Source organism: Pacificibacter marinus, from assembly GCF_018860505.1.
Lineage (GTDB): Bacteria > Pseudomonadota > Alphaproteobacteria > Rhodobacterales > Rhodobacteraceae > Celeribacter > Celeribacter marinus_B.
Window position 1 is genome coordinate 430,685 of record NZ_JAHKPU010000019.1, and the last position, 57,671, is coordinate 488,355.

Consider the following 57,671-nt stretch of genomic DNA (forward strand, 5'->3'; position numbering starts at 1 on the left):
GCAAATACTCAAGGTGCTCAGACATAAAAATACCCCGCCAGATCACTGTACGGGGTATTTTTACGTGCTCACGTATCATCACCCTATCTGGCGCAAATCTTTGGGGAGGAACTTAGATTTGCGCCAGTTAGGGCAATCGCAAAGACCCAATTAAACGGGCGGTTTACCACGCACTGCACGGGCAATCATCGCGACCACAAACAGGACAACGAATACAAAGAACAAGAACTGCGCAATCCCTGCAGAGGCACTGGCAATCCCGCCAAAGCCGAACACGCCGGCGATGAGTGCAACGATTAGAAAAGTAATGGCCCAACCTAACATAGCTATACTCCTATATGTATTTTACGCGCCGAATTGGCGCCTTCTGAGATACCAACGCAACGCGTCACGAATTGGTTCCAGCTTTTTATAATTCATTTTTTTGGGAACATTACTGGCCCACTCTGCGTTGAGTTTGCGAAACCAGATACAAAGGAGAGCCATCATGGCCCGCACTCAAACAGCTACCCCAGTTGAAAAAACAACCGCCGATTTGGAAAAACAAATAGCAACACTCAAAGCTGATGTCGCATCACTGACATCTACTTTGTCAGACTACGGACAGGCACAGACACACCAATTGAGTGAAGCCGCGTCAGAGACAATGGATGTCGCTCGTCAAAAAGGGATTGAGGCCGCAGAGCACGCGCGTCAACAAACCCGTGATGCGATCGCAACGGCAGAAAAAACCGTTCGCTCGAACCCCAGTGCCTCTGTAGGTGTCGCGGCAGCCGTAGGTTTTGTTGCGGGTATTTTGGCCACGCGTCGCTGAGGTGTAAAATGATAAACACCTTGCAAGAAAAAGCAGCCCAAGGCGCAAAACGCGCGGCTTGGGCGACGATGGGAACGGTATTGCTCTGTGTGGGGATTGCGTTTTTAACCACCGCCGCGTGGATGGTTCTAAGCACCCTGCAAGATACGTTATTTGCGGCATTGGTCATCGGCTTTGTCTACACAGGCCTCGGTGGCATTGCGGTCGCTCTAGGCGCCTCATCAAACCGCCCCCCCAAAAAAAGTGCCACTCCGCTTGCGCCCCCTGCTCGCAAGGACGACACATTTGAGCGGATGGCAGCTGCATTTTTAACAGGGTTTCAATCTGCGAAAGACTATCGTCGTTAAGCCTAACTTTGAATAGACATAGCAAACACAAAACGCCGAAGACGGAGTATTCCGACTTCGGCGTTTTGTCGTCTTTAGCCCACGTCATCAATCTTGCGATTATTCAGAAGCGACCTTTGCAATCTCATTCAGCAGCATGTCATAGGCGGATTTCCCGCCTACACCAGCCGCAGTGGTGGTCATAAGGCTCTTCGCGCCTATAGGGAGGGGCAAGAATCTGCTGCAAATTGACTGTTTATTCGGCTGTCGCGGTTTTAAAGTTCACGTTGCATCCACTATGGTCAAACCAGCAACGTCAACCGCATTCCACAAGTTACAGGTCGTTGGCTTCACGATAAGTAAAGCTCCATTGTCGGCACTCTGAGCCCTTTTGAAATGAGCTAACACTTCCGAAGGCCATCACAAAGGGGACATAAAAAGGTTCGGCACGCCAGCGTATGAGGGCGTGCCGAAAGCCAAATTACGTTTGCAAGTACACCATGTGGGTCTGTGTAAATTCTAATAGACCGTGCTTGCCATCAGCCCCACCGATGCCCGATTTGCGCACGCCTGCGTGGTAACCTTGCATCGCTTCAAAGTTGTTGCGATTGATGTAGGTCTCGCCAAATTTCAATTCATTCGCAGCCCGCATCGCGTTGCCGATATCATTCGTATAAATCGATGACGTCAAACCGTATTCACTGTCATTTGCGCGCGCAATTGCCTCATCCATACCACTGACGACATTGACAGGCAGCACTGGACCAAAGACCTCTTTTTGCATAATTTCAGCATCTTGCGCCACCCCAGTGATCACCGTTGGCTGATAATAGTTGCCGACAGGTGTATCGGCCACCGCGCCACCCGTGGTGACGGTGCCCCCCGCGGCAATGGCGCGTTCGACCATACCTGCCACTTTATCTAAGCCCTCTTTGTTGATCATTGGGCCGTAATCGACGGTACGATCTTTCATCGGGTCGCCAAATTTGGCGGCCGCCATGGCTTTGGTCAGCTTGGCCACAAATTCATCTTCGGCAGCGGCTTCGACATAGACGCGTTCGGCACAGTTACACACCTGGCCAGAATTGATCACGCGCGATGCGACAATGGCTGCGACCGCTTTGTCCATGTCAGCATCGGCCATCACAATCGCTGGCGCTTTGCCGCCCAATTCCAAATTGACCTTGGTGATATTATTCGCCGCAGCATGCATGATACGTGACCCTGTGCTAACAGAGCCTGTGAAGGTCAAAAGCCCAACATCAGGGTTGTCGCACAGTGCTGCCCCCGTCGAGCCCCCTGCCCCGTAGACAAAGTTCGCGACACCTTTGGGCAAATCGGTCTCGTCCATCAGTTTGGCGAACAAGGCCGCGTTGTTTGGGGTTTCTTCCGAGGGTTTGATGACGATGGTGTTGCCCGTCAACAGCGCTGGCGCCAATTTGCGCGCGATCAAGAAGAACGGGAAATTCCAAGGCAAAATACCGCCGACAACCCCAATCGCCTGACGGAACATAAAGATGTTTTCGCCTCGGTTGTCAGATGGCAGAATTTCGCCCTCCAAACGCCGCGCCCATTCAGCGGTGTAATCCATATAATCGGCGGTAAAATTGACCTCGACTTCGGCCAAGCCCATGGTTTTACCTTGCTCTTTCACAATCGTCTCGGCAAGCAGTGGCACGTTTTCACGCAGCTTTTGCGCGATGGCCCGCAAATGGCCAGCACGTTCAACCGCTGGCGTTGCTTCCCACGCGCGCTGTGCTGCTTTCGCAGAATCCACAGCATCGCCGACGATGCCGCCCTGCGTGTCTGGAATTTCAGACAGAGTTTCCCCCGTCGCAGGGTTTAGAACGGGGATCCATCCGCCGTCATTTGAATCAATAAAAGTGCCGTTGATGTAATTTTGATGACGCAGAGTCATAGCTATCTCTCCTTGTTATTCAATTTTCACTTCGAATACTGTTCGTTTTATTGCGCAACCCCAGTGGTATCCCTTGGGCCATGCTTCACGCGGCCTGAATGGCTTGACCGTTTGGTGCAAAAAAGAGGCATTTATTGGGGTTGATATTTAAGGTTGCAGTGGCGCCTTTGGCCAGTGGCAGGCGTTCGACAACCGACACGTTGACGATATTATCGCCAACACGCACCTCCAAAATCGTCCGCTCCCCCGTACATTCCATCGCCTCGACATCCCCTTCAGCGTTGGCAGTCTGAGCACCTTCGGCGATTGAGATATCTTCAGGGCGAATACCCATCGTCACCGGACCTGCTGCCCAAGTGTTCGGCTGCAAAGGCACCCGAATGCCATCAGCGACAAATGCGCTTTGCGAACCCGACTTGATTTCGCCTTTGATCAAATTGATCGGCGGCGACCCCACGAAGGCCGCAACAAATGTACTGCTTGGGTGATCATACAGCTCAAGCGGCGGGCCAAATTGTTCGATTTTGCCAGCGTTCATCAACATGATCCGATCCGCCATTGTCATAGCCTCGATCTGATCGTGGGTCACATAGATCGCGGTAGTGCCAAGTTCTTGCTGCAACGTGCGAATGTCAGAGCGCATTTGCACCCGTAATTTGGCGTCAAGATTGGACAGGGGTTCGTCAAACAAGAACACCTTGGGATCGCGCACAATCGCCCGCCCCATCGCAACACGCTGGCGTTGCCCGCCTGACAAGTCCTTTGGCTTGCGTTGCAGATAATCGCCCAAGTTGAGCATATCGGCTGCACGGCTCAGATGTTTCTTTTGCTCCGCGTCAGACATGCCCGCCAGTTCAAGCGGGAAACAGATGTTTTTTTCGACAGTCATATGCGGGTAGAGCGCATAGCTTTGAAACACCATGGCGATATCGCGATCCCGTGGCGAAAGATCGTTGACCACCTTGCCGCCAATTTCCACTTCGCCGGATGTGATATCTTCTAACCCTGCGATCATGCGCAGTAAGGTCGATTTCCCACAACCGCTTTCGCCCAAAATCGCCACGAACTCGCCCTCGTGGATCGAGGCATTTAAGCCATGCAGAACTGGAAACTCTCCGTAAGACTTTCGAACGTTCCTTAAAGTGACAAACGACATGTTTTCTCCTTGCAGTGTCTTTTGGATGTTTTAACGAGGGCGACCTCAGTTAAAATCCAAGTCTGGTGTACGCCTCTTGGGGCGCCGCATTCTTTTGCATTTGGTCTTTGATCTGGGCCGCAAGGCGCGCTTCTAAATCGGCATCTTGCAGAGGCGACAACTGGGCTGCATCTGTATCCAAATCAAACAGCACGCTGTTGCAATCTGCCATGCCACCCGGCCCGTGCGAATTGAACCAATGAGAGTTTTCATGCACAGGCACCCGCAACACAGGGAAACCATTGGCATAATTTAGATTCTCGCAAAACGTCGCTTGCTGCAACTCTTCTTTAGAAAAGGGCGCAAGCATATGCGCAGGCATCAACGTATATTCATTCAAATTCGTCGCCGACATATTTTCGGGATAGCGCATATAAGTGTAACGCCCATCCGTGACGTTCACAGCACCGCCGAAATAGCCGTAGATAATGACATCGCGCAGCTTTTCCTCAGGATTTTCCAATGTCGGCAATATCGACCGCGCGGTTGATCCGATGTCGCAAGGTTGCTCAAAGCAATCAAGCAAAGTCGGCATGATATCGATGGTCTGTGTCAGGGTTGCGCGGCGGGTGCCGGCCTGATCTGCATGATCGGGATGATGGACAAACAGCGGAATATGCGCGACTTCGTTGTAGCACGGCATCCGGTTTTTCGCCCACCATTCATGTTCGCCCAGCAAGAACCCGTGGTCAGTGGTCGCGATCAAAATCGTATCGTCCCACATGTTCAAGGCGTCCATCTTGTCCAATAGGCGTCCAAGCTGGGCATCGCAATGGGCGATCAAGGCTTTATAATTGTTCCGCAACAGCTCGTTTTCAGGCAAGCCATCAATGTAGCGATCATAATGCGGCCAATCGAAAATCGGTTCCTTATCGGTTTGAAATTCCGCGCGATATCCGGGAGGGGCCATGAAAGGTTCATGCGGATCAAAAGTTTCGATCTGCAACACCCAGTTGTCGGCTTTCGACTGGTCATCAAGAAATCGCTCAGCGTCGTCAAAACACTGGGTCGATGAAAAATCTTCTTCGCCTTCAATACGCTCGCGATTGGCCATGTTTTGCATTTGCAAAGACCCTGTCGTGAAGTTGTGCTGCTTTTCGTGGTACTGGCGTTTCCATTTCTCAATCGGCGGATCAAGCGTTGGCACCCATTTGTCGCCTTCTTGACCGCGCAAGAAATCATAGGAATCATAGCGTGTGTGATAGTTCCCCGCACCATCTTCAAAGTAATGATAATGGTCGGTGATCAGATGCGAATAGACGCCCTTATCACGCAGGGTTTCAAACACGGATGTGTCAAACGGCTCAAGCGGCCCCCAACTGCGATGCAGAAAACTGAGACGTCCTGTGTGAATGTCACGACGCGCAGGCATGCACGGCAGGCTGCCGACATAGTGATTGTCATAGGTCACGGTTTTTTGCGCCAAACGATCAAAGTTCGGCGTGGCAATTTCTGTGCCGCCATAACATTGCAAGGCATGGCGATTGAGGGAATCAAAGATGAGTAAAATGGCACGCATAAAGGTATTCCCCTAAGTGGTCTGCGGTTTGGTGAGGCTTATCGAAAGGTCGTAGTCTCGCTTTTGCGTCGGCTGCAAGATGATCATGTCGCCAGCCGCGCGCGCGTCTTGCCGCGTCCGACCGCCTGCGGTGCAAGGCTCGATCCCGATGCCGTAAATGCCGGGGCTTTGCATACGCAACAACTGGCAATAGGGCAGCTGATCAGATGGGTACTCGAAAAGAACGCCATGATTGGTTTGCCTGTTATCGACACGCACCTGTGCCGTTGCGGCCTTATGTTTGAAAACCGAAATCACGTTTTGCGCTTGCGGATCGGGGGCAACAAAAGGCGCCAACGCATCATGTGGCGTGGAATGCCAAATGGGGGCACTATCGCTCATCTTCAGTTCCGTACCAGATGCAACCAAAGGAAAGCCGAGGTTGAAATGATACAAAAGCATATGCGTTGCAGCCACTGTACCAATATTGCACACTTCGTCGTGGAGGGTGATGTGACGTGATCCCACGGCAATCTCGATACGTCTGCGCAACCGCAATGTGGTGCCAAAACTGATCGCTTGCACGCATTCGATTTCACAAAACACATACGGCGTCTCGACCTCATCGTTCAGGCCATAACCACGGATCACGCAGGGCTGGAATGCGCCTTTCCCATGCAACGGAAAGCTTTGCCGCGCCAGTTCGGTAGGCGTATCAGAAAGGGCATTGTCCTGATCTGGCTGACGGATATGATCGAACCCGCAGGTGTTCAAGAACCCGCCATAACCACGCAAGAACCCTTGGCCAGCGTCGCCGTCAGCATCCATAAGCCACGGCGATCTCAGCCCCCCTGCCGCATGCCACGATAGCGTTTGCCCGTCACAAGACAGCCGTCCGATGTCGCCACAGCGATCCACGATCACATCAAAGTCAAGCCCGCCGCCCGAGCGGATTTCAATCACGCGCATGCCGCGTTCTGCGCCATCTTCCAAGGTTACAAGGCGTGCTCCGGCATAGGTGCTCATCCCTGCGCTGACCTCGTGCAGCGTGCTGGGGGCGCGATCTGAGAGACTAAAGCTCATTTCACCGCCCCTGCGGTCAAGCCACGCACAATGAACCGCTGCCCGAACAACAGCACCAGCAAAGCAGGCAAAGCTGACAGGACCGAGGCCGCCGCCATTTGCGTGTATTTGATCTCTTCCTCTTGTGCGTATTTGGCAATAGCCACAGGCACAGTGCCTGTATCATTGTTGGTCAAAGCCAATGCGACTGGGAACTCGTTCCAACTGAACACGAAAATCAAAATCCCCGTCGCCATCAATCCGGGCATCATCAGCGGTGTCACCACGCGGCGCACAAGCGTCACGAATGATGCCCCATCCACATAGGCGGCATCTTCCAATTCACGTGGAATTTCGCGGAAAAACGACGCCAACAACCACAGCGCCATCGGCAAATGCAGCGTCATATGGGCAAGGATCAAAGCGATATAGTCGTTGTTCAATCCGACCGAGCGCGCCAAATCATACCAAGCACTGGCCAGCGTTACCGATGGGATCAGGTTAAAGGCCATCGACCAGATCAAAAAGATGTTCACAACATAGGTGGGCCACCGCATGCGGAACAAAGAATAGCCCGCGAAGAAGGCGATCACGACCACCAAGGACGTGCTGATCGATGTGACCACGACGCTATTGGTGAAGTTCTGCAAATAGTCAGATGTACGGTCGAACAGCACCTCGTTATAATTCATCAATGTCGGCGTAAAAGTAACATCGCCCATCAGCAGTGAAATCTGCGTCTTAAACGACGACATCGCGATATAGACAAAGGGCGCAAGGGTGGTGAACACAGCCAGCACCAAAAAGCCGATCAGATAATTGGTTGTGCGTTTGTAACGTTTAGAAACAGCTTGGTTCATTGCGACAACCCTTTGCTTTTGTTGGCATTCAAAGCGATCACGATGATGACCGAGACGACAAATATGATCGACACAGACAAGGCCGAGCCATAGCCTGCGTTGTCTTGCAAAAAGTAGCGTTGAAAGATGGTAAAGCTGACCACTTCTGTCGATGTCCCCGGCCCCCCTCCTGTCAGTAAGAACACTTCGTCAAAGATTTTTGAGGCCATGACAGCGCGGAACAAAAAGGTCATGAAAATAGCAGGGTACAACAACGGCAACGTCACTTTACGGAACTCTTGCCATGCGGTTGCACCGTCAATTTTGGCCGCTTCTGAGACATCGCGGGGCAAAGATTCCACAGCCGCCAGCAGTAGCAAAAACGCAAATGGCATCCAGTGCCATACGTCCACAACAATCACCGCCGCCAGCGCGGTGCTTGAGGAGCCGAGCCAATCATGCCCCGACAGGCCAATGGTCTCCAAAACCAAATTGAAAATCCCAAATTCGGAATTGTACATCAGTCGCCAGATCGCGCCGATAACGATACCAGGTATAAGCAGCGGCAGAATAATCAGTGCGCGAAACGGGCGGCTTTTATCCCCGACAGATGAGCAAGCCAGTGCCAAGCCAAGGCCGATAACGACCTGAGCCGTCGTGGCCACCAAAACCACAATGATCGTGTTGAACACACCTGCTTTGAACAGGGGGTCGTCGCCGATGGCCACGTAATTATCAACACCCACCCAGTCCATTTGCTTGGTGCCACCAAGCCATGAAATTTCATGAAAACTGACGATGAAAAGATTGATAACCGGTAGCAAGGCGAGAAACGCAAAGATCAACACCGCAGGGGTCAGGGATAGAACTTTCCCGAGGGAATTATGATGGGCCATGGGGTAACGGCTGCTCCGTGAAAAAGGAATGGGATGATATGATGCAAGGATCCCCCTGCATCATTTGACACACCACTGAATTGGTAAAATTGTATAGACCATCTTGGCCAAAATTATGGGGCGCAGCACTGTGTTCCACGCCCCATAGACAGTGATGAAACGTTACTTGAGATCAGGAAGGCGTCCCGTTTCATACCCTGCATCTGCAAGGATTTTCTCAAGATCGGCTGCCATAGAATTGAGCGCATCCACGACTGAGATTTCACCAGCAACGGCACGGTTCAAACCAAGCTCCATAACGGCGGCCAGTTCGGCACCCTCGGGAATGGTCCACATGCCTTTCGCCAAAGGCGAGGCCACGCGCATCGCTTGCATGTAACGGTTTTCAGGACGCTCAGCGAAATCAGATTCATAAGCTGCCGCAGACACCGGCGCACCACCAAGTTCGGCGTAGTGAACTTGTGTTTCTGGCTGCTGGAACCAATCTAGGAAAGCGAGGGCTGCCTCTTTGTTTGCGTCTGGAATGTTTTTCGGAATGCCACCTAGCCAGTGACCCAGCGCTGGAGTGGATGGATTTCCCGCCTCAGATGGCAATGTCGCATAGCCGATTTTGCCGACGACAGCGGATTTATTTGGATCATCCATTTGCGCCCAAGCCGCAGCCGGAAGAACCGTATGCGCCAGTTTGCCTGTCACCAAAAGCTGGATCAAATCGCCCTGCGTCAAGTTCGCAGAATTTTCAGGGCCCAACTCAGTTGCTAAATCAACATAGGTCTGAAGCGCCTCACGGCCCTCTTCGCTGTTGATGGTCACGAAATAATCGCCGCCATCGGAATCGCGGAAATATGATCCGCCAAACCCTTGGATATAAGGAAAGAAATCCCAAGTGATCGACACAGTCGCCCGACCAGCGCGCTGCGCAATTCCGTACATTTTATCCGTTTTCAAAGCGCGTGCATTTGCGGCAAGCTCTTCAAAACTTGATGGCGCGGACCAGCCATTTTCCTCATACAGATCAGCACGATAGAACAATAGGGTCACGTTCGGGTTCACTGGTACCGTCAACAAATCACCGGTCTGTTTACCGATGGATTTTGTCTCGGCGTTGAACCAAGGCGTGCCGCCGTACTCATAAAGCTGCGCATCAAGATCGAACTCAGGATCGATGTTTTTCAACGGCTCCAAGAAACCACCGTGGTACATTTCTGGATAGAAAATACCGTTGATAATCAACAGATCATATTCGCTTTCACTTGAGCGCACGGCGTTGCGTTGTTTTTCAAGACTGCCCGCATAAGGGTTCACATCAAGAGTGACCTCATTGCCGGTTTCCTCTTTATAAAGATCAGCGACAGCCGCGAACCCTTCAAGCCAAGGCGACTGATTGATCACCACGTTAACGGGCACTTGCGTCTCAGCTGTCAGCGCAGTTGCCCCCAGCAGTGACACCAGCATCGCAGCACCGCCGATTTTTGAAAGAGACCCCAAAGTCCCTTGTTTGAATTGAATCATCACGCGTCCTCCTCCACGGGTAATTTAGCAAAGGTTCACATGTCCCACCCCTCAAGACAATCTTCTTTTCTTTTGACTAATAAAACTTTTGGAAATACCTAAATACAGAACCAAAATGAGGATAAGATGGCAAACCCCCGTCAATACGCACATTTCATTGCCGTCTTAGAGCAAGGCACCCTTTTGGGGGCTGCGCAAATGGTTAATCTTAGCCAGCCTGCGCTGTCGAAAAGCATATTGACGTTAGAGGATGAGTACGGCGTTAAACTGTTTGATCGTCATCCCAGAGGGCTGATGCCCACGGTTTACGGCCAAGCGCTGGAACATCACGCAAGGCGTATTTTGTTCGACATTGAGCAATCCAAACATGACTTAACCGCGCTTGAAGCGGGGTCCAGTGGGCGGGTTCGCATCGGCGTTGGGCAAGCGCTGATCAAGTTTGTTGAGGATGCTTTGGTCGAGTTGGAAACCGATTTTCCCGACGCCAACCATACTGTGATCACCAGCTACGCTGAAGGTTTGCGGCTGGCATTGCAAGAAAATCGCGTCGATGTTGTTTTGGGCATGGTCAATCGCTTGGTCGAGGACGAAGAATTTATCACCACGATTGTCGCGAATGATCACATCGTTGGCCTGTGTCATCAGTCCCATCCGCTTGCGGGTCAAGAGGTGTTACTGGAACAATTGCGCGGGCAAGATTGGGTTATCCCTGAACGTGGCGAAGTTGTACGATCCGCGCTTGAGGCCTTTTACCTGCTCAATCGCGAACCCCTGCCCCGGTTTAAAGTCGTGACCAACATCCCCGACGTAGTGGGGCGGTTTGTACGCGATTTCAATCTGTTAAGCCTCTCGCCATCGGGCAGCTTTTATGAGTACCAAAACTTTGGCGTCGCCTCATTCGAAATCAAGAACTTTCAATTCGAACGTCAAATCGGCCTCGTTCGGCGTGCTGGAGTTGCCATAAACCCGCTGTCGGCAGCTTTTGAAAAACTCCTGCGCAAGACATTGAAAGACGCCTTTGAACATCCGACTGACTAGAGACGCCCCCAGCTATGAATTAGCTGGATTATGTTGCGAATCTCACTCAGGTTCGCCCGGACGCGTGACTTTGTCGCGCCGCAAGGGCTGCAAAATCATCCGATCAATCCACAGCTCGCGTCGGGTGCGAAACAGCTCGATCCCAATCAGCATATCGTCATGCCCCGCTTTGGGTTGCGCGATATATGTCCCCAGCAACCGATCCCACCACGGCACATTAAAGCCGTAGTTGCTGTTGGTCTCGACTGGAATGATCGAATGATGAACGCGGTGCATGTCCGGCGTGACAATGATCAATCGCAGCACAGCGTCGATTTGTTTCGGCAGACGAATATTAGAGTGATTGAACAAAGCGCTGGCATTCAGCACCACTTCGAAAATCAACACAGCGATGGCTGCGGGGCCCAGCACCAAGACCAGCACCAGCTTAAACGCCATCGACAGCACGATTTCGAGCGGATGAAAGCGCAAGCCGGTGGTGACATCAATCTCGATATCAGCGTGATGCATTCGATGTAAACGCCACAGCACCGGCACATGGTGAAACAGCACATGCTGCAAATAAATCGCGAAATCTAACAACACCACAGCGAGCAGCACCTCAAACCAGTTCGGCAGGTCAATCACATTGAGCAACCCCCAGCCTTTGGACTGCATCGTAACCGCAAGCCCTACAGCAGCCAGCGGAAACAGCAATCGCACGGCAATGCTATCGATCACGATCAAGGCCAGATTGTTGGACCAACGCAGCAAACGCGGTACTTCAACCCGCCTGCGCGGAGACCCAACTTCCCAAATTGCCATGACGAGCAACACCGTCAAAAACACAGACATGCGTGTCGCGGGTTCGTGGTTTAGAAAAAACTCTGTCATGGAAAACGCCTCAGCTTGTTTAGGCTTTTAATCTAAGCTCAGATTGCTCTGCATGATAGAGCACAGCGCATTGCCCACGCCTTCGTGAACACAGCAAGCGTCTTACGATATAAAAAATGCCGCGCAACCAAAGCCGCGCGGCGTTAGATTCATATCAAAAGACGCGTCAAATGGATGGGCCTTTATTTCTTTTTCATCGCATCCAACAAGGCAGCCCCAAAGGCCCCTGTGCTGGCCGCTGGCGCGTTTGATTTAGGCTTCGGGCTGGCGGATGTTTTGCCCTGATATCCTCGTGTATTTCCTTTGGCTTGCCCTTTAGAAGGTCCACCACGCCCCTGCGATGCGGGTTTTGCGCCACCGGAATTGCCACCATCCTGCGCGCTTCCACCGTCTTTGCGCATTGTCAACGCGATGCGTTTGCGCGGAGCATCCACTTCGGTCACGCGCACTTTCACCACATCGCCAGCTTTCACAACCTCATGCGGGTCTTTGACAAACCTATCCGCCAACTGACTGATATGGACCAAGCCGTCTTGATGGACCCCCACATCAACAAAAGCGCCGAATGCTGCGACATTTGTCACGGTTCCTTCCAACAGCATGCCGGGTTTCAGGTCTTTAATCTCGTTCACACCATCGGCAAAGGTGGCGGTCACAAAGCTTGGACGTGGGTCACGACCCGGTTTTTCCAGCTCGCCCAAAATATCGCGCACCGTTGGCAGGCCAAATTTATCGTCCACGAAATCTTCGGCGCGCAGGCCTTTGAGCGCCTCTGGCTGGCCCATGATAGCACGAATATCACGACCGCAAGCCGACACGATTTTGCGTGCAACACCATAGGCCTCGGGGTGAACGGATGAAGCATCAAGCGGTTCTGTCCCGCCTGTGACGCGCAAGAACCCCGCGGCTTGCTCAAACGCTTTTGGGCCAAGCCCTGCGACTTTCAACAAGGCTTTACGCGAGGCAAAGGCCCCATTGGTATCGCGGTGGTCGACAATGTTTTGCGCAATCGATGGGCCAAGGCCAGCCACATGGGACAAGAGCGCGCTTGAAGCCATGTTCAAATCAACGCCAACGCCGTTCACCGCATCCTCGACCACGGCTTCCAAAGCCTGCGCGAGTTTGCGTTGATCGACATCATGCTGATACTGCCCAACGCCAATCGCCTCGGGCGAGATTTTCACCAATTCCGCCAATGGGTCTTGTAAACGCCGCGCGATAGACACAGCGCCACGCAAGGACACATCCAAATCAGGGAATTCTTTTGCCGCCAATTCCGAGGCTGAATAAACGGATGCACCAGCCTCAGAGACGATCACCTTGGTCGGCGCTTTCACACCCCGCGGCAGGTTTTTAAGCGTATCCGCCACTAATCGATCCGTTTCGCGACTGCCCGTGCCATTACCGATGGCGATCAAGTCCACATCATGCGCTTGCACCAATCGCAATATCGCGGCCTCAGATCCGTGCAGATCGTTTTTGGGTTGGAATGGATAAATGGTTTCAGTCGCCAAAACCTTGCCTGTGGCATCCACGACGGCAATTTTGCACCCCGTGCGAATGCCCGGATCAAGCCCCAAGGTGGCACGGGGGCCAGCAGGAGCGGCCAAAAGCAAGTCTTTCAAATTGCGGGCAAACACATCGATGGCATCTTGGTGGGCACGGCGCATCAAGTCCCCCAAAAGTTCGGTGTACATGGTCATACCAAGCTTCAAACGCCACGTCCAAGAAGCAACGGTGCGCAGCCAAGCGTCGCCTTTACCGCTGCCGGTGATACCAATTTCCGCCTCGATCATCGCGATGACACGCGGCAGGCCTTCCTCTGCATCTGGTGCGATATCGACGGTCAAAATGTCTTCTTTAGAGGCGCGTAGAATCGCCAAAGCGCGGTGCGAGGCGATCTGGGACCACTTTTCTTTGTGATCAAAATAGTCTGAAAACTTAGCGCCTTTGTCTTGCATTCCATCTTTGACATGCGCAGATATCACCGCCTCGCGGCGCATGAAATCACGCAAGCGTCCGATCAAACCAGCGCGCTCTGACAATTCTTCGGTGCAGATGTCGCGCGCGCCGTTCAGCGCGTCTTTTGTGGTCTCGACGGCCTCAGTCAAATATGCTGCGGCCAAGACCTCTGGATCAGCATTGCGATCCGCCAAAATCGCACGCAGCAAAGGCTCTAACCCGTTTTCACGTGCAATCATCGCTCGGGTGCGGCGTTTGGGTTTGAACGGCAGATAGATGTCCTCAAGCGCCGCTTTGGTGTCGGCATTGGCAATGGATTTGGACAGTTCAGCCGTCAGTTTGCCTTGCTCATCAATCGAGGACACAATAGCACTGCGGCGCTTTTCCAACTCGCGCAGGTATGTCAAACGTTCTGCCAAATTGCGCAATTGCGTGTCGTCCAAGCCGCCGGTGACCTCTTTGCGATAACGGGCGATGAACGGCACCGTCGCACCGCCGTCAAGCAATTCCGTAGCAGAAGCCACCTGTGTGGCGGCGGCCCCGATTTCAGTGGCAATGGTACGGGCGATACGCTGCGCTGTTTGATCCAAACCTAGTCTCCTCATGACGCTGGAGCATTGTGATAGCGGGCTGACACCAGCGGGCCAAGCAGAATTTTCGAGCTATCCACAGGCAAATCTGCGTGGCGGAAATACTGCGCTTGCTGTCAATGCAGATCGTGCCTGCGTATCCCCTTTGCCCTCTACGATAAAGTCTGCCAAACTATGCGCAAACGGCGGCAGATAGATCGCGTCAGCTGACATCAGCGACAAGAGGATACAAGGCAGTGACCGAGATCACGAACAACACAATGATACTTGCAGTGGACCTTGATGGAACAATGCTCAACTCTGATATGCTGCTGGAAACCTTTTGGAATGCGGCATCTAAAGACTGGAGCTCTGCCATCGGTGCGGTTCGATCTTTGAGTAAGGGCAAAGCCGCGCTAAAAGCGGAATTGACGAATGCCAGTGATGTCGACGTGGCCACCCTGCCCTATAATTCGGACGTTTTAGATTATATCGCGTCTTGGAAAGCCGACGGCGGCAAAGTTGCTTTGGTCACAGCCACGAATCAAAGCCTTGCTGATCAGATAGCCAGCCATTTGGGTGTGTTTGATGCGGTGCATGGATCAAGCGATACCAGCAATCTTAAAGGGCCGAGCAAGGCTGCGTTTTTGGTCGAGACCTATGGCGCAGATGGCTTTGCCTATATGGGCGACACGGACGCGGATCTGCCAGTTTGGCAAGCTGCCACCAAGATCGTGACTGTGAATGCCCCCAAAGCCTTGCGCACCAAAGCCGAGGCTTTGGACAAAGATATCACCCATTTGGGCCAAGACGCGCCCGACATCAAACCCTATATCAAAGCCCTACGCCCGCATCAGTGGGTGAAAAATATACTTGTCTTTGTCCCGATTTTTTTGGCGCATCAATTGGATCTAGCCACCCTATTTTTGGGGATCATGGCCTTTATCGCCTTCAGCCTGACGGCCTCTTCCGTTTATGTAATCAATGATTTGCTGGATCTGGCCGCTGATCGCGCACATCCGCGCAAATGCAAACGCCCCTTTGCGGCAGGCACGGTTCCTATCCGCCACGGCACAGGCATGGCCGCGGGATTACTGGCCGCTGGCGCAGTACTGTCGCTGCTGGTCGGGCCTGTGTTTTTGCTGGTTTTGGCGCTCTATTTTGCCGCCACCACAGGGTACTCGTTCTATTTCAAACGCCGCATGGTGATTGATATATGCGTTTTATCAGGCCTTTACACGATGCGTATCATCGCAGGTGGTGTCGCAGCCGGGGTGGTCATTTCAGTTTGGCTGTTGGCATTTTCAGTGTTCTTTTTCTTTGCCTTGGCCGCAATCAAACGCCAAGCAGAACTGGTGGACAACGCGAAAGCTGGCAAACTGGCCCCATCGGGGCGCGGATACCGCGTTGACGATTTGGCCATCGTGTCGCAAATGTCCATCGCCTCTGGCTATGTCTCAGTTATGGTTTTGGCACTCTACATCAATTCGCCATCAGTATCGTTGTTATATGCAAATCCACAGGTCCTTTGGGGCATCTGTTTGGTACTACTGTTCTGGATTTCATGGGTCGCAATGATCACTCATCGTGGCGAAATGCATGACGATCCCATCGTTTATGCCGTCAAAGATCGCATCAGCCGTGTCTGTGGTTTTTTGATCATCGGCTTTGTTACACTCGCGTCTATGGCAGTTTAAATTGGGCAGATTGTACGGGAAGACAAAAATACGATGACACATCTGCAAAAAGGTATGACATCTTGCTTGACGCCCCATCGCCTTTGAAATAATCACACAAAAACAGAGCGGGCGTTGTGTAATGGTAAGACCTCAGCCTTCCAAGCTGATGACACGGGTTCGATTCCCGTCGCCCGCTCCAAGACATTTCCCAAACGACAGTTTTACAACCCACCCAAGGGATCGCCGCGTTTGGCGATGACTTTAGAGGCTAACGCGAGAACTGTTTGCGGGCGATGTCGATCTTGGCCTCCATCATCGACATCTCTTTCATGATCTCGTAGCGCCGCGTCCGGTCGCCTGTCTCGGCCAGCTCACCCCGCATATCCGCCAACTCACGCGCCAAAACCACGAACTCTGGCGCGCCGCCGTGGTCGCGTACCACGCGCGAAAACAAGACATTATCGGGATCATCACAAGGTGCAAGCGGCTTGCCCATGCCCTCAAGATTGTCAAAAGCTCCGTCGGCTTGAGCCGCAGCGATTTTGGCTTCAATCAGGTCTTCGAGGGGGTGTTTCATTGTCTCTGTCCATACAAAAAGCCCCCACAGTGTAGCGGGGGCTTTATTTGGTTTCTAGACGCAAATCAGGTGCGTTTATTTCACAGTGATACGACCATCAGTGTAGGGCGTGAATGGTGCTTTTTCAGCAAGGTATTCGGCCAGAACATCCGCAAGATCAGGTCCGAAATCGTAAGCATTGCTTGCATCTTCAAACATCGCATACCCGTCGCCGCCATTGCGCACATAGTTGTTGGTCACGGCACCGTAGGTTTTTGTCAAATCAATCGGCACACCGCCGACCATAACGTCGGAAATCCGAGCGCCCACTTCTGCGGCGGGATCAACGGTGAATGTCATACCAGCGACCTGTGGGAAACGCCCCGCGCCTTCGTCCATTTTGGACACACCATTTTCAAGTGCTGCAACCATCGCCTCGCCGGACACATGGAATGTAGACAATGTGTTCTGGAACGGAAGAACCGTAAGCACATCCCCCATAGACACATCCCCAGCAGGAATGGACGCACGCAAACCTCCACCATTTTGGATGGCAATTTCAATGCCTTGGCCTTTAACCCGCTCCAGCATGGCATCTGCGACAAGCGAGCCCATCGCACATTCCACAGCACGGCACACATCGCGACTGCCGTCGATGATATCAGTAGAGGATGAAACAATTTTCGCTTTTAGGCCCTCGATCGGTCCAGCAAGCTCAGCCACGCGAGCTTTGATTTCAGCATCTTCTGCGACGGAAGCATCCAAAAGAATTGTATCGCCGGTTGCAGAAATAACCTTGCCAGCGTCATCAAACGTCAAAACGAGGTGACCAACATATTTAGAGAAGGCATAGGCTTGCACCACAGGCACATCGCCGATCATCTCAGGGTATGGATAGGCCGCATTTTCGTCGGTGTTTGAGAACAATGTATGTGAGTGACCACTGACCACAGCATCAAGACCAGTGACCGCAGCTGCGATTTCGAAGTCTTTCTTAGCGCCAACGTGATTCAAAGCGATGATTTTGGTCACGCCAGCTTCGGTCAACGCATCTACATCATGTTGCAGGCTTTCAATCTCGTCAGAGAAAATCACTGCATCAGAGGGGCTAGATGTTTCAGGCGTATCCGACGCAAGGGCAGACACCAAACCGATTTTTTCGCCACCCACCTCAAGAACCAAATGGTTGGACAGTTTTCCAGCCAAAAGGTTAGACGAGGACACATCCAAGTTGCCCGAAATCACTGGGAAGGACACACCCTCGATCAATTTCAACAGACCTGCATCGCCATCATCGAATTCGTGGTTGCCGACCGCCATAGCGTCGAAACCAATTTTGTTCATGAACTCGATTTCAACATCGCCCTTGTATGTGGCGTACATCAACGAGCCTTGGTACTGATCGCCAGAATCGACCACGATAACGTTCTCACCGGCAAGCTGTTCGCGTAGCTCAGCGATTTTCGTTGCCACACGGGCCACACCGCCAAAACACTTGCCTTCGACGTTGTCTTCTTCGCTGCAGGTGTTGTCATATTTGCTGATGGGTTCGATACGGCTGTGCAAATCATTGATATGAATTACATTCAGCGTAAAATCCGCATAAGCGGCACTTGTTGTCAGTGCAATGGTCGCAGATGTTGTGAGGATTTTCTTGAGCATAAAACTGCCCCCCTAGTTGTTTGATTCCTTAACCTGCGGCATCTCTGACCGTTGAGTCAAAGATTCCGTTGCGCAAAGCTGTGCCACAGCCAAGCAACGCCTATATGACAGGCAGGTTTTTATGACTTAACAACGCCATAGGCCAAAGTGCGTGCAAGATCAGAGCCTTTAACATCCAGACGATTGGTCAAAAGGTGATGCCAAGCCGTTGCAATAATTGTGTCCGCAGCCAGTTTACAATCCACTGTATCACGTAATTCTCCGCGCTCCTTAGCGCGCTCGAAAACGGTCATCCAGTCGTTAATGCGCTCAGATCTGTACGCAGCCAATGCCTCAGCCACATCCAAATCGCTTTGTGCCTCGGCGATGATCAATGCAAAAACACGCCCCGCGTCCTTCTGCCAAAATTCGAACACATGCTCAAAAAAGGCAGCGATGTCGGTTTCTATGCATCCCGTGTCTGCGTGGACATGTGCCCCTTTTATGCGGGCATAGACCCCAAGCAAAAGCGCCCCTCGCGTTGGCCACCAGCGATAGATTGTTGCCTTCCCTGCCTTGGCCTCTCTCGCGACAGCATCCATCGATAAGCCTTTGCCCCCTTTGGCCAGCAAAAGCTTAAGGGCTGCATCCAAGATTGCGGCCTCTGTGTTTGGATTCTTGCGCGCACCGATAGAGCGGCGCTGATGTGTTTCACTTTGTCTGTGTTGATCCACTACCCACCTTTAACCTCGCGCTCATTTTTCCTCTTTACCTAACGAGACGAACCGTTCATATACAACGAGACACTTCGTTCCATTAAAGGTTTCTCATGACAACGGCTCCTCGTAAACCCTCCCGCTTTCGTCTCTCTTGCTTTATTTTTGTCTTCGTCTACCCCCTTGTTACACTGGTGCTCTACACCTTAATGACCGTCACCCAAGGCTGGAGCATTTGGCAGCGTAACTTGGTGATGGTTCCCATTATTGTCATCGCAATGGTCTATGGCATCATTCCGTTCATCCAAAGATCCCTCAGCCGCTGGCTCTAATTTTCATTGACGGTCTTGCGATGCGCTGGCATCACGCAGTCATGTTGATTTATAAAATATTCCGCGCCGACGAATGGGCTCTATTGCAAAGCACTGGCGAAACCGCTGGCGCACCGGTGGATTTGGCCGATGGCTTTGTGCATTTCTCAACCGCAGAACAAGCTTTTGAAACCGCAAGAAAATGGTTTGCAGGCGTTGAGGGTCTTGTTGTTTTGGCCTGTGATACTGACGGCATGACAGATGATTTGAAATGGGAGCCCTCACGCGGGGGCGCATTGTTTCCACATTTGTACCGCGCTTTACGCCTTGATGATGTGGTCTGGTCCAAACCTTTACCCGTCAACGGCGACACACATGTCTTTCCAAAGGAAATGCTATGAGCCTTCCAGAACAACTTGGCCTAAAGGTCCTGCGTAAAATCGATCCTGAAAAAGCGCATCACTTTGCGTTGACAGCTTTGCGCGCAGGCTTGGCGCCACTACCGGGCCCTGTGACATCCTCACGTCTTAAAACCAGCTTTGCAGGCATCGAAATGCCCAACCCAATCGGATTGGCCGCAGGTTTTGACAAAAATGCCGAAGCAGTCGCACAACTGTCGCGCTCAGGCTTTGGATTTATCGAGGTGGGGGCCGCAACACCGCGCGCTCAGTCTGGCAACGCAAAACCACGCTTGTTTCGCCTGACTGAAGACCGCGCTGTGATCAATCGCTTTGGGTTCAATAATGAGGGGATGGAGGCCATCGCAAGCCGTCTTGCCCGCTGCCGTCTATCCAACAATCACTCGGATGTCCCCGTTGGTCTAAATCTGGGGGCCAACAAAGACAGCACAGATCGCGCCGACGATTTCGCGCAGGTCTTGGCCCATTGTGGCAATTTCGTTGACTTCGCGACCGTCAATGTTTCGTCCCCCAACACCGAAAAACTACGAGACCTGCAAGGCCCTGAAGCACTGCAAGCGCTGCTCGCTGGCGTTATGGATGCACGCAAGGGTCTTGATCACGAGGTGCCGGTGTTTCTCAAAATCGCACCTGATCTAGATGCGAGCGAAATTGCAGAAATCGCCGAGGTCGCCAAAACATCCGGCATCGATGGCGTGATCGCGACCAACACCACGCTGTCGCGCGAAGGTTTGAAAAGTGCTCATAAAAGCGAGATGGGCGGACTTTCGGGCGCGCCATTGTTTGAAAAGTCCACAAAAGTGTTGGCGCAATTGTCGAATATTTTGCGCGACGATGTGCCTTTGATTGGCGTCGGCGGAGTATCGTCTGCCTTGGATGCCTATACAAAAATTTGTGCAGGCGCGTCCTTGGTCCAGCTTTATTCCGCGATGGTCTATTCAGGGCTGTCGCTCGCGCCCAAAGTTGCCCGTGGCTTGGATGACTTGTTGAAAGCCGATGGGTTTGGAAATGTGTCTGACGCTGTAGGGACAAAACGCGGTGACTGGCTGTAACGTCGTAGTGCTCAAATACCACCTAAAATGCGAAGCGCTTAACGCTCCGCATCCTGTTCCAGCGCAGGGTATTTCCACGCCAAAGTCAGACCACGCGCCAGATAACTGATCAACAGCGCCGCCCAAAGCCCATGCGCACCAAAAAGTGGCGTCAGTGCGTAGACGGCCCCAAGGTAAATGATCAGGCTGAGCGCACTCATGTTGCGCATATCGCGGGTACGGGTCGCACCAATAAAAATGCCATCCAACATCCATGCGCCAATGCCGGCCACTGGCACCGCTATCATCCACGGCAGAAACCTGCGCGCTTCAATTTGCACATCGGGCGCAGTGGTCATTGTATCGATGATCGCGCCCCCGAAGACCGCGAAGACGACAGTGATGACGACAGAAATACCAAGGCCCCACATGGACGATAAAATCGCCCCTTGTCGCAACGCGCTGCGCGATCGTGCCCCTAAGGCTTGGCCGACAATCACCTCAGCGGTAAAAGCAAATCCATCCATTGCGAAGGCCGAGATCGAAATGAACTGCATCAAGATATGGTTGGCAGCCAAGGTCAAATCGCCAAAGCCCGCGCCAAAAAAGGCAAAGCTGACCATGATGGACAACAGCAGGATAGACCTGATCATAATGTCGGTGTTAACGCGCGCCATATTGGTCAAGCGCGCCATATCAAACACTTTGGCCCACGACTTCCAATCGGGATGTTTCAACGCCGAACGACATAGGTATAGACCGAATATAGCCCCCGTGATTTCTGCAATAACGGTGGCGATGGCGACACCTTGCACGCCCCAACCAAGCCCCAAAACAAACCACAAATCCAATACGATATTAAGTCCGTTCATCCACAGTTGCAGCATCAAAACCGAACGGCTGCGCTCTGACGCGATCAGCCAGCCGGTAAAGCCGAAAATCGCAATGGCAAAGGGCGCTGACCAAATACGGATGGCGATGTAGTCACGCGCAAGTGTTTCCACCTCAGCCGATGCGGGTGCCAATCGAAACGCGGCCCATAGGATCGGGATTTGAAAGACGATCAAAATAAGGCCAGCCGAAAAGGCGATCATCAAAACCCGCGATAACAATGCAGAGACTTCGCCCGCATCCCCTGCCCCTCGGGCCTGCGCCACAAGCCCCGTAGTGCCCATACGCAAAAATCCAAACAGCCAAAAGATCGATGACAATATAACAGAGCCAATGGCCACAGCACCAATCGGCGCTGCTTCGCCCAATTGTCCGACGACACCTGTGTCGACAGCGCCAAGGATCGGCACGGTTGCATTGGACAAAACAATCGGAACAGCGATGGCCAAAACACGTTTATGGGTCAACGCCCCGACAGAGGCCACGGACTGGTCAGACATGATCAGGCATCATGAAATGTCCCGTCGCCATCGCGAAAGGACGATCAACGTTGTCTTGCCAAGCATGGACATGCACAGATGAAAACCGACGCCCCGCGCGGGTGATCTTTGCGCGTGCATAGGCGTCACGCGGCAACCCCGAACGCAAATAATCCACGCTGAGATCAATCGTTTTGGGCAAGACAGGCACCGTTTCAACCGCGCCGCCAGCCTCGATCAGAGGCCAAATGACGGACCAACTGAGCACGACCTGTGCTGTTATTTCCAAAAACGCGGCCGTGGCACCACCATGCAAGGCTTGCAACGCAGGATTACCAACAAGGTCGGCGCGATACGGCAATACCGTGGTCAGCTCATCACCATGTCGTTCGAATTCAACCCCAAGATAGGCCGCATAGGGCACACGTGCTTTGAGTGCCTCAAGCGCAGAATTGCGTCGGGTTTTGATGACCTGTACGGGTTCTGGCGTGGCGCGAGTCATGTGGCACGCTCCACGGCAAATGTGCCGGTTGCCGTGGCCACGGGTGTTTGCGACGTGCCGTCATGCGCAGTTGCGCGCACAAAGGCCACAGAACTGGTCATGTGAAAGCACTCAGCAACGGCCACGATTGTTGTTTTGGGCACGGCGGCACGCATGTAATCAATGCGCAAGTCAATGGTGGCCGTGGCCACACCTGCGTCTGGATGGCCCATAACGGCCGCGCCACAGCAGGTATCCATAAGCGCAGAGACGGCGCCACCATGAATGACGCCTGTTTCAAGATCGCCGATCAAAGCCGTGTCATAAGGCAGTTGAATTTCGGCATCGCCAAAACCGATACGAGAAAGTGACAACCCAAGAGCCTGCGCATGTGGCAAGGTCGAGATGAACTGCGCGGCGATATCTGTGCGAGATTGTACCATGAGAACCAATTCAAAATTAAGAGACCACTCTTGATATTGTGACGCGGGCCTGTCTCGCAATAACTTAGACAGCTCAACAAAAATGACCTAACGTAAACTTACGTCCAGCATATTCTTTCTTAGATGCGCCGATCCTATGGCTGTCGTGATATGTTTCGGTCAAAAATTGCCGAACCACATTGCATGAGGGATCAGGAGGGTTTAGATTTATTGTAAGGAGAATTCGCTTATGCCAAACGAACGCCTCACATTCAAAGAGATGTGTTCACGATTTGATGTAACGCCACGCACTTTGCGTTATTATGAATACATCGAATTGCTATCGCCCGAAAAAGAAGGCCGCACCAGATTTTATACGTCGCGCGAATTGGCTCGGATGAAGTTGATTTTACGTGGGCGAAAGTATGGGTTTTCTCTGGAAGAAATACGCCAGTGGCTTTTGATCTACAACGAAGAAGGCACCGCCGCGCAATCCGATGCCTTTATCGCATTGGCTGATCGCCAGCTGACTGAATTACAGCGTCAACACTCTGAAATCGAAACTGCAATTTCAGAGCTTGGTCAACTGCGACAAAATATGATCGACAAGCGCTAAACAACGCTGGGTGTTCCTTGTCGACCGAAAGACCACCAACATTCACCCGAAACGACGCAACGTCGTTTTCCACTGAACAGCCGTTTTGGCCCTTTTTAGCCTCGCTTTTGTGACCAAAACTCGCGCTCAATCTATGCTGTATCTGATCTCAGCCAAATCGCTTTGAGCATCAATACTTCAACGAAACAGGTCAAATTGAGCGTTTAATTCAAACCGCTTTCGGAACTTGGCGAAGAATAATGTTTCACGGGCCCTGCGCTGAATGAGTCGAATATTTTACCATCCGGAAAGTGACGCCACGTTACGTTTACATCCGCGATGACGAAGCTTGTAGTGTTGAGCGAGAGAACTATTTCGCTTCAAACCACAGCACAGACTTATTCAAGTCACTGCACATGAACTGGAGCGATATGACAATGACAAATGAGGTGATGACCATACGCCAGATGTGCGATGCATATGATGTGACTCCGCGCACCTTGCGATTTTATGAAGCGAAAGAACTTTTGTTTCCGATCCGAGAAGGCCAAAGACGACTGTTCACACGCAGAGATCGGGCACGTTTAAAGTTAATTTTGCGCGGGAAACGGTTTGGGTTCGCCCTAGAACAAATCCGTCAACTTCTAGAACTATACAGTGACGAAGACGGCGGACAGAAACAACTTAAAGGCACGCTTGACGCCTATAAAACGCGCAAGACCGAGCTTGAACACCAAGTCGAGGATCTGCAGCAGGTTCTGGCCGAGTTAGATGAACAAATGGCGTGGATGCAAAACACGCTCGACAACACACGTATACGGGAAGAGACAGACTAGGCTCTCCCCGCAATATCAGGGAGGCCGACATGCCCAACTACACAGCTCCGACCAAAGACATTCAATATGTCTTGCATGATGTTCTAAATGTCTCAAATGCAAAGACGCCTGGATATAACGATCTGGATGCAGAGTTCACCGAAGCCATTTTAGAGGCCGCAGGTGCATTGGCCTCAGATGTGCTCGCCCCTCTAAATCGTGTTGGCGATACCGAAGGCTGCAGCTTAGAAAACGGTGTGGTGATCACTCCCACAGGGTTCAAAGAGGCTTTCGCGCAAATCAAAGACGGCGGCTGGCCAGGTTTGGACATGCCGGAAGACTTTGGCGGCCAAGGCCTGCCCTATGTGATGGGCACGGCTGTGGGCGAATTGTTTTCAGCCGCGAACCAAGCCTTCACCATGTATCACGGCCTCACCCATGGTGCGGCCTCGGCGATCTTGGTGCATGGCACGGATGATCAAAAAACGACCTATTTGCCCAAAATGGTGTCCTGCGAATGGACCGGTACGATGAATTTGACCGAGCCGCATTGCGGAACCGATTTGGGTCTGATGCGCACCAAAGCCGAGCCACAAGACGATGGGTCATATAAGCTGTCGGGTCAAAAGATTTTCATCTCTTCAGGCGATCACGACATGTCGAGCAACGTCATTCACCTTGTGCTGGCTAAGGTTCCTGGTGGACCTGAGGGCATCAAAGGCGTGTCGCTGTTCATCGTACCGAAATTCAATGTCAACGCGGACGGCAGCCTTGGCGATCACAATGGCGTCTCTGTTGGCTCGTTGGAAGAAAAAATGGGCATCCACGGCAATTCGACCTGTGTGATGAATTTTGATGGTGCGACAGGGTATCTGATTGGTGAGTTGAACAAAGGCATGCGCGCCATGTTCACCATGATGAACGAAGCGCGAATTGGCGTGGCGATGCAAGGGCTGGCCCAAGCCGAAGCCGCCTATCAAAACGCTGTCCTATACGCCAAAGATCGCTTGCAAGGGCGTGCTGTCACAGGCGCGGAAAACCCAGATGGCCCAGCTGATCCTTTGATCGTTCACCCTGATATTCGCCGCAACCTGATGGACCAGAAATCCTTTATTGAGGGCGCGCGTGCGTTTATGCTTTGGGGCGCATCCTTGATTGATGCGGGCCACAAAGGCGGTGATGCAGATGCCGAAGGGTTGATCTCGCTGATGACCCCTGTGCTCAAGGGCTTTCTCACTGACAAAGGCTATGAGGCGACTGTGAATGCGCAGCAGGTCTTTGGCGGTCACGGCTATATTGAGGAATGGGGCATGTCCCAGTTCACCCGCGATGCGCGTATCGCGATGATCTATGAGGGAGCCAATGGCGTGCAAGCGCTTGATCTGGTCGGACGCAAGCTGGCCCAAGACGGCGGCAAACATGTGATGGCCTATTTCGAGATGGTCAAAAGTTTCTGCAAATCGGCCGATGCGCCTGAGATGGAAGAATTCACCACGCCGCTCAAAGCCGCCTCAAAAGATCTGCAAGCTGCGGGTATGTTCTTTATGCAAAACGGCATGAAAAACCCAAATGCGGCACTGTCTGGATCGTATGACTTCATGCATCTGTTCGGCTATGTCTCGCTGGGTTTGATGTGGGGTCGCATGGCGCAAGCATCGCTGAGCGCACTGGAAAATGGCACCGATGACCCTGATTTCCATAAAAACAAGCTGATCACAGCACGCTATTACATGGCGCGGCAATTGCCGATGACAACGACGTTGTTGAAACGCATTGAAAGCGGTGCCGATCCTGTCATGGCATTGTCTGCCGAAGCGTTCTAAGCTGACGCAACCCTGCGCAATTGGCCCTTTGCCCCTTTGTGGGCAGAGGGCTTTTTTGTGCGTCCCTTTTTGCAGCTTTTGTACAAATGACGGAGCGTAACCATGCCCAAACGATTTAGAATGACGCGGCGTTTTCCTGTTTCAATGACAGAAGACGGCTATCGTCGTCTCAAATCATTCTCGCGGGAGGCGGGGTTGAATGAAGGCGAGGCGCTGTCTTTCCTCTTCGAAAACTTCTCTTCCGTGACGCATCAGGAAAAACTTGAACATCGTTTACGGCTGTTCATGTCGGATTTGGAGGACCGAAAAAAATGAGACGCGCGACACTCTATACCATCTCCCCTTCTCATGCTCATTCGACCTGTAATGTCTTGATCTCACCTCTCACATTTCGTCAGATATTCCCTATCTATATCCAAACGGAGGGCACATCATGACAGCTCAACTTTATTGTTTCGGCGAAAGTGGCAACGCTTATAAGGCCGCACTCACTCTCACCTTATGCGGCATTGACTGGGACCCAGTCTATGTCGACTTTTTCAACGGTGGCGCACGCACGCCAGACTATCTTGCAATGAATGTAATGGGCGAAGTGCCCTATTTGATCGACGGTGATGTCAAGCTGAGCCAATCCGGCGTTATCCAACACTACGCGGTTGAGACATCCGGCAAACTGGGCGGCAAAACACCTGAGGACGCACGCGAAGTCATGCGTTGGGTGCTGTGGGACAATCAAAAGATGTCAGGAACGGCGGGCGGCTTACGATTTTTGACCAATTTCCTAGCGCCTGAAAAACGCTCACCCGATGTGATAGCCTTTACCACGGGCCGTGTGATGGCGGCGCTCAAGGTGTTAGACACAGCACTGGAGGGTCGCGATTGGTTGGTCGGCGACGATGTGACAATCGCCGACATCGCTTGCTGCGGTTACCTGTTTTACCCCGAACCCTTTGGGTTCAAACGGGCCGATTGGGCCAATATTGATCGCTGGTTGGGACATATCGAAGAACTTCCCGGCTGGAAACACCCCTACGACATGATGCCCGGATCCCCTGCGGATCGGGCCTGAGGAGGAACTCATGACTGAGGCATATATTTACGATGCAGTGCGCAGCCCCCGTGGCAAAGGCCGCAAAGACGGGAGCCTGCACGAGGTTACCGCCGCGCGTCTGTCCGCGCAGATGCTCAACGCCATCAAGACCCGCAGCGGGCTGACCGGCCACGCCGTCGAGGACGTGATCTGGGGCAATGTGACCCAAGTTGGCGAACAAGGCGGCTGTTTGGCACGCACGGCAGTTTTGGCCTCAGACCTTGACCAAAGCATCCCCGGTCTCGCGATTAACCGTTTTTGCGCCTCAGGCATGGAAGCGGTCAATCTAGCCGCGAACCAAATCAAAGGCGGCGCCGGCATGGCCTATATCGCGGGCGGCGTGGAAATGATGGGCCGCGTACCCATGGGGTCTGACGGGGCTGCGATTGCGGTTGATCCAAGCATTGCAATGGACACTTATTTTGTGCCTCAGGGCATTTCTGCCGACATTATCGCCACCGAATTTGGCTTCACCCGCGATGATGCCGACGCTTTGGCAGTTGAGTCGCAAAAGCGCGCCTCCGAGGCTTGGGCAGACAACCGATTTAAAGGCTCCATCGTGCCAGTTTTGGATCAAAACGGCCTGACTATTTTGGACCAAGATGAATACATGCGCCCCGGCACCGATGTGGGCGCCCTTGCCAAATTAAAACCTGCGTTCAAAGACATGGGCGAAGTGATGCCCGGTTTTGATAAAGTCGCCTTGATGAAATACCCGCATTTGGAAGCGATCAATCACATCCACCATGCGGGCAATTCATCGGGCATCGTTGATGGTTCTGCCGCTGTGTTGATCGGCAACAAAGAGTTTGGCGAAAAATTCGGACTTAAACCGCGTGCTCGCATTCGCGCCACCGCGAAAATCGGCACCGACCCCACCATTATGCTGACAGGTCCTGTGCCCGCGACGCAAAAAATTCTTGCCGACAATGGCATGACGATTTCAGACATCGATCTGTTTGAAGTGAACGAGGCCTTTGCCTCTGTCGTCTTGCGTTTCATGCAGGCCTTTGATGTCGACAGTTCCAAAGTCAACGTCAACGGCGGATCTATCGCTATGGGACACCCGTTGGGGGCCACTGGCGCGATGATCATCGGCACACTTTTGGACGAGCTGGAACGCACCGGCAAAGGCGTGGGCTTGGCGACATTGTGCATCGCCTCTGGCATGGGTGCTGCAACCATCATTGAACGGATGTAACAGATGACAGATTTTACATATGAGATCGATACAGACGGCGTTGCCGTTATCACATGGAACGTCAAAGCCAAAAGCATGAATGTGCTGTCCCTCGAAGGCCTTGCAGATTTGGACGCCCATATCGATGCAGCCCTCGCAGACGATAACGTCAAAGGCGTGGTCATTACTTCGGGCAAAGACACTTTCGCGGGCGGAATGGATTTGAACATCATCGCCGCGATGAAAAACAGCGCAGGCGATAATCCTGCCAAAGGCCTGTTCGAGGGCACGATGGCGATGCACGCGATATTGCGTAAAATCGAACGCGCGGGCATGGAACCCAAGACCAACAAAGGCGGCAAACCGATTGCTGCGGCTTTGACGGGCACGGCACTTGGCATCGGCTTGGAATTACCGCTGGCCTGCCACCGCATCTTTGCAGCAGACAATCCAAAAGCCAAAATCGGCCTGCCAGAAATCAAAGTCGGCATTTTCCCCGGCGCAGGCGGCACAACGCGAATTTCGCGCAAACTGGGCGCCATGGCAGCCTCACCGATCTTGTTGCAGGGCCAAATGATGGACCCGAAAAAGGCCAAGGCCAGCGGTGTCATTGATGAGGTCGTGCCCACGGATGAGTTGTTGTCTGCAGCCAAGGCTTGGGTGTTGTCCGCCAAGGATGCTGACATTTTAAAACCATGGGATGCCAAGGGCTGGAAAATGCCCGGCGGCGCGCCTTATCACCCTGCTGGTTTCATGACCTTTGTTGGGGCATCAGCCATGGTCAACGGCCAAACGCAGGGCGTCTATCCTGCGGCCAAAGCGATGTTATCGGCCATCTATGAAGGCGCAATGGTGCCCTTTGACACAGCGCTTAAGATCGAGGCGCGCTGGTTCACCAATGTATTGATGAACCCATCGTCAGGCGCGATGATCCGGTCACTGTTTATCAACAAAGAAGCACTAGAAAAAGGCGCAAACCGGCCTGATGTTACAGACCAATCTGTCAAACGCGTTGGCATCATCGGCGCTGGCATGATGGGCGCTGGCATCGCCTACGTCTCTGCCAAGGCGGGGATCGATGTTGTCTTGATCGACGCCACACAAGACAGCGCAGATAAGGGAAAATCTTATTCTGAAGGCATTTTAGACAAAGGCATCGCCCGCAAAAAAGAGACGCCTGACAGCAAAGCAGACGTGCTTGCACGCATCAACGCCACGACCGACTATGACGCGCTCAAAGGCTGCGATTTGATCGTCGAAGCGGTGTTCGAAGACCCATCAGTCAAAGCAGACGTGACCGCGAAAGTTGAGGCTGCGGTGGGCAAAGATTGCATTTTCGCCACCAATACCTCGACCCTGCCGATCACCGAATTGGCCAAGGCCTCCACGCGCCCTGAACAGTTCATTGGTATCCATTTCTTCAGCCCCGTGGACAAAATGTTGCTGGTCGAAATCATCAAGGGCCAAAAGACCGGCGACGTCGCTGTGGCCAAAGCGCTTGATTTTGTAAGACAAATTCGCAAAACGCCGATTGTCGTGAATGATGCGCGGTTCTTTTACGCCAATCGCTGTATTATCCCCTACATCAACGAAGGTGTGCGCATGGCCGCGGAAGGTGTGGAATTGCCATTGATCGAAAATGCAGCCAAGCTCTTGGGCATGCCGCTTGGGCCCTTGCAATTGATTGATGAGACCTCCGTGGATTTAGGCGTAAAAATCGCCAAAGCCACCAAAGCGGCAATGGGCGATGATTACCCTGACGCAGCAGTGGACGAGGTTGTGTTCTGGATGGCCGATCAAGCCCGTCTGGGTCGCAAAGCGAAGGCAGGGTTTTACGACTATGACGCGCGTGGCAAACGTGGTGCGCTTTGGTCAGGCTTCACCGACGAGTTCCCAACGGCAGAAAGTCAGCCCGAATTGGACGAGGTGCAACACCGCTTGATCATGGCACAGGTGCTTGAGGCTGTGCGTGCCTTGGAAGCAGGCGTGTTGACGGATATTCGCGAAGGTGATGTCGGCGCGATTTTGGGCTGGGGCTTTATGCCGTGGTCTGGTGGTCCGTTCAGTTGGCTGGACATTATCGGCGCGGCCCAAGCCGTGGATATGTGCGACAAACTGACGGCCACGCATGGCGCGCGGTTTGAAACACCGGCTTTGCTGCGTGATATGGCAAACGCAAATGAGACGTTCTACGCGCGGTTCGGTACAGGGATCGACAGCAAGGCAGCCTAGACCCTCCGCCTGTTTCTCACAAACGCGTCTCGAATTTTTAAAGAGTTCGAGGCGCGTCCTTATTGGAACTATACGTAAATTATAACACGGTTATACGGCGTGGATGGCCGTTGGAAGACGGGTATCATTCATCCACGCAGCGTCTTGATTGGCATCTGTGCGCATTGCAGTCACAAAATCTGTAGCTTGCGCCATAGACAGAACGTCATACCCAAGGGCCGCGCTCTCGTTGGCCAAATCTGCGACAAGATCGCCCTCGGCAGGCAGACAGTGGAACAAAGCCCCCACATTGGCAAAAACAATTTGTTCGCTGTCAAAATGGATCGAAATAACGTCAATGGCACCGCGTGGTTTGATACGCTCGATGCCTTTGTAGCCAATCAAAGCGCAGGCTGGCACAAGCGTGAAAGGGTCGCCAAACATCGCTTCGCCCAAATCACTTTCAATCATGACAGCCTGCTCGGGCATCAATGTCATCTCATCGTGATTGCCAAGCGCACCCTTTGGAATATGCAACGGCCAGTCTTGCAATGCCTGTCCCAGCTGATGGTCCGTGATCACTGTACGATCGATGCGTGTGATTTTTTGCACCCCATCATCAAAGGTCAAAACCAAATCACCAAGCCGCAAGCTTTCAACGTTGCGCCACCCAAGGTTTGTCGCAAGTTTGGTGCCCGCACAAAATCCGTTGGCCTGAACATTTGAGCCAGACAGAGAGCCGTCCCAAGTGCTTGAACGGCCAAAGATATCTGCAGTGCGATCTTTGGCAAATAATTGACCCAATTTCATCATCTCGTCGTTCCCTTAATTCATGTCCCGTCTGCTCAATGCCAGACGCTTCATCAATGTTGTCTCTATTGAAGCTGCTCAAAGGGTGACAGAAGGGCGAGAATGGGACGCAATTGGGACATAGTCCCCAAAATGAATAAAATATTAACAAATCACCGCGATTGTTTTCGAATTGGGTAAGGTTTTCTTAAGAAAGTAGCTCCACAAGACAAGGACCATACCAACACCGCCAAAGAAACTGGCAGCCAAAGCGCGATTCTGTTTGCTTTTTTCATGATGAAAGCGCCTTAGACTCACATATGACAACGCAATCGCGCCCTTAATCGCGCAGACCCGTTTGGGTGAAGGCATAGCCAAACCGTGCGATGTCTGTGGCACAAAGATTGGCCACGACATCCTGATCTGCCTCCGTATAATACCCTCTAAAATCCCGCCTCCGCGGTGACGCGTTTTGACGCGCAATCGGGCTAAGACAAAATCCAAGGTGATCCCATAAAGGTGCTAGATCCTGATCAAGGCTTTCAAGGCGCATGTAATGCCCCCCGCGTTCCGCGCCTAGACTGTCGGTCAAATAATGCGCATAGGGAGCCGCCAAGGATTTAAGCGTGGCAGGATCATTCAAAAAGGTCGTGAAATCGGCAGCCTTGGCCAAATGCACCGCAGGATGATCCCAGTTTTGCAATTGCAGCCAGTGATAATAGCTGACGATCCGGTCCCAAGGATTGCGCACCAGCGTGAAGATGAAATAATCCTCCAACGCGCTTTGCGGCACAACGCTTTCAATATCCGCCAACCGCGCATGTTTGTGCAAACCGCGATCAGACTTTAAGGCCAGCATCCGTTTACGTCGCTTCACAGCTTTGGGCGTATCGCCAAACAACAGATCATCGGCCATAGCGCGCCCCTCCAACGCCAAACTCAGCGCCGTCCCACCGGTTTTGGGAATATGAACGAAAATGTATTTGCGGCCGTGCGAAATGATCATGCGGCCAAACTAGCGCGGTCAGAGACCTTCGAAAACCGCCAAATCGCCATTTGCAGCGCCAAATCATACGACCGTAGATTGTTATGGCCCATGATCCACGTTAGATTGTCGCAAAGAAACAATAAATGAGCAGCCCGCGCATGACCGCGCTATCTGAATATGATCGCTTAGAGGCCACAGCGCTTTGGCGTCCTGAAGGGGAAACCCAACGGGTGGAAGTGGTCGTGTCTTTGGGCAATGCGACGTTGATCATCAGCGATCTCAACGACAAAACCCTATCGCATTGGTCCCTACCCGCCATTGAACGCGTGAACAACGCGACCGAAAGCCTTGCCATTTTCGCCCCTGCCCCAGACACACAAGAGCGGTTAGAGACCGAAGACGAGGTCATGATCGCTGCGATTTCACGCATTCAACAGGCGGTTGCGCGCGGGTCATCACATCACGGGCGTTTGCGCGGCGTTTTATTTGGCGCAGTCTGCCTTGGAGCTTTGAGCCTCGGGGTCTTTTGGTTGCCAAGTGCCTTGGTGCGCCAAGCGGTCACCATTGTTCCCGGTGTCACCCGCACGCAGATTGGCGAAGCCTTACTCACACGTATCGAGCGACTGTCTGGGCAACCTTGCGACACGGTGCATGGCGCACGGGCGTTGCAGGCGCTCAAATCACGGCTGGTGACCAATGGCGCGGGCGACATCGTGGTTTTGCGCAGCGGCGTGCAAAGCGCAAAACATTTACCCGGTGGGATCATTTTATTGGGCCGCAGCGTGATCGAAGACCATGAAGATCCCGATGTCGTGGCAGGGTTTGTTTTGGCCGAACAGCAACGCGCGGCTGATGTTGACCCGCTTGAACATCTGCTGCGCAGCGCAGGCCTGATGACCTCATTACGCCTTTTGACCAGCGGTGAAATTCCAGACGAAGCTCTGGATGCCTACGCCGAAGAGCTGATGCGCCAAGACCCTGCCCCTATAGACACCGAGCGTTTGATAGATCGCTTTGCCGCAGCAGAAGTCCGCACTGGGCCTTATGCCTATGCGCAAGACATCACTGGCGTTAGCACACTGCCATTGATCGAAGCCGACACGGTGCGAGTGCAATCTGCACGCCCCGTGCTGAGCGATGACAACTGGGTCGCACTTCAAAACATCTGTGGCGGCTAGAGACACCGTCTTTCCAGCCCTAAAACAACAAAAGCCCCTGTGAAAACAGAGGCTTTTATCATGCGCTGCGTCGCCAATGCGACGATGTTATTTACGTGCAAAAGCGTCGCTATATCCTACGGAACGCGCTTGCCCCAAGGCTTGCAAGGTTTGCTCTGGGCTGGCGAAAGGTCCGGCAAGCACCATTTTGAGTTGCTTGCCATTGCGGTTTAAGATTTGCGATGACACGGGCATCCCCATCGCGGACAAACGCGCAATGGATTTAGCAGCGTTCGACGGCACACCAAATGTACCAACTTGCACATACCGCAGACCTGAGGCGACGGCCTGACGCGCAACGGGCGTGCTGACGGGCGCGACAGATTTGGTTGAAACACGCACGTCTTGATAAGACGATGTCACTTTGGCGGATGGCTGATAAACAACTGTACGCTGCACTGTTTTTGGTCCGGTTCCAAACAGTTGCTGCCAGAACGTAAGTGGTGGGGCGCCTGTTTCAACTGGATAGGCGGGCACGGTGTTGGTCCAAACCTGAGCTTGCTGCAAATCACCTGCCAAAGTCCGAGGTCCACGATTAGGGTTCAAGCGCCCATCATCAAAGGCGCGGTGGTAACCTGTGGGCGTCTTCACGGCAACTGGCGCAGTGTAGACCACCCCAAGCTCACGCCCTCTGCGCGACACTTCGGACAAGGCCACATTCGCTTGGGCAACGCGTTGAGCGTTGCGTTGAATGTAGGCCGATGGGTGTACAGCTTGTGGCCCACACCGGACCGCCAACTTTGACGAGGTACGCATATATTGCGCGGCGTTCCCGCTTAATCCGTTGCAATGAGATGTAAAATTAGACGTAACCGGTGTTGCGGCTGCGGTCACATATTGTGGCGCGGGCGCTTTGGGAGCCGCTTGAATTGGCAAAGGCAGAACTGCAGTTGGGGCAACTGGGGCGGGCTGTAGCGCATGGATCGCAACACGTACCAAAGTGGGCTCTGTCGTGGTCAAAGTGCCGCCATCCGCTTTGCGCACTGTGATTCCAGCCGGCAAGCGTTTCAAAATATAGTCGGGGGATTGCGTCGATGTTGCAGTACAACGCAGCGCTTGGCCTGCTGCATTTGTTCCGCAAGTTTGCCCGACGATTTCAGCATCTGCAAGCGTTGCACGTTTGACTGGAGCTGTTTTGACAGGGGCCGCTTTCACTGGGGTCGGCTTGCGCGCAACACTGACAGTAGCGGCAGCCGGCGCAGCAGTTGTGGCTTGAGGCGCCAACCGAACCGGAGCAGCCGCAGGGAACAGCGTTTTCGCAGATGAGGTCGCGATTTTTGCAGGAAGCGTTGTCGTGCTGGCCACAGTCGCCAAAGGTGCTTTCACACCCGCTGGCAACACCGGATCAGGGATCACCGGCAGACTGTCTTGCGCATTGGCCAATGACGGTTTGAACCCACAAAGAACCTTACGATCACGCGACACGCGCGGCACCCAAGTGACATGACCGCTATGGCCAGAGCGCACATAAGCACAACCATCGCTGTCAACATACTGACTCGCCTTATAGCTGGCAGGCGGAAACTCTGCGGGCTCGTCTGCATTTTGCAATGATGTGCGTGCATTCAGCCCCGTCACACCGAGTGTCGCGGCCAATACAGCAAAAGAAATAAGTCTGATCGTCTTCATTATGTGCCCCCACACAAGATATAGTGTGCAGACTAACGCAGATCAGGATTCTTGCCTAGAGCCAAATCGCTTATTTAGTGCCAAACATACGGTCCCCCGCATCCCCTAGTCCAGGAATGATATATCCCTTGTCATTTAGGCTTTCGTCGACAGAGGCCGTCACGATGGGCACATCAGGATGCGCCGCCTTCATCGTCTCAACGCCTTCAGGGGATGCCAAAAGACATAAGAAGCGAATATTGGTCGCGCCCGCTTTTTTCAACAGATCGATCGCTGCAACAGATGAATTGCCTGTCGCCAGCATTGGATCGACTGCAATCACCAAGCGATCTTCCAATGATTCCGGTACCTTGAAGTAATATTGAACAGGCTCCAAGGTGTCTTCGTCACGGTACAATCCAACAAAACCAACACGCGCAGACGGGATCAATTCAAGCACCCCGTCCAGCAAACCATTGCCCGCGCGCAAGATCGAAATCAACGCCAGCTTTTTGCCCGCCAGAACCGGTGCATCCATGGGCTGCATGGGCGTATCGATCCGCTTGGTTGTCATGTCCAATTCTCGCGTGACCTCATAGGCCAAAAGTTGCGAAATCTCGCGCAGCAGTTGGCGGAATTCTGCCGTTGACGTCGCCTTATCGCGCATCAAGGTCAGTTTGTGTTGCACCAAAGGATGAGTAACGACGGTAAGGTGTTCAAGCATCATTTTGCTCCAAAGTTTTTTGTAAGGCTGCGCGGGTGTCTTTATCGCAAAAGGCCGCATCGAGGGCTGTCTGATTGAGGTCCGCGAAATCGGCGTCTCCCCATCCGAAGACCTCAGACAGATCCCCAAATTCTTTGCGCATCGTAGTATGGAAAAAGGGCGGATCGTCGGTGGACACCGTAACCTTAACACCACGCGCACGTAGTTTTTCTATCGGGTGATCGTTCAAAGACGCATAGACGCCCAGCGCCACATTTGAGCCAGGGCAGACCTCTAACACCACGTCTTTTTCCAAAATCTCGTCGATCAGCGCGCCGTCTTCAATGGCCCGCACACCATGCCCGATGCGCGTCACACCCAAGTCGCGGATCGCGTCACGCACGCTTTCAGGACCGCCCCACTCGCCCGCGTGCGACGTCAGTTGAAGCCCCGCTTCTTTTGCCATATCAAAGGCATAGGCATAGTCGCGCTGTGCGCCAAAGGCCTCGTCACCGCCCATGCCGAAGCCTGTGACAAAGCTGCCAGCCGTTTCCGCCGCGCAGATCGCGGTCTTTTTCGCTTGCTCAGGCCCGAAATGGCGCACGCAGGTGGGAATACCCTTGAGGATGATCCCAGCCTCGGCTTGCATTTCATCTGCGGCTTGTTCAATCGCGGCCAGATAGTCTTTCCACGCGAACAGATCACCACCACCACAAAAATCAGGCGCCAAGAAGGTTTCAGCGTAGATCACTTGATTGGCGACACATTCTTCCAATACGGCGCGGGTGAGCCGGTAAAAATCTTGCGGGCCTTGCAACACAGTTGTTGCAGCCTCATAGACTTTGAGAAAATCCCAGAAATCTTTGTATTTATAGGCGCCGTCTGCGTCGAAAATGCCACCAATATCGAGCTTTTTCTCTTTGGCCAAACCGCGGATAAACGCAGGGGGCGCGGCCCCTTCAAGATGCAAATGCAACTCAAGCTTTTTAAGATCCTGTACCGTCATAGAAAACTCCTTCCGGGCCCTTGCGCGGGGATACCAAGATGGTCAGCAATCGAGGCTGCGACATCGACAAAATTCACATTTCCGATGGGCTTGAGGCCAAGACCTAAACCCAGCACAGGTACGCATTCACGGGTGTGATCTGTGCCGATCCATGTGGGATCATTGCCGTGATCTGCTGTGAATATGATCAAATCGCCGTCTTTAATCCGCAGCAGTAGCCGCGCGATTTGTGCATCGAACCATTCCAGATGACGCGCATAGCCAGACACATCGCGGCGATGGCCATATTTGCTATCAAACTCGACAAAATTGGCAAAGACAAACGCGCCATCAGGGGCCTCATTCATCACGTCGTACAAATGATCAAACAAAACGTCATCTGTGCCTTTGCGCAAATCATTGATACCACGCATGGAAAAAATGTCGCCAATTTTGCCAATAGCATAAGTCTTGCGGCCCGCATCATGCGCCCAATCCAGCAAAGTGGGACTGGGCGGCGCAATCGCATAGTCGTGGCGATTTTGCGTGCGTATGAACCCTTCCGTGGCAGACCCCACAAAAGGCCGCGCGATCACCCGTCCGATTTTCATCTCATGCAACATTGGCGCAAGGTCTTGGCAAAGCTGCAACAAGCGCTCAAGCCCGAAATGCTCTTCATGGGCGGCAATCTGCATGACACTGTCAGCCGAAGTATAGATAATCGGCCAACCCGTTTCGATATGCTGCGCGCCGAACTGTTCCAACACATCTGTGCCCGACGCATGACAATTGGCCAAAGTCCCGCCAGCCCCACAGAATTGTGCCGTCGCATCCATCACCTCATCAGGAAAAGCCGGTGCGGCATCAGGGAAAAAATGCCAGTCCCACGGAACAGGCACGCCCGCCAACTCCCAATGCCCCGATGGCGTATCCTTGCCACGAGACACTTCGGTGGCGACACCGTATAGCCCCTCGGGTTTGGCACTCAAACCGGGAGAAGGGTCGGTGCTGGCGTGGGCCATCGCAGCCCCAAGGCCGATCATATCCAAATGCGGAATATTTAACGGACCAGAACGGCCTATTTCAGCACGTCCCTCGGCACAGGCCTGCGCGATATGCGCCAGCGTGTTGGCGCCCGTGTCTGGAACATCGCCGTTAAAAAACGTATCGGCATCCGGCGCACCGCCGACACCAACTGAATCCATCACAATTAAAAACGCACGCGTCATACAGACACCTTTTCTAAAATCAGCTTTTGCGGATCGGGCGCGCTATCGCCGATAGAAATGGCATTCAGCAAAGTCGCCTCAGCCGCATCCGCATCATCCAAATTACGCGCATGAATGGTCGCAATCAACACATCGCGCCCAACCGGATCGTCCAATTCGCACATATTTGTCAGGCCAACAGCTGGATCAATCCGCTCTGTACCGTTTATGCGCCCTCCGCCCAAATGAACCACAGCCATGCCCAGCGCATGCCCGTCCATCGCGCTGACAAACCCCGCATGAGGCGCCATAACATCGCGCACCACAGGGGCTGAAGGCAGACGGTCGCGCCAGTGATCCACAAAATCCGCAGGCCCGCCCAGCGCGGTGACCATCTGACCAAACCGCTCGGCGGCGGCCCCATCGGTTAAGGTGTCCCGAACAGCCCAGCTTGCGGCATCGAGATCTTCGGACAGGCCACTTAGCACCATCAGCTCCCCGCCTAAAGCGCACGTTAAGTCGCATAAATCATTGTCAACTTCGCCAGATGTCAGCGCCTTCATCACATCCATGATCTCAAGCGCATTGCCCAAAGACGGGCAACAGGGCTGGTTCATATTGGTGATCAAGGCCGAGGTTTTACACCCTGCCCCGTTCGCCGTTGTCACAAGACTTTGCGCCAAGGCCCGTGCGTCTTCGACTGTTGTCATGAACGCGCCGGAACCGCATTTGACATCCAACACCAGCGCCTCAAGCCCTGCTGCCAGTTTTTTGGATAATATCGATGCGGTGATCAAATCAATGCTTTCCACCGTACCCGACACATCGCGAATGCCGTACAATCGCTTATCCGCAGGCGCGATCGACCCAGTGGCTGAAACAATAGCACAGCCCACCTTGGTGACCACATCACGAAACCTGTCTTCAGATACTTCGGTTTTCAGGCCAGGGATGGCTTCCAATTTATCAAGTGTGCCCCCTGTGTGGCCAAGACCGCGCCCCGAAACCATAGGCACGTAAGCCCCCAAAGCGGCCAAAGCGGGCGCCAGCAACAAAGACACGCAATCGCCGATGCCGCCAGTGGAATGTTTGTCGATGGTCGGCGCGGGATAATCCCAATGCATAACGTCACCGCTGTCACGCATCGCCAAGGTCAAGGCCACGCGTTCAGGATCAGACATGCCATTGAGCAATGCGGCCATAGCAAAGGCACCGGCTTGGGCGTCGGTCACGACACCAGATGCCAAACCCGCAGCGAACCAATTCAATTCGGAATCAAAAAGCCCCTGCTTGTCGCGCAGTTTTGCAATAATATCGCGTGCGTCCATCGCCATCAGGTTGCCAACTGATCTTTCGAAAAGGCCCCCGGCAACAGCGCGCCAACGGTCATCTGCGCCTCGACGCCGTTAAGATTGGCCATTGTGACCACTACATCGTCCTCGGCAAATTCTCTCAGCTTCTGGCGGCACCCGCCGCAGGGTTGCACTGGGACCGGCGCATCGGCAATAACGGCAACCTCTGCGATCCGCGTATGCCCCGCCGCTATCATTGCGGCGATTGCACCAGCCTCAGCACAGGTCCCTTCAGGATAGGCCGCGTTTTCAACATTCACGCCGACGAAAATCTCGCCCGACGTGCTGCGCAGAGCAACCCCGACTTTAAAGTTGGAATAAGGTGCATAGGCTTTTTCGCGAATGTCGCGGGCGGCAGCTAATAAGGACATGAGGCCCCCTCATAAATTTGACTATTTGGTCCAGAGTGCGCTGCAAGATATCAGGATGCAAGAGTCTTGACGCAAATCCACGGCTCGATCCAACCAAATGACGCGCAGTCGCATAAAAACGGTTATCGTTTGCGCTAACATAGCCTAATTTTTTGTTGAGGGGCTTGAACGAAGGCCTATCACAGGCGTAGAGGCATACTCAATGGCGTCAGCTGTGGCGCGACCAAGAAAAATAGTTTAGCACTAAACTAAAGCTTTGGAGGCACAAATGGTGGACGACTCACGCAAAGAAGCGCTGCGCAAGGCAGCCCTTGATTATCACGAATTCCCGAAGCCTGGAAAATTGGAAATTCGCGCCACCAAACCACTGGCCAACGGACGCGATCTGTCTTTGGCCTATAGCCCTGGTGTGGCCGAAGCCTGCCTAGAGATCAAAGCCGACCCAAGCACATCAAGCCGCTATACCTCGCGCGGCAACCTTGTGGCTGTTATCTCAAACGGGTCTGCTGTTTTGGGTTTAGGCAATATTGGTGCCGCCGCGTCTAAACCAGTGATGGAAGGCAAAGCGGTTCTGTTCAAAAAATTCGCCAACATCGATTGTTTCGACATCGAAGTGAATGAGAGCGACCCAGAAAAACTGGCCGATATCGTCTGTTCACTTGAGCCAACATTTGGCGCAATCAATCTGGAAGACATCAAAGCGCCTGATTGCTTTATCGTCGAACAATTGTGCCGCGAACGGATGAACATCCCTGTGTTCCATGACGATCAACACGGCACAGCCATTGTTGTGGGCGCTGCTGCGACCAATGCTTTGTTGGTGCAAAAAAAGAAATTCGAAGACATCAAAGTGGTGTCAACCGGCGGCGGTGCTGCAGGGATTGCCTGCTTGAACATGCTGCTGAAACTGGGCGTAAAACGTGAAAACGTGTGGCTGTGTGACATCGCAGGTCTTGTCTATGAGGGTCGCACCGAAGAGATGACACCTCAGAAAGCGGCCTATGCGCAAAAAAGCGACCTACGCACGTTGGATGATGTGGTAGAAGGCGCCGACTTGTTCCTTGGCCTGTCTGGTCCCGGCGTTTTGAAGCCAGAGATGGTTTCAAAAATGGCCAAAGCGCCGATCATTTTCGCGTTGGCCAACCCGAACCCCGAAATCGATCCTGCCGATTTGGCCAAAGTAGCCCCAGACGCGATCATCGCCACAGGGCGTTCTGATTACCCGAACCAAGTCAACAACGTGCTGTGTTTCCCGTTCATTTTCCGCGGTGCATTGGATGTCGGCGCATCCGAGATCAACGACGAAATGAAAATCGCTTGCATCGAAGGCATCGCTGCCCTTGCTCGCGCGACTACCTCCGCCGAAGCCGCAGCAGCCTACAGCGGCGAGCGCATGACCTTTGGCCCAGACTATTTGATTCCCAAACCTTTTGATCCACGTCTGATGGGGGTTGTCGCCACCGCCGTGGCGCGCGCCGCAATGGAAAGTGGTGTCGCCACACGGCCCGTTGACGACATCGAAGCCTACAAGGCTTCACTGGATCAATCCGTGTTCAAATCCGCCATGATCATGCGCCCTGTGTTTGCCGCAGCGTCACAAGTCGAGCGCCGTATTGCCTTTGCCGAGGGCGAGAACGAAAGCGTGCTACGGGCCGCAAACGCGATGATTGAAGAAACCACTGACAAGCCGATCTTGATTGGTCGCCCCGATGTGATCGCGATGCGCGCCGAACGTGCAGGCCTGAAAATCCGCCCGGGGGTCGATTTTGAAATCGTGAACCCTGAAAGCGATAGCCGCTACAGACAATATTGGCAGGCCTATCACGGCTTGATGCAGCGCAAAGGTGTGACGCCAGACTTGGCAAAAGCCATCGTGCGCACCAACACCACAGCCATCGGCGCGATCATGGTGCAACAAGACCATGCGGACAGCTTGATCTGCGGGACTTTTGGTCAGTATTTGTGGCACCTCAACTATTTGACCCAAATTCTTGGCACTGAAAAATTGCATCCTGTCGGTGCGTTGTCATTGATGATTTTGGAAGATGGGCCATTGTTTATCGCGGACACCCATGTGCACCCTGAACCCACGCCACAACAAATCGCTGAAACTGTCATCGCGACAGCACGCCATATTCGCCGCTTTAGAACCGAACCGCAGATCGCGCTGTGTTCGCATTCTCAATTCGGGAATTTGGATTGCGACACAGGCCGCCGCATGCGGGCAGCGCTTGAGATTTTGGATTCAGAGCCCCGCGATTTCGCCTATGAGGGTGAGATGCACACAGACTCGGCTTTGGACCCAGAATTACGCAATCGCATTTTCCCCGCATCACGTCTGACAGGGCCAGCCAATGCTTTGGTCTTTGCAAATGCAGATGCGGCGTCCGGCGTACGTAACATATTGAAAACAAAAGGCGGCGGACTGGAAGTCGGCCCGATCCTGATGGGCTTGGGCAATCGTGCCCATGTGGTCACACCATCAATCACGGCCCGTGGATTGTTGAACATGTCGGCCATCGCTGGCACACCTGTTTCGGAATACGGTTAAACACAAAACGCCTTCCCGTGGGATATGATCCCGATGGGCCCGATGGGGAGGCGCCTCTTTTGAGGAAACGATACACCCCAGCCCGCGAATTGCAAAGTTTGCAAACAGGTCTGATACACAGATTTGCAGAATTTCCATCAACATTTCACGCCTCGTTTGATAACAGTGGTTACAGCGCAGTGAGCTCGTGGAACGTTTGCCTCCCCAGGAGGGCCGCAGTGACGATAGGTCACGCGGCGAGGTAGGCCTGATACGATTGCTCTTTATCCCTGTGCGCATGAGCGAGGAGATAAATCATGGGCCACACCGGCAGTTACGCGGATGTTTACGACGCTTGGAAAGCAGATCCAGAAGCCTTTTGGATGGAGGCTGCAGACAAAATCCATTGGTTTCAAAAACCAACCAAGGCGCTATTCGACGAAAACGCCCCCATTTATGAATGGTTCTCTGACGGGTTGACCAACACCTGCTACAACGCTGTGGATCGTCATGTGGCTGACGGGCGTGGCACGCAGGCGGCAATCATTTACGACAGCCCCGTGACAGGCACCAAACAAAAGATTTCATTCAACGACCTGCAAGATCGCGTCGCCAGTCTGGCTGGAGCTTTGCGCGCCAAAGGCGTCGAAAAAGGCGATCGCGTGATCATCTACATGCCCATGATCCCCGAAGCACTGGAAGCGATGCTGGCCTGTGCGCGTTTGGGGGCTGTGCATTCCGTGGTTTTTGGTGGGTTTGCCGCCAACGAATTGGCGGTGCGCATCGATGACGCCACTCCCAAGGCGATTATTGCGGCCTCTTGCGGGATCGAACCCAACCGCGTGGTCCATTATAAACCGCTGCTGGACAGTGCGATTGATCTTGCCGAACATACGCCAGATTTCACCGTTATTTTACAGCGCGACCAAGAGGTTGCCGATCTGAACCCAATGCGCGACTTTGATTGGCACGGGTTCCAATTTGGCGTTGAACCCGCCGACTGCGTGCCAGTTGAGGGCAATCATCCAGCCTATATTTTGTATACATCCGGCACCACAGGAGCGCCCAAAGGCGTCATTCGCCACACAGGCGGACAGCTTGTCGCGCTCAATTGGACAATGAAAAATATCTATAATGTGAACCCTGGTGACGTGTTTTGGGCCGCCTCTGATGTGGGGTGGGTCGTCGGGCATTCGTATATTTGTTACGGACCACTCATTCACGGCAACACCACCGTGGTGTTCGAAGGCAAGCCTGTCGGCACCCCTGACGCGGGCACGTTTTGGCGCGTGATCGAAGAGCATAAAGTCAATGTACTTTTCACAGCCCCCACAGCGTTCCGCGCCATCAAACGCGAAGACCCGACTGGCGCGCTGATTGCCAACTACGACCTCAGCAGCTTGCAATCGTTGTTTTTGGCAGGGGAACGCGCTGATCCCGACACGATTGTCTGGGCACAAAACTTACTGAAGAAACCGGTGATCGACCATTGGTGGCAAACGGAAACGGGCTGGGGCATTGCAGCAAATCCACTTGGGATAGAAGCGCTTCCCGTAAAAATTGGCTCGCCGTCCGTGGCGATGCCTGGCTACGACATTCATATCTTGGATGAAGCTGGGCATGAGGTTGCGACAGGTGAACTTGGTGCGATTGCTGTGAAGCTGCCTCTGCCCCCCGGTACATTTCCCAATCTTTGGAATGCCGAAGATCGGTTCAAGACCAGCTACTTGTCACATTTTCCGGGTTATTATGAAACGGGAGATGCAGGGATCAAGGACGATGACGGATACCTATATATTATGGCCCGTACCGACGATGTGATCAATGTGGCGGGGCATCGCTTGTCCACGGGCGCGATGGAGGAAGTTTTGGCCGCGCACCCAGACGTTGCGGAATGCGCCGTCATCGGCGTCGCTGACCCGCTGAAAGGCCAAATACCGCTTGGATTTTTGTGTTTGAACGCAGGCGTCGACCGCCCCAAAGACGAAATCATAGGCGAAGTGGTCACCGATGTGCGCGCAAAAATTGGACCTGTCGCGGCGTTCAAATTGGCCTGTGTGGTTGACCGTTTGCCCAAGACGCGGTCTGGAAAAATCCTTCGCGCCACCATGGCCAAAATCGCAGATAGCGAAGCATTCAAAATGCCAGCCACCATCGATGACCCCGAAATTTTAAATGAGATTAAGACAGCTTTGCAGGGACTCGGTTGCGCAAAACACTAAATTTTTATCTAAGATTGCCTGTTTCTAATCGGCCAGCTGGTTAAGATAAAATTAACCATAAGGTCTGCCATTACAGCGCGCCCTTATCGGGGCGCGTTTTTTCTAGGCTGGCCCCGCTGCATTGAGAGCATGGTCAAGGGACAGATAAGGGACAGATATAGAGGCGGAGCAACGTTATCGCAGCAAACCCTACCCGATGCAAAATCAGAAATCATTGCGCTTTTGGACACACTGAGCCAAGCTGCTTCATATATTATAAAGATAATTCATCTACTCAAAGATAAGAAATAGGTTGGAATGCCACACACTCCGATTTTAATCGTCGACGACAATGACATACAACTGACGCTGTTCAATTCGGCCTTGAATGATTCCGGATTGAGAACGGTCTGCGCACGCTCCAAGGCTGAAGCCATAGCTCTTGCGATCCAGCATAAGCCCAGAATCGCATTGGTAGATCTGGTTCTGCCCGATGGGAACGGCAATGATTTGATCGCGGCCCTGCAAGCACAAAATCCAAACATCAGATCAATCGTTATCACAGCTCACGCATCAGTTGATCGCGCGATTGAAGCCATGCGCTTAGGTGTTTTTGACTTTCTCATCAAACCCGTAGCCCCTCAAATTTTGCTCAACACCGTGACCAATGCACGCTCGGATTGCCACCGTTCGATCAATACAACGCATATGACGCAGGACGCTCCCCCTCTAGGCGGTTTGATCGGCTCAAGCGATGCGATGAAAACCGTTTACGCAACGATCAGAGCTGTTGCTGGATCCCTAGCCACCGTATTTATCACCGGTGAAAACGGGACAGGAAAGGCACAATGCGCTGAGGCAACACACGCCTTATCAACAGTCTCGGATGGACCATTCATACCTGTCAATTGCAGTGCAATTGCAGATAGATACCCTGGGGGTGAAATTTTCGGCCATATTGCAGGTTCTTTGCCAGGACATGACCTTGAAAAGGTTGGCGCCGCAGAGCAGGCCCACGGCGGCACATTGTTTTTAGATGAAGTCTGCGAATTGGATGCAACGGCGCAGGCGCAATTGCTACAATTGTTACAGACCTCAAGCGTCACGCCCCACGGTGCGGGGACACCGCGCAATGTGAAAGTTCGCATCATTTGCGCCTCGTCAAAAGACCCGATGGAACAGGTCAAGTTGGGCCAATTCAGAGCCGATCTTTACTATCGCCTGAACGTCGCGCCTCTTCATCTGCCACCTTTGCGTGACCGCGGGAAGGATGTCATCGAAATCGCTGAAGCGATGGTGATCCGCTATGCCGTCAAAGAAAAGCGCCCCGCCCGCTTGCTGTCTCAAGAGGTAAAGGCGCTGTTTCTAAGCTACAGTTGGCCAGGCAACATTCGCGAACTGATGAATTTGCTGTGGCATTGTGTGGTCGTCAGCAATGATCACTCCATAGATCTGCGACATATGCCCCATCATATGCAAGACATGCACTTGATGCAGGAAGGCGTCAAAGAAAAACGCCCCGCTCAGGTCGGTCTTTTAGAGTATATCCAAGGCAAGACCTTGGCCGAGATCGAGCGCGAAGTCATCGAAATCGCGATTGCACGCGCCGGCGGTTCCATTCCACTTGCATCCAAATCCTTGGGCGTATCTCCGTCAACGATCTACCGAAAGCTGGAAACATGGGGACGCCCTGCACGCGGGTCACGTAAATCCGACATCCCCTAACCCAATGGCTGTAGATGGCTGCGACACGCAGACATCCTTGTTCAACACAATCAAATCAAATCAAATCAAATCAAACGAACTGTTCTGTCAAAAGCCGCTCTTCAAGCCCATGACCCGGATCAAACAAAATACGATGTTTGACGCTGGGCACGGACGTGATTTCAACCCAATCCACATTGCTCACAGATCGACTGTCTGCATCCGCCATCACAGGGCGTTTGCTGCGCTCGAGCACATCGAAACGCACCTTAGCGGTATTGGGCAGCAAAGCCCCACGCCAACGGCGCGGACGAAACGCCGCCAAGGCTGTAAGCGCCAAAACATCAGACCCAATAGGCAAAATCGGCCCTCGCGCCGAATAGTTATACGCCGTTGATCCAGCCGGCGTGGCCAAAAGCGCCCCGTCACACACAAGTTCATCCATCCGCACCTTGCCATCGATAGAAACCCGCAGCTTGGCCGCCTGCGGTCCAGCGCGTAGCAACGACACCTCGTTGATCGCCAACATGTTGTGTTGCACGCCGTCGCCATCTTTAGCCACCATCGACAAAGGGTGGATCACTTCCTCTTCGGCGACCGTCAGACGATCTATCAAATCGTTTTCGCGAAACTCGTTCATCAAAAACCCAACAGTGCCGCAATTCATCCCGTAAACAGGCGTATCCAAATGCATCGTGCTGTGCAGGGTTTGCAACATAAACCCATCGCCGCCCAAGGCCACGATCAAATCCGCATCTTCCGCAGGGACGCTCGAATATTGCGCTGTCAGACGTTCTAAAGCGCGTTGCGCGATTTGCGCGTCACTGGCAGCAAGGGCTATTTTGACCATAATTTTATGTCCGATCTCATCGCACCTGCAAAGGATCCTGACAGGGCACAGCTGTGGGTAACAAATCACAGCATGGAATTCACGCATTTTTCGAAACGAGATCAATTTTATCGCAAGTAAGCGCAACGACACCTCGTAAAACTTTGCTCCATTCCACATCTAACTGCGCTTTCATCATCATTATGCACACGACGAGGGTTTCCCAAGTGTAACGATTTGGCTAAACACGCGGCAACACTCCCCTGCTGCCAAGGAGCACACCATGACAACCAATGTACGTGACGCCGGTTTTTTCACTGAAAGCCTGTCCTCCCGCGACCCTGAACTGTTCGGATCAATGCAAAAAGAGCTTGGCCGTCAGCGCAATGAAATTGAATTGATCGCGTCTGAGAACATCGTCTCTGCCGCCGTCATGGAAGCTCAAGGCTCAGTGCTGACCAACAAATATGCCGAAGGCTACCCAGGTCGTCGCTACTATGGCGGTTGCCAATATGTTGACATCGCAGAAAACCTCGCACGTGATCGTGCGAAAGAGCTGTTTGACGTTAAGTATGTGAATGTGCAGCCAAATTCCGGCTCACAAGCCAACCAAGGTGTGTTCACAGCGCTCTTGCAACCTGGCGATACAATCCTCGGCATGTCCTTGGACGCAGGTGGTCACTTGACCCACGGCGCCAAGCCAAACCAATCTGGCAAATGGTTCAATGCCATCCAATACGGCGTGCGTATGCAAGATCAACGCATCGATTACGACCAGATCCAAGAATTGGCCAATGAGCACAAACCAAAGCTCATCGTTGCTGGCGGCTCTGCCATCCCACGTCAGGTTGATTTCAAAAAATTCCGCGAGATCGCTGATTCTGTTGGCGCGATCCTTATGGTCGATATGGCGCACTTTGCGGGTCTCGTGGCTGGCGGCCAGCATCCGTCTCCTTTCCCATATGCGGATGTTGCGACCACAACGACACACAAGACCTTGCGTGGCCCACGTGGCGGCATGATCTTGACCAATGATGTTGAGATCGCCAAAAAGGTCAATTCTGCCATCTTCCCCGGCATCCAAGGTGGCCCCTTGATGCACGTGATCGCAGCCAAAGCAGTTGCCTTCGGTGAAGCCTTGCGTCCTGAATTTAAAGCATATGCCAAGCAGGTTATCGTCAACGCGCAAGCGCTGTCTGATCAGCTGATGAAAGGTGGCCTTGATATCGTCACTGGCGGCACAGACACCCACGTATTGCTGGTTGATCTACGCCCCAAAGGCGTGAACGGCAAGATCACTGAGGCAGCCCTAGAGCGCGCTCACATCACCTGTAATAAAAACGGTATCCCATTCGACCCAGAACCACCGATGATCACCTCTGGCGTGCGTCTTGGTACGCCTGCGGGCACGACACGCGGCTTTGGCGAAGCTGAATTCCGCTTGATCGCGGACTGGATCGTCGAAGTTGTGGACGGTTTGGCGGCCAATGGCGAAGAAGGCAATGCAGAAGTTGAGGCCGATGTACGCGCCAAAGTCGAAGCCTTGGCAGAAAAGTTCCCGCTTTACCCAAACCTGTAAAGCTTTGATTTTACGATATCAAAAGGGGCCTTCGGGCCTCTTTTTTGTGGTAAACCTACGGGGTAAGCAAAGGGCGAAACGGCCTCAAGCGCTTTAAAGCAGCCCACGCCAAACCAGAATGGCCACGATAGCGCCAAAGATCAGAATCACAATCAAGGCAATCAACGCCAGAGCATCCAAAAAACGCCCCATACGGCGTTTGAATGGATCAATACCTTCCAAATGCCCCGTAAGGTTTCGAATGGCACGGTCAACAGGTTTTACGTCAACTGTTCTGGCTAATTTTGGGTGTGTTTCCAAGGCCATAGCCTCGACAATCAACTTGCCATCCCGCCGTGCCCAACGTGGTAACGCACGCCCTGCTTTGCGCAATTTCGCCTCAAACCCGCTTCCCGCATGAATGCCCAAACGCTCTGACATAAGCGTGGCCAGCTGTTCGGATTTTTGACTGATGCTGTTTTCCATAAGCCTATTTTAAGGGGTTTTCGCCGCGCCGCCAAGCTTGTATCACTCTGTTATGTTAAACACCGTCATAACTGGCCAAGCCACTGAAAAAACGCCTCTTTTGATCGTGCATGGTCTTTTCGGCTCTGCGCGCAACTGGGGTGTTATCGCCAAACGCATGTCGCAAGATCGCCAAGTGATTTCGGTCGACATGCGCAATCACGGCACAAGTTTTCGCGCCAATTCAATGTCTTACGCGAATTTAGCCGATGATCTGGCTGAGGTTTTACGTGCACATGGCGCATCAGATGGCACCCATGTTTTGGGCCATTCCATGGGCGGCAAAGCCACTATGATGTTGGCTTTGACCCATCCCGAACTGGTTAAGTCTTTGATTGTCGCGGATATTTCACCCGTTACTTATGAGCATACCAATAAGCCATTGATCGATGCGATGCAGGCCTTGGATCTGTCCAAGGTTGAAAAGCGATCCGATGCGGATGCAATGCTGGCAGTGGATATTTTCGATGCAGGTGTGCGAGCATTTTTGCTGCAAAGCCTTGTTGTTAAAGACAAAAACTGGTTGCTGAATTTGCAGGTTTTGGAAGATGAAATGCCCAAAATCGTCGGATGGCCGGACGGTATCACCAGCGTTTTCGACAAAGACACGTTCTTTTTATCAGGCGCGGAAAGCTCTTATGTCTCACGCGACCACCGCGCCGTGACCAAATCCTTGTTTCCAAAGGCTAAATTTGCCTCCCTACCTGACACAGGACATTGGTTGCACGCCGAAAAACCACGGGAATTCGAAGCAGCATTGACCGCTTGGTTGTCGCGTTACGACGATTAGGGCCCAAGCACGCTAAGCACGCTCTGCTGAGAATTATTTTAACGTTTTGCACGACACTAAGGCGCAAGGTTGCAAAAGTTTAACGCTTTTGCCCCTGACCACTTTACATGTTTGCAAGATTTTTAAGGGTATTTTCGCTATGGAGTATATCACCGTCAAAACCACCGACTTTCGCCCACGCCTGACCGAGCTGTTGGACAAGGTGGAAACAGGCCAAGCGCAGGTCATCATCAAACGCTATGGGCGCGCACGGGCCGCCCTGATCAGCTTTGACGATCTGTTTCGCATCTGGGATGCCGTGGCCGACGAAGTGGATGGTCCAGAGGACCCAAAAACAGGTCTGCGCGCAGGCTCAACCAACCCCGACATCAAACAACAACTGGCAGCCCAAAAAGCCGACAGAGACACCTACCGCGCTTTGGGGCAAGACAAGCAATGGACGAGGTTTTGGGCTTGGGTCAGGACGCTACACAGTAGCGATTGAAGGCCGTAGGGCGGCATTCAAAAGACCCAAGCACGTTCGCACAGCTGCCAACGCTGGTTTAGGCATGGTTCGCTGATCACATACAGGTCGTGAAACCATCCCGATCACATCACATCAACGATTTTCTTAGTCACAATCCATGTCACAGGAATGGCCGCAACGAAACCGATAGCAGCAGCGATCACGATGGGATTTAGAGTGTCATTGCCCGAGACCAAAGCGATGATAATACCAACGCCCATCAGGGTGGTGGAGATAATCGAAAACATAATGCCAGCGAGTCGGGTCATTTGGGAATCCTCATATTCACGTATTTTGTGCTTCGGTGTGAGGATACGAGAGATTTTAGGGCTGCGCTTTGATCTAGCGCATGAGCGTCGACCTTTTGGCACTTAAAGTGCAGAAAGGTAAAACGCTGTGAGACAGCGTTTTAGCCGCGAACGGGTTTGCCACTGCAAACACGATACGCAGGTGTCAAGGATTGCGCATGTGTGACCTTGGCGGGCGGTTCATTAGGTATTGCAAGGACAGCGCGCGACCCTGGGTGGGTGCTTTAGCGCCCTCCCGTGGGGATGAAGAAGGGACCGTCGCCCCTGATGGGGCGGCGTAAGCCCTTCTGAACGGGCGATGGCCGACGGTGTCAGGCTGGGGAATCGGGTGGATCGCACAATAGCTTTTATTATCAGCCTCACGAGTTATCCACAGGAATACACACAAATACTATTGACTGAAGTCAATATTGAGTGGTAACAGATGGTAGCATCGCAATATGTATGCAAACTGTAGCAAGAATTGTGCTCGCAGCCCTTGACCCTACACATATGTGCCACTTATTCTATCAGCATGACTAGTTGAGCGATTCGAAAAAGCCGCCATGTGTCCAAACATGACGGCTAATAAGTTTCGAAGCTCACCGCATTTTATTGTGGGTCGCTGCGGAATCTTGGTAACCGATCTTTTATAGATTGGGAGTTATTAGTCAAGCGGCCTTCGAACTCAGATTGCCTTACGGCGGTCTAATGCCAACATAGGAGCACCCTAATGGCACGAAGACGACTTGGCGTTGCGCTAACAAGACAGCGCGCAGCTCACATCAAGCACCTGCTTGAGACAACAAACTTGAATCACGCTCAAATTGCCGCAGAAGTTGGTGGCATAAATCAAGGGCGTGTTTCCGAGGTGAAAAACGGAAAACGTTTTCCTGACGTTTCTGCGTCTGAATACGGAGGTGGCAGCTAATGGCGACCAACCCTCCCTCCGGTGACGGACATCGTAATGGCGCAGTTAAAGGGCGCTCTCAAACGCAGACACCATCTGGGCACTACGTAAAACGAGACACCAGCACAGGGCGTTTTATGGATGTGAAGACATCCAGCAAGGCACCATTCAAAGGTGTTCGCAAAGAAAAATAAGGAAAGGCCGCCCTCGGGCGGCCTTTTTTCTACTCATTAGCACACCCAAAGGTTGACACCGGTTCTTTAAAAGCGCCGTGCGTTCTCGCGTATTTTTCCTTGAAAATAAGCTGCCACGCACAGCACTTTCGTCACGTTTTGGGCTTTGCCCAAAGACGTGACTTAATCATCCATTTTCAAGGCGTTAATGAAGGCTTGCTGCGGGATCTCGACACGGCCAAATTGACGCATCTTTTTCTTACCCTTTTTCTGCTTCTCCAGCAGTTTCTTCTTACGCGTCGCGTCCCCACCGTAACATTTGGCGGTCACGTCTTTGCGCAGGGCCGCAAGCGTTTCGCGGGCGATGACCTTGCCGCCGATAGCAGCCTGAATAGGGATTTTGAACATGTGGCGCGGAATGAGTTCTTTGAGCTTTTCACACATGCCACGACCACGCGCTTCGGCGCGGTGGCGGTGGACCATGGTGGACAGGGCATCGACAGGTTCGTCGTTGACCAGAATGGACATTTTCACCAACTCGTCTTGTTGGTAGCCGGTCATGACATAATCGAAAGAGGCGTAACCTTTTGTTACGGATTTTAGACGATCATAGAAATCGAACACCACTTCATTCAGCGGGAGGTCATAGACAACCATAGCGCGGGTGCCGGCATATGTCAGATCGATTTGCACGCCACGACGATCTTGGCAAAGTTTCAGCACGTCACCCAAGTATTCATCAGGCACCATGATCGTGGCCTTAATGCGCGGCTCCTCGATATGTTCCACATGGGTAAGGTCGGGCATGTCAGCGGGGTTGTGCAGCTCGATCATAGAACCGTCACGCATGTGCACATGATAGATCACAGAAGGGGCTGTGGTGATGAGATCAATGTCATATTCGCGTTCTAGACGGTCGCGGATAACTTCGAGGTGCAACAAGCCAAGGAAGCCACAGCGAAAGCCAAAGCCAAGCGCGGCAGAGGTTTCCATTTCGGAACTGAAAGACGCGTCATTCAGTGCCAGCTTTTCGATGGCATTGCGCAAGTCTTCGAATTCGGCGCTATCCACAGGGAACAGACCACAGAACACCACAGGCTGCGCAGGTTTAAAGCCCGGCAAGGCGGCGTCACAGGGTTTCTTGTCATGGGTGATCGTATCACCCACTCGGGTGTCGCGCACCTGTTTGATCGAGGCGGTAAAGATACCGATCTCGCCGGGGCCAAGCTCGGGGATATCGACCATTTGGGGCTTGAGGACAGACAGCTTATCGACGCCATATTGCGCGCCGGTTTGCATCATCTTGATCTTGTCGCCCTTTTTGATCGTGCCATCGATCACGCGGATCATCACGACAACGCCGAGATAGCTGTCGTACCAACTGTCCACCAGCATCGCTTTGAGCGGCGCATCACGGTCGCCTTTGGGGGCGGGCAAACGGTGAACGATGGCTTCCAAAACGGCCGGAATGCCGATGCCCGTCTTGGCGGAAATTTCCAGCGCGTCAGAGGCGTCGATACCGATCACGTCTTCGATGTTTTGACGCACACGGGCGGGGTCTGCGGCGGGCAGATCGACCTTGTTGAGCACAGGCACGATTTCGTGATCCGCATCCAACGCGTGATAGACATTCGCCAAGGTTTGCGCCTCAACCCCTTGCGAGGCATCCACGACCAACAACGACCCCTCAACCGCCTGCATAGAACGCGAGACTTCGTAGGCGAAATCCACGTGACCGGGGGTGTCGATGAGGTTGAGAATATACAGTTCACCATCGTCTGCGGTGTATTCGATACGCACAGAGTTCGCCTTGATGGTGATCCCCCGCTCGCGTTCAATGTCCATACTGTCCAACATCTGCGATTTCATATCGCGGTCGGCAACCGTATGTGTGGACTGGATCAACCGATCCGCCAAGGTCGATTTACCATGGTCGATATGAGCAACAATCGAAAAGTTGCGGATGTTTTTAAGCTCGGTCATGTCAGGCCTTTAGCGCAAAATGGGGAACGTCAGATTTAGCTGATTTCTATGGGCGAAATGGGGGCGGTTGGCAAGCCCCGAGCCGGGGCTGGCATGATTTAGATATGTTGGCTTGAACGGTTTCTTGCAATCTCCGCCGAGCTGCGTGAATTATAGCGGATTGAGGCCGTGAATTGGGGTGGTGAGTATCGTGGCAGACGACGAAAAATTTGACATCAAAGAATTTGAAAAAGAAATCGAAACATGGGCCAGAGGCGTCAGCCCCGAAGTACGATCCGCCTTTGCCAGCATCTGCGCCGCACGCGCACTACCTAACATCATCGAAACAATGCGCCCAAAGGAGCGTATGGGATTTTCGCTTGACCTGAATCTACTACGCACCACGATCACATCGAAGGTTGCGGGCATCAACTTAACCGCCCATGTCGAAAACGCTGGCCGTTTCGCCGCGTCTTCCCTCCGCGCCACTCGCTCTGCACACTCTTCACCTTCCGCCCGTTCGGCCCTTTCCGCAGTATCCTCTTCCTTTTCCAGCAGTTCGACAGCGTCTGCTGCCGCCTCCTCCGCCTTTTCTGCCACTCCAGCATTTATGGCCTCTTACCCGCTTCCTTCCACCGCCTACGCAGCCCACGCCACCCATGCCGCCACAAAGCTACTCAACCAGTCTGCCCCCAAGGCTCTATTTGAGCGTCCACTCTGGCTAGATGTACCATGGCCAGACAAGATCGCAGAGAACTGGGCCACCCTGCGGGGTGAATGGTCCACCGATCCCGCTATGGCCTTTTGGATCGATTGGTACGAAGGCCTGCTTGAGGGCCGCTCCCCAGATTGGGACCTCTGGCATGACATTGTTTTGATTGACGATGAACATTGGAACGCAGGCCCAGAGGCCGTGGCGCGGGAGATTGGAATCATCCAAGCGGCCCACGACTTGGATGCCGCGATTGCTCGGTTAGAAGATGACATTCTGCTATTAAGCTTTGAAGACCAGCACCAAGGCAATCGCCCTGACGAAAACCCAGAAGTGCGTGCACAGTTTCTGATATATAAACGTGAACTTCTTGAAGCGTTGCGAGACATCAAAGAAGAACGCGAAAAGCTGCGGCTCGATCCCCTTAGTCAGCCCGATCCTGTAAAGCTAAAGGGACTTGCGCAAAAGATTCTCGATTTAGGGCGCAAGTTTCTACAGGGCTGCGCGTTGGCGGCTGGCATTGCAACATCCACTGTAGTTGGAGACATCGCGGCTGGAGTGGCCCAAAACTACGACATTCAGGACAAAGCTGTTGCGGCCATCACCCGTGGAATTGATGACGTTGTGTCGTCAATAAATCGCTTTGCTGACAAGTTAGCTACGCGCCCGAAACCCAACTCAAAACCAGTTCAAACCATGGATAGTCCAGTCATAGAACTATAATCTAAGTCGAAACTCTGTTTCGACACGCGACCGCCCGCCCCAAGGCGGGAGCGTGATACGCCCCCACCCGTGCGGTCGCGTGAGCGCAGAAACAATCGGCATCGCATTCTTGGCAAAAATCCCCCATCGGCAATTCTTAGCCTGTCGTCTTTTCCATGCGACGAAGTGGAAATTGAAATGCCCACAGCTTTCAGGCATACTGCGCTTATAGGTTAACCACACATTAGATTTCGCATAAGACGAAGCGGTGTTGGCGAAAGGCAGAGATATGAAAAAGACAGTGCTTATTCTGGCAGCATCTATCGCGGTCTCAGGTCCCGTGATGATCCCAATGACGGCCTCGGCCAGCGCGATTGAGCGGGCGTGCAATGCGTCGGATCGCAAGGCGTCCAATCGAGCTTTATGCGGTTGCATCCAGCAAGTTGCGGATTTCACGTTGAAAAATGCGGACCAACGCAAAGCGGCCAAGTTTTTCAAAGACCCCCACAAAGCCCAAGAACTGCGTCAAGCGGATGGCAGCCACAACGAAGCCTTTTGGAAACGCTACAAGAATTTCGGCGAAACGGCAGCGCAGCATTGTAGCAGCTAGGTGAGCAGCCTGTACGAGCCGCTTGGCACGCTGAAACAGATCGGACCCGAAATCTGGATCGCCGATGGTCCCCCAGTACAATTCTATGGCGTGGGTTTCCCCACCCGCATGACCGTGATTCGTGTCGGCAAAGGCACGCGCAACGTCGGTCTGTGGGTGCATTCGCCCATCGCGATTGATGCGGAACTACAGGTCGAACTGGAAGAGTTGGCCCCCGTGCGGTGGTTGATCGGGCCAAATCCGCTGCATTACGTGTCGCTTGCCACATGGAAAAAGCGCTTTCCCAATGCAGATGTTTATGCCGCCCCCGGCGTGCAAGCGCGGGCGCAAAAGTACAACATCAAGGTGCCCCCCCATGAGGTTTTGACCGACGAGGCCCCTTGGGATTGGGCCAGCGCGATCCGCCAGAGGGTGGTGCATGGGCATAAGTTTTTACACGAGGTGGTGTTTTACCACGAGCTATCAAACACGCTGATTTTAACCGATCTGATTGAAAACTTTGAGCCGCATAAAGTCGGTAAATTCAAAGCCTTGCTGTTTAAGCTTGCAGGCAATGCAGACCCAGACGGCAAAGCGCCGCTGGACATGCGCATGACGTTTAAGAACAAGGCTAAAGCCCGCGCTGTGATTGAAGAGTTGATTTCTTGGGCACCAGACCGCGTGATCATTTCGCACGGGCGCTGGTACACAGAGGATGGCACGGCGGAGCTGAAACGCGCCTTTCGCTGGTTGGGATTGCGGGGCGATGCAGCGCAGAGCGAAGGCGAAGACCTGTGAGTAGCGCGATTTTTATTTTATCGGGCGCAGGCCTGTCGGCGGAAAGCGGTTTGCGGACGTTTCGCGCCACAGATGGGCTGTGGGAAGATCACCGCGTCGAAGATGTGGCCACGCCAGAAGCGTTCAAACGCGATCCCGAACTGGTGCAGAGGTTTTACAACGAGCGGCGTAGGCAAGCGGCGGAGGCCCAACCGAACGCGGCCCATAAAGCATTGGCAAAACTACAGAAAAACCATAGCGCGCCGGTGTATTTGGTCACACAAAACGTCGACGATCTGTTGGAACGCGGCGGCGCAAAAAAGGTGATCCATATGCACGGCGCTGTGAGGGATGCGCTTTGCGCAAACTGTTCACATCGCTGGACCGCACCGCGCGACATGCAAGCAACAGACCCCTGCCCGTCTTGCGGACAGCAGCAAACGCGCCCCGATATTGTCTGGTTTGGCGAGATTCCATACCACATGGATGTGATCCAAGACGCGATTGAGGACAGCGATCTGTTTGTCTCGATTGGCACTTCTGGCACGGTCTATCCGGCGGCTGGTTTTGGCCAAATGGCGCGGCATTTGGGGATCAAAACACTTGAGCTGAACTTGGACGCCTCGAACGCGCCTTTTGATGAGCAACGCCAAGGCAAAGCCAGCGAGATTGTCCCCGCTTGGGTGGAAGACGTTTTGCGCGAGTGATCGGCGATATGGTACGCGCAGATTGATCAACTGCCAGTGGATGGAAAGACACCGCGGAGCCGAAAGGCCTATTCACCATCAGAACGCAAAACGGCACCCCAATGGGATGCCGCTGCATAGTGTTTGAAAATTTTGACGGGCTATTTC

General features: G+C 53.1%; 54 protein-coding genes and 1 tRNA gene (1 of these 55 cut by a window edge). 26 read left to right on the top strand and 29 right to left on the bottom strand.

Annotation, left to right across the window (positions count from 1 at the left end; genetic code table 11):
• Positions 1–150 precede the first annotated feature (150 nt).
• Complete coding sequence (locus tag KO503_RS07320) at positions 151–324, bottom strand: DUF1328 domain-containing protein (RefSeq protein WP_215990875.1); 174 nt, start codon at positions 322–324, stop codon at positions 151–153.
• 163 nt (positions 325–487) lie between these two features.
• Here KO503_RS07320 and KO503_RS07325 point away from each other — a divergent pair, with 163 nt between their 5' ends.
• Together KO503_RS07325 and KO503_RS07330 are read left to right on the top strand one after the other, a co-directional pair.
• Positions 488–814 (top strand): DUF883 family protein, encoded by a 327-nt coding sequence (locus KO503_RS07325; RefSeq protein ID WP_215990876.1) that lies wholly within the window; start codon positions 488–490, stop codon positions 812–814.
• Between the two features lie 8 nt (positions 815–822).
• Complete coding sequence (locus tag KO503_RS07330; RefSeq protein WP_215990877.1) at positions 823–1,161, top strand: phage holin family protein; 339 nt, start codon at positions 823–825, stop codon at positions 1,159–1,161.
• Between the two features lie 460 nt (positions 1,162–1,621).
• On the opposite strand, the gene aldA is transcribed toward KO503_RS07330, so the two are convergent.
• The 7 genes from aldA to KO503_RS07365 all read right to left on the bottom strand — a co-directional run bounded on the left by aldA (position 1,622) and on the right by KO503_RS07365 (position 10,060).
• A complete protein-coding gene (gene aldA / locus KO503_RS07335; RefSeq protein WP_215990878.1) occupies positions 1,622–3,058 on the bottom strand; it encodes an aldehyde dehydrogenase in 1,437 nt (478 codons plus the stop codon).
• An 85-nt stretch (positions 3,059–3,143) separates the two neighbouring features.
• The gene (locus KO503_RS07340) at positions 3,144–4,214 is read right to left on the bottom strand and encodes an ABC transporter ATP-binding protein (protein ID WP_215990879.1); all 1,071 of its coding nucleotides are present in this window, start codon (positions 4,212–4,214) and stop codon (positions 3,144–3,146) included.
• Between the two features lie 49 nt (positions 4,215–4,263).
• On the bottom strand, positions 4,264–5,772 hold the full coding sequence (locus KO503_RS07345) for a sulfatase (RefSeq protein WP_215990880.1): 1,509 nt from the start codon (positions 5,770–5,772) through the stop codon (positions 4,264–4,266).
• Between the two features lie 12 nt (positions 5,773–5,784).
• The gene (locus KO503_RS07350) at positions 5,785–6,834 is read right to left on the bottom strand and encodes a DUF4432 family protein (protein ID WP_215990881.1); all 1,050 of its coding nucleotides are present in this window, start codon (positions 6,832–6,834) and stop codon (positions 5,785–5,787) included.
• Entirely contained in the window at positions 6,831–7,673 is an 843-nt protein-coding gene (locus tag KO503_RS07355; RefSeq protein ID WP_215990882.1) for a carbohydrate ABC transporter permease, read from the bottom strand. Before KO503_RS07355 ends, KO503_RS07350 begins: the two co-directional genes overlap by 4 nt.
• Positions 7,670–8,548, bottom strand: a complete 879-nt coding sequence (locus KO503_RS07360; protein WP_215990883.1) for a carbohydrate ABC transporter permease — start codon at positions 8,546–8,548, stop codon at positions 7,670–7,672. Before KO503_RS07360 ends, KO503_RS07355 begins: the two co-directional genes overlap by 4 nt.
• A gap of 162 nt (positions 8,549–8,710) precedes the next feature.
• Positions 8,711–10,060: an extracellular solute-binding protein gene (locus KO503_RS07365; RefSeq protein WP_215990884.1), complete on the bottom strand. Its 1,350-nt coding sequence runs from the start codon at positions 10,058–10,060 to the stop codon at positions 8,711–8,713.
• A 126-nt stretch (positions 10,061–10,186) separates the two neighbouring features.
• Here KO503_RS07365 and KO503_RS07370 point away from each other — a divergent pair, with 126 nt between their 5' ends.
• Positions 10,187–11,098 carry a LysR family transcriptional regulator gene (locus KO503_RS07370; protein ID WP_215990885.1) on the top strand — a complete coding sequence of 304 codons (912 nt, stop codon included), beginning with the start codon at positions 10,187–10,189 and terminating at the stop codon, positions 11,096–11,098.
• Positions 11,099–11,140: 42 nt separating this feature from the next.
• Here KO503_RS07370 and KO503_RS07375 read toward each other — a convergent pair whose 3' ends face one another.
• Both KO503_RS07375 and KO503_RS07380 read right to left on the bottom strand, forming a co-directional pair.
• Positions 11,141–11,971, bottom strand: coding sequence for a sterol desaturase family protein (locus KO503_RS07375; protein ID WP_215990886.1), 831 nt, complete (start codon positions 11,969–11,971; stop codon positions 11,141–11,143).
• A 182-nt stretch (positions 11,972–12,153) separates the two neighbouring features.
• Positions 12,154–14,523: a Tex family protein gene (locus KO503_RS07380; protein WP_290122918.1), complete on the bottom strand. Its 2,370-nt coding sequence runs from the start codon at positions 14,521–14,523 to the stop codon at positions 12,154–12,156.
• Between the two features lie 236 nt (positions 14,524–14,759).
• On the opposite strand from KO503_RS07380, the gene KO503_RS07385 reads away from it, so the two are divergent.
• On the top strand, positions 14,760–16,199 hold the full coding sequence (locus tag KO503_RS07385) for a UbiA family prenyltransferase (protein WP_303504612.1): 1,440 nt from the start codon (positions 14,760–14,762) through the stop codon (positions 16,197–16,199).
• Positions 16,200–16,306: 107 nt separating this feature from the next.
• Positions 16,307–16,380, top strand: a tRNA-Gly gene (locus KO503_RS07390).
• Positions 16,381–16,449: 69 nt separating this feature from the next.
• Here KO503_RS07390 and KO503_RS07395 read toward each other — a convergent pair.
• The 3 genes from KO503_RS07395 to KO503_RS07405 form a co-directional block, all read right to left on the bottom strand.
• Positions 16,450–16,758: a DUF1992 domain-containing protein gene (locus KO503_RS07395; RefSeq protein ID WP_215990888.1), complete on the bottom strand. Its 309-nt coding sequence runs from the start codon at positions 16,756–16,758 to the stop codon at positions 16,450–16,452.
• A gap of 75 nt (positions 16,759–16,833) precedes the next feature.
• Positions 16,834–18,399 (bottom strand): bifunctional metallophosphatase/5'-nucleotidase, encoded by a 1,566-nt coding sequence (locus KO503_RS07400; protein ID WP_215990889.1) that lies wholly within the window; start codon positions 18,397–18,399, stop codon positions 16,834–16,836.
• Between the two features lie 119 nt (positions 18,400–18,518).
• Positions 18,519–19,112 (bottom strand): TetR-like C-terminal domain-containing protein, encoded by a 594-nt coding sequence (locus tag KO503_RS07405; protein WP_215990890.1) that lies wholly within the window; start codon positions 19,110–19,112, stop codon positions 18,519–18,521.
• A 95-nt stretch (positions 19,113–19,207) separates the two neighbouring features.
• On the opposite strand from KO503_RS07405, the gene KO503_RS07410 reads away from it, so the two are divergent.
• From KO503_RS07410 to KO503_RS07420, 3 genes are read left to right on the top strand one after another with little or no spacing between them, the layout of a single operon-like run.
• Positions 19,208–19,426: a hypothetical protein gene (locus tag KO503_RS07410; protein WP_215990891.1), complete on the top strand. Its 219-nt coding sequence runs from the start codon at positions 19,208–19,210 to the stop codon at positions 19,424–19,426.
• Between the two features lie 41 nt (positions 19,427–19,467).
• Positions 19,468–19,806 (top strand): DUF952 domain-containing protein, encoded by a 339-nt coding sequence (locus KO503_RS07415; protein WP_215990972.1) that lies wholly within the window; start codon positions 19,468–19,470, stop codon positions 19,804–19,806.
• Positions 19,803–20,876 (top strand): quinone-dependent dihydroorotate dehydrogenase, encoded by a 1,074-nt coding sequence (locus KO503_RS07420; protein ID WP_215990892.1) that lies wholly within the window; start codon positions 19,803–19,805, stop codon positions 20,874–20,876. Before KO503_RS07415 ends, KO503_RS07420 begins: the two co-directional genes overlap by 4 nt.
• 38 nt (positions 20,877–20,914) lie before the next feature.
• Here KO503_RS07420 and KO503_RS07425 read toward each other — a convergent pair whose 3' ends face one another.
• From KO503_RS07425 to KO503_RS07435, 3 genes are read right to left on the bottom strand one after another with little or no spacing between them, the layout of a single operon-like run.
• The gene (locus KO503_RS07425; RefSeq protein WP_215990893.1) at positions 20,915–22,246 is read right to left on the bottom strand and encodes an MATE family efflux transporter; all 1,332 of its coding nucleotides are present in this window, start codon (positions 22,244–22,246) and stop codon (positions 20,915–20,917) included.
• Entirely contained in the window at positions 22,239–22,727 is a 489-nt protein-coding gene (locus KO503_RS07430; RefSeq protein WP_215990894.1) for a PaaI family thioesterase, read from the bottom strand. The genes KO503_RS07425 and KO503_RS07430 overlap by 8 nt, the downstream gene beginning before the upstream one ends.
• On the bottom strand, positions 22,724–23,149 hold the full coding sequence (locus tag KO503_RS07435) for a PaaI family thioesterase (RefSeq protein ID WP_215990895.1): 426 nt from the start codon (positions 23,147–23,149) through the stop codon (positions 22,724–22,726). Before KO503_RS07435 ends, KO503_RS07430 begins: the two co-directional genes overlap by 4 nt.
• Positions 23,150–23,378: 229 nt before the next feature.
• On the opposite strand from KO503_RS07435, the gene KO503_RS07440 reads away from it, so the two are divergent.
• The 7 genes from KO503_RS07440 (at position 23,379) to KO503_RS07470 (ending at position 30,863) form a co-directional block, all read left to right on the top strand.
• Positions 23,379–23,744 (top strand): MerR family transcriptional regulator, encoded by a 366-nt coding sequence (locus KO503_RS07440; protein WP_215990896.1) that lies wholly within the window; start codon positions 23,379–23,381, stop codon positions 23,742–23,744.
• Positions 23,745–24,160: 416 nt separating this feature from the next.
• The gene (locus tag KO503_RS07445; protein ID WP_215990973.1) at positions 24,161–24,559 is read left to right on the top strand and encodes a MerR family transcriptional regulator; all 399 of its coding nucleotides are present in this window, start codon (positions 24,161–24,163) and stop codon (positions 24,557–24,559) included.
• Between the two features lie 29 nt (positions 24,560–24,588).
• Positions 24,589–26,361 (top strand): acyl-CoA dehydrogenase C-terminal domain-containing protein, encoded by a 1,773-nt coding sequence (locus tag KO503_RS07450; RefSeq protein ID WP_215990897.1) that lies wholly within the window; start codon positions 24,589–24,591, stop codon positions 26,359–26,361.
• 102 nt (positions 26,362–26,463) lie between these two features.
• Positions 26,464–26,676 carry a hypothetical protein gene (locus KO503_RS07455; RefSeq protein ID WP_215990898.1) on the top strand — a complete coding sequence of 71 codons (213 nt, stop codon included), beginning with the start codon at positions 26,464–26,466 and terminating at the stop codon, positions 26,674–26,676.
• Between the two features lie 118 nt (positions 26,677–26,794).
• Positions 26,795–27,430 carry a glutathione S-transferase family protein gene (locus tag KO503_RS07460; protein WP_215990899.1) on the top strand — a complete coding sequence of 212 codons (636 nt, stop codon included), beginning with the start codon at positions 26,795–26,797 and terminating at the stop codon, positions 27,428–27,430.
• 10 nt (positions 27,431–27,440) lie between these two features.
• Complete coding sequence (locus KO503_RS07465) at positions 27,441–28,652, top strand: acetyl-CoA C-acetyltransferase (RefSeq protein WP_215990900.1); 1,212 nt, start codon at positions 27,441–27,443, stop codon at positions 28,650–28,652.
• Between the two features lie 3 nt (positions 28,653–28,655).
• Positions 28,656–30,863: a 3-hydroxyacyl-CoA dehydrogenase NAD-binding domain-containing protein gene (locus KO503_RS07470; protein ID WP_215990901.1), complete on the top strand. Its 2,208-nt coding sequence runs from the start codon at positions 28,656–28,658 to the stop codon at positions 30,861–30,863.
• A gap of 90 nt (positions 30,864–30,953) precedes the next feature.
• Here KO503_RS07470 and KO503_RS07475 read toward each other — a convergent pair whose 3' ends face one another.
• Both KO503_RS07475 and KO503_RS07480 read right to left on the bottom strand, forming a co-directional pair.
• Positions 30,954–31,655, bottom strand: a complete 702-nt coding sequence (locus KO503_RS07475) for a Hint domain-containing protein (protein WP_215990902.1) — start codon at positions 31,653–31,655, stop codon at positions 30,954–30,956.
• A 316-nt stretch (positions 31,656–31,971) separates the two neighbouring features.
• Positions 31,972–32,637 (bottom strand): sulfotransferase family 2 domain-containing protein, encoded by a 666-nt coding sequence (locus tag KO503_RS07480; RefSeq protein ID WP_215990903.1) that lies wholly within the window; start codon positions 32,635–32,637, stop codon positions 31,972–31,974.
• 125 nt (positions 32,638–32,762) lie between these two features.
• On the opposite strand from KO503_RS07480, the gene KO503_RS07485 reads away from it, so the two are divergent.
• Positions 32,763–33,797 carry a hypothetical protein gene (locus tag KO503_RS07485; protein WP_252730973.1) on the top strand — a complete coding sequence of 345 codons (1,035 nt, stop codon included), beginning with the start codon at positions 32,763–32,765 and terminating at the stop codon, positions 33,795–33,797.
• 87 nt (positions 33,798–33,884) lie between these two features.
• Here the strand turns inward: KO503_RS07485 and KO503_RS07490 are convergent, their stop codons facing one another.
• From KO503_RS07490 to cdd, 6 genes are all read right to left on the bottom strand, one after another.
• Positions 33,885–35,465, bottom strand: coding sequence for an SPOR domain-containing protein (locus tag KO503_RS07490; RefSeq protein WP_215990904.1), 1,581 nt, complete (start codon positions 35,463–35,465; stop codon positions 33,885–33,887).
• A 70-nt stretch (positions 35,466–35,535) separates the two neighbouring features.
• Positions 35,536–36,168: a uracil phosphoribosyltransferase gene (upp, locus tag KO503_RS07495; protein WP_215990905.1), complete on the bottom strand. Its 633-nt coding sequence runs from the start codon at positions 36,166–36,168 to the stop codon at positions 35,536–35,538.
• Entirely contained in the window at positions 36,161–37,153 is a 993-nt protein-coding gene (locus KO503_RS07500; protein WP_215990906.1) for an adenosine deaminase, read from the bottom strand. The genes upp and KO503_RS07500 overlap by 8 nt, the downstream gene beginning before the upstream one ends.
• Complete coding sequence (locus KO503_RS07505) at positions 37,150–38,361, bottom strand: phosphopentomutase (protein WP_215990907.1); 1,212 nt, start codon at positions 38,359–38,361, stop codon at positions 37,150–37,152. Before KO503_RS07505 ends, KO503_RS07500 begins: the two co-directional genes overlap by 4 nt.
• Positions 38,358–39,668, bottom strand: a complete 1,311-nt coding sequence (locus KO503_RS07510; protein WP_215990975.1) for a thymidine phosphorylase — start codon at positions 39,666–39,668, stop codon at positions 38,358–38,360. Before KO503_RS07510 ends, KO503_RS07505 begins: the two co-directional genes overlap by 4 nt.
• 5 nt (positions 39,669–39,673) lie before the next feature.
• Positions 39,674–40,063, bottom strand: a complete 390-nt coding sequence (gene cdd / locus KO503_RS07515) for a cytidine deaminase (protein ID WP_215990908.1) — start codon at positions 40,061–40,063, stop codon at positions 39,674–39,676.
• A gap of 268 nt (positions 40,064–40,331) precedes the next feature.
• Here cdd and KO503_RS07520 point away from each other — a divergent pair, with 268 nt between their 5' ends.
• The 3 genes from KO503_RS07520 (at position 40,332) to KO503_RS07530 (ending at position 46,519) form a co-directional block, all read left to right on the top strand.
• Positions 40,332–42,614, top strand: coding sequence for an NADP-dependent malic enzyme (locus KO503_RS07520; RefSeq protein WP_215990909.1), 2,283 nt, complete (start codon positions 40,332–40,334; stop codon positions 42,612–42,614).
• Positions 42,615–42,910: 296 nt separating this feature from the next.
• The gene (locus KO503_RS07525) at positions 42,911–44,815 is read left to right on the top strand and encodes a propionyl-CoA synthetase (RefSeq protein WP_215990910.1); all 1,905 of its coding nucleotides are present in this window, start codon (positions 42,911–42,913) and stop codon (positions 44,813–44,815) included.
• A 297-nt stretch (positions 44,816–45,112) separates the two neighbouring features.
• Positions 45,113–46,519, top strand: a complete 1,407-nt coding sequence (locus KO503_RS07530; RefSeq protein WP_215990911.1) for a sigma-54-dependent transcriptional regulator — start codon at positions 45,113–45,115, stop codon at positions 46,517–46,519.
• Positions 46,520–46,589: 70 nt separating this feature from the next.
• Here KO503_RS07530 and KO503_RS07535 read toward each other — a convergent pair whose 3' ends face one another.
• Positions 46,590–47,348 (bottom strand): NAD kinase, encoded by a 759-nt coding sequence (locus KO503_RS07535; RefSeq protein WP_215990912.1) that lies wholly within the window; start codon positions 47,346–47,348, stop codon positions 46,590–46,592.
• A gap of 262 nt (positions 47,349–47,610) precedes the next feature.
• Here KO503_RS07535 and glyA point away from each other — a divergent pair, with 262 nt between their 5' ends.
• Positions 47,611–48,906, top strand: a complete 1,296-nt coding sequence (gene glyA, locus KO503_RS07540; RefSeq protein WP_215990913.1) for a serine hydroxymethyltransferase — start codon at positions 47,611–47,613, stop codon at positions 48,904–48,906.
• A 93-nt stretch (positions 48,907–48,999) separates the two neighbouring features.
• Here the strand turns inward: glyA and KO503_RS07545 are convergent, their stop codons facing one another.
• Positions 49,000–49,371, bottom strand: a complete 372-nt coding sequence (locus KO503_RS07545; protein ID WP_215990914.1) for a hypothetical protein — start codon at positions 49,369–49,371, stop codon at positions 49,000–49,002.
• A gap of 52 nt (positions 49,372–49,423) precedes the next feature.
• Here KO503_RS07545 and KO503_RS07550 point away from each other — a divergent pair, with 52 nt between their 5' ends.
• Together KO503_RS07550 and KO503_RS07555 are read left to right on the top strand one after the other, a co-directional pair.
• Positions 49,424–50,200 carry an alpha/beta fold hydrolase gene (locus KO503_RS07550; protein WP_215990915.1) on the top strand — a complete coding sequence of 259 codons (777 nt, stop codon included), beginning with the start codon at positions 49,424–49,426 and terminating at the stop codon, positions 50,198–50,200.
• Between the two features lie 139 nt (positions 50,201–50,339).
• Positions 50,340–50,684, top strand: coding sequence for a type II toxin-antitoxin system Phd/YefM family antitoxin (locus KO503_RS07555; protein ID WP_215990916.1), 345 nt, complete (start codon positions 50,340–50,342; stop codon positions 50,682–50,684).
• A gap of 104 nt (positions 50,685–50,788) precedes the next feature.
• On the opposite strand, the gene KO503_RS07560 is transcribed toward KO503_RS07555, so the two are convergent.
• On the bottom strand, positions 50,789–50,974 hold the full coding sequence (locus KO503_RS07560; protein WP_215990917.1) for a CTP synthetase: 186 nt from the start codon (positions 50,972–50,974) through the stop codon (positions 50,789–50,791).
• Between the two features lie 1,284 nt (positions 50,975–52,258).
• The gene (gene lepA / locus KO503_RS07565) at positions 52,259–54,058 is read right to left on the bottom strand and encodes a translation elongation factor 4 (protein ID WP_215990918.1); all 1,800 of its coding nucleotides are present in this window, start codon (positions 54,056–54,058) and stop codon (positions 52,259–52,261) included.
• Between the two features lie 190 nt (positions 54,059–54,248).
• Between lepA and KO503_RS07570 the strand changes: the two genes are divergently transcribed.
• The 4 genes from KO503_RS07570 to KO503_RS07585 all read left to right on the top strand — a co-directional run bounded on the left by KO503_RS07570 (position 54,249) and on the right by KO503_RS07585 (position 57,524).
• Complete coding sequence (locus KO503_RS07570) at positions 54,249–55,472, top strand: hypothetical protein (RefSeq protein WP_215990919.1); 1,224 nt, start codon at positions 54,249–54,251, stop codon at positions 55,470–55,472.
• A gap of 268 nt (positions 55,473–55,740) precedes the next feature.
• On the top strand, positions 55,741–56,061 hold the full coding sequence (locus KO503_RS07575) for a hypothetical protein (protein ID WP_215990920.1): 321 nt from the start codon (positions 55,741–55,743) through the stop codon (positions 56,059–56,061).
• Complete coding sequence (locus KO503_RS07580) at positions 56,062–56,838, top strand: DUF4336 domain-containing protein (protein WP_215990921.1); 777 nt, start codon at positions 56,062–56,064, stop codon at positions 56,836–56,838.
• Entirely contained in the window at positions 56,835–57,524 is a 690-nt protein-coding gene (locus tag KO503_RS07585; RefSeq protein ID WP_215990922.1) for an NAD-dependent deacylase, read from the top strand. Before KO503_RS07580 ends, KO503_RS07585 begins: the two co-directional genes overlap by 4 nt.
• A 140-nt stretch (positions 57,525–57,664) precedes the next feature.
• Here the strand turns inward: KO503_RS07585 and KO503_RS07590 are convergent, their stop codons facing one another.
• Positions 57,665–57,671, bottom strand: the 3' end of a protein-coding gene (locus tag KO503_RS07590) for a copper chaperone PCu(A)C (protein WP_215990923.1). 488 nt of this gene lie beyond the right edge of the window; only the last 7 of its 495 coding nucleotides appear in the window; the start codon falls outside the window, past its right edge; it ends in the stop codon at positions 57,665–57,667.

Coding starts and splice junctions, on each gene's coding strand:
- KO503_RS07320 (WP_215990875.1), bottom strand. CDS start 324: ATGTTAGGTTGGGCCATTACTTTTCTAATCGTTGCACTCATCGCCGGC.
- KO503_RS07325 (WP_215990876.1), top strand. CDS start 488: ATGGCCCGCACTCAAACAGCTACCCCAGTTGAAAAAACAACCGCCGAT.
- KO503_RS07330 (WP_215990877.1), top strand. CDS start 823: ATGATAAACACCTTGCAAGAAAAAGCAGCCCAAGGCGCAAAACGCGCG.
- aldA (WP_215990878.1), bottom strand. CDS start 3,058: ATGACTCTGCGTCATCAAAATTACATCAACGGCACTTTTATTGATTCA.
- KO503_RS07340 (WP_215990879.1), bottom strand. CDS start 4,214: ATGTCGTTTGTCACTTTAAGGAACGTTCGAAAGTCTTACGGAGAGTTT.
- KO503_RS07345 (WP_215990880.1), bottom strand. CDS start 5,772: ATGCGTGCCATTTTACTCATCTTTGATTCCCTCAATCGCCATGCCTTG.
- KO503_RS07350 (WP_215990881.1), bottom strand. CDS start 6,834: ATGAGCTTTAGTCTCTCAGATCGCGCCCCCAGCACGCTGCACGAGGTC.
- KO503_RS07355 (WP_215990882.1), bottom strand. CDS start 7,673: ATGAACCAAGCTGTTTCTAAACGTTACAAACGCACAACCAATTATCTG.
- KO503_RS07360 (WP_215990883.1), bottom strand. CDS start 8,548: ATGGCCCATCATAATTCCCTCGGGAAAGTTCTATCCCTGACCCCTGCG.
- KO503_RS07365 (WP_215990884.1), bottom strand. CDS start 10,060: ATGATTCAATTCAAACAAGGGACTTTGGGGTCTCTTTCAAAAATCGGC.
- KO503_RS07370 (WP_215990885.1), top strand. CDS start 10,187: ATGGCAAACCCCCGTCAATACGCACATTTCATTGCCGTCTTAGAGCAA.
- KO503_RS07375 (WP_215990886.1), bottom strand. CDS start 11,971: ATGACAGAGTTTTTTCTAAACCACGAACCCGCGACACGCATGTCTGTG.
- KO503_RS07395 (WP_215990888.1), bottom strand. CDS start 16,758: ATGAAACACCCCCTCGAAGACCTGATTGAAGCCAAAATCGCTGCGGCT.
- KO503_RS07400 (WP_215990889.1), bottom strand. CDS start 18,399: ATGCTCAAGAAAATCCTCACAACATCTGCGACCATTGCACTGACAACA.
- KO503_RS07410 (WP_215990891.1), top strand. CDS start 19,208: ATGACAACGGCTCCTCGTAAACCCTCCCGCTTTCGTCTCTCTTGCTTT.
- KO503_RS07415 (WP_215990972.1), top strand. CDS start 19,468: ATGTTGATTTATAAAATATTCCGCGCCGACGAATGGGCTCTATTGCAA.
- KO503_RS07420 (WP_215990892.1), top strand. CDS start 19,803: ATGAGCCTTCCAGAACAACTTGGCCTAAAGGTCCTGCGTAAAATCGAT.
- KO503_RS07425 (WP_215990893.1), bottom strand. CDS start 22,246: ATGTCTGACCAGTCCGTGGCCTCTGTCGGGGCGTTGACCCATAAACGT.
- KO503_RS07430 (WP_215990894.1), bottom strand. CDS start 22,727: ATGACTCGCGCCACGCCAGAACCCGTACAGGTCATCAAAACCCGACGC.
- KO503_RS07435 (WP_215990895.1), bottom strand. CDS start 23,149: ATGGTACAATCTCGCACAGATATCGCCGCGCAGTTCATCTCGACCTTG.
- KO503_RS07440 (WP_215990896.1), top strand. CDS start 23,379: ATGCCAAACGAACGCCTCACATTCAAAGAGATGTGTTCACGATTTGAT.
- KO503_RS07445 (WP_215990973.1), top strand. CDS start 24,161: ATGACAAATGAGGTGATGACCATACGCCAGATGTGCGATGCATATGAT.
- KO503_RS07450 (WP_215990897.1), top strand. CDS start 24,589: ATGCCCAACTACACAGCTCCGACCAAAGACATTCAATATGTCTTGCAT.
- KO503_RS07455 (WP_215990898.1), top strand. CDS start 26,464: ATGCCCAAACGATTTAGAATGACGCGGCGTTTTCCTGTTTCAATGACA.
- KO503_RS07460 (WP_215990899.1), top strand. CDS start 26,795: ATGACAGCTCAACTTTATTGTTTCGGCGAAAGTGGCAACGCTTATAAG.
- KO503_RS07465 (WP_215990900.1), top strand. CDS start 27,441: ATGACTGAGGCATATATTTACGATGCAGTGCGCAGCCCCCGTGGCAAA.
- KO503_RS07470 (WP_215990901.1), top strand. CDS start 28,656: ATGACAGATTTTACATATGAGATCGATACAGACGGCGTTGCCGTTATC.
- KO503_RS07475 (WP_215990902.1), bottom strand. CDS start 31,655: ATGATGAAATTGGGTCAATTATTTGCCAAAGATCGCACTGCAGATATC.
- KO503_RS07480 (WP_215990903.1), bottom strand. CDS start 32,637: ATGATCATTTCGCACGGCCGCAAATACATTTTCGTTCATATTCCCAAA.
- KO503_RS07485 (WP_252730973.1), top strand. CDS start 32,763: ATGAGCAGCCCGCGCATGACCGCGCTATCTGAATATGATCGCTTAGAG.
- KO503_RS07490 (WP_215990904.1), bottom strand. CDS start 35,465: ATGAAGACGATCAGACTTATTTCTTTTGCTGTATTGGCCGCGACACTC.
- upp (WP_215990905.1), bottom strand. CDS start 36,168: ATGCTTGAACACCTTACCGTCGTTACTCATCCTTTGGTGCAACACAAA.
- KO503_RS07500 (WP_215990906.1), bottom strand. CDS start 37,153: ATGACGGTACAGGATCTTAAAAAGCTTGAGTTGCATTTGCATCTTGAA.
- KO503_RS07505 (WP_215990907.1), bottom strand. CDS start 38,361: ATGACGCGTGCGTTTTTAATTGTGATGGATTCAGTTGGTGTCGGCGGT.
- KO503_RS07510 (WP_215990975.1), bottom strand. CDS start 39,668: ATGGACGCACGCGATATTATTGCAAAACTGCGCGACAAGCAGGGGCTT.
- cdd (WP_215990908.1), bottom strand. CDS start 40,063: ATGTCCTTATTAGCTGCCGCCCGCGACATTCGCGAAAAAGCCTATGCA.
- KO503_RS07520 (WP_215990909.1), top strand. CDS start 40,332: ATGGTGGACGACTCACGCAAAGAAGCGCTGCGCAAGGCAGCCCTTGAT.
- KO503_RS07525 (WP_215990910.1), top strand. CDS start 42,911: ATGGGCCACACCGGCAGTTACGCGGATGTTTACGACGCTTGGAAAGCA.
- KO503_RS07530 (WP_215990911.1), top strand. CDS start 45,113: ATGCCACACACTCCGATTTTAATCGTCGACGACAATGACATACAACTG.
- KO503_RS07535 (WP_215990912.1), bottom strand. CDS start 47,348: ATGGTCAAAATAGCCCTTGCTGCCAGTGACGCGCAAATCGCGCAACGC.
- glyA (WP_215990913.1), top strand. CDS start 47,611: ATGACAACCAATGTACGTGACGCCGGTTTTTTCACTGAAAGCCTGTCC.
- KO503_RS07545 (WP_215990914.1), bottom strand. CDS start 49,371: ATGGAAAACAGCATCAGTCAAAAATCCGAACAGCTGGCCACGCTTATG.
- KO503_RS07550 (WP_215990915.1), top strand. CDS start 49,424: ATGTTAAACACCGTCATAACTGGCCAAGCCACTGAAAAAACGCCTCTT.
- KO503_RS07555 (WP_215990916.1), top strand. CDS start 50,340: ATGGAGTATATCACCGTCAAAACCACCGACTTTCGCCCACGCCTGACC.
- KO503_RS07560 (WP_215990917.1), bottom strand. CDS start 50,974: ATGACCCGACTCGCTGGCATTATGTTTTCGATTATCTCCACCACCCTG.
- lepA (WP_215990918.1), bottom strand. CDS start 54,058: ATGACCGAGCTTAAAAACATCCGCAACTTTTCGATTGTTGCTCATATC.
- KO503_RS07575 (WP_215990920.1), top strand. CDS start 55,741: ATGAAAAAGACAGTGCTTATTCTGGCAGCATCTATCGCGGTCTCAGGT.